Annotated in this window: 45 protein-coding genes; 37 read left to right on the forward strand and 8 right to left on the reverse strand. The window is 30.9% G+C overall.

From position 1 onward, the window contains the following. The first annotated feature begins 166 nt into the window (after positions 1-166). The 17 genes from CD121_RS04670 to hfq all read left to right on the forward strand — a co-directional run bounded on the left by CD121_RS04670 (position 167) and on the right by hfq (position 19,795). Positions 167-961: a TIGR00282 family metallophosphoesterase gene (locus CD121_RS04670; RefSeq protein WP_017638347.1), complete on the forward strand. Its 795-nt coding sequence runs from the start codon at positions 167-169 to the stop codon at positions 959-961. Positions 962-1,103: 142 nt separating this feature from the next. Further along, entirely contained in the window at positions 1,104-2,864 is a 1,761-nt protein-coding gene (locus CD121_RS04675; RefSeq protein WP_126567529.1) for a 2-oxoacid:acceptor oxidoreductase subunit alpha, read from the forward strand. Beyond that, positions 2,865-3,731: a 2-oxoacid:ferredoxin oxidoreductase subunit beta gene (locus CD121_RS04680; protein WP_017638345.1), complete on the forward strand. Its 867-nt coding sequence runs from the start codon at positions 2,865-2,867 to the stop codon at positions 3,729-3,731. It begins immediately after the preceding gene. Positions 3,732-3,905: 174 nt separating this feature from the next. Then, entirely contained in the window at positions 3,906-4,529 is a 624-nt protein-coding gene (locus CD121_RS04685) for a poly-gamma-glutamate hydrolase family protein (protein WP_017638344.1), read from the forward strand. Positions 4,530-4,586: 57 nt separating this feature from the next. Further along, positions 4,587-4,883 (forward strand): thiamine-binding protein, encoded by a 297-nt coding sequence (locus CD121_RS04690; protein WP_017638343.1) that lies wholly within the window; start codon positions 4,587-4,589, stop codon positions 4,881-4,883. A gap of 199 nt (positions 4,884-5,082) precedes the next feature. Then, on the forward strand, positions 5,083-6,627 hold the full coding sequence (gene miaB / locus CD121_RS04695; RefSeq protein WP_017638342.1) for a tRNA (N6-isopentenyl adenosine(37)-C2)-methylthiotransferase MiaB: 1,545 nt from the start codon (positions 5,083-5,085) through the stop codon (positions 6,625-6,627). A 2-nt stretch (positions 6,628-6,629) separates the two neighbouring features. Further along, positions 6,630-6,995 (forward strand): YlbF/YmcA family competence regulator, encoded by a 366-nt coding sequence (locus CD121_RS04700; protein WP_017638341.1) that lies wholly within the window; start codon positions 6,630-6,632, stop codon positions 6,993-6,995. Positions 6,996-7,016: 21 nt separating this feature from the next. Further along, positions 7,017-7,508, forward strand: a complete 492-nt coding sequence (gene thiW, locus CD121_RS04705; RefSeq protein WP_017638340.1) for an energy coupling factor transporter S component ThiW — start codon at positions 7,017-7,019, stop codon at positions 7,506-7,508. Positions 7,509-7,712: 204 nt separating this feature from the next. Next, a complete protein-coding gene (mutS, locus tag CD121_RS04710; RefSeq protein ID WP_026083535.1) occupies positions 7,713-10,340 on the forward strand; it encodes a DNA mismatch repair protein MutS in 2,628 nt (875 codons plus the stop codon). A gap of 11 nt (positions 10,341-10,351) precedes the next feature. Beyond that, positions 10,352-12,316: a DNA mismatch repair endonuclease MutL gene (gene mutL, locus CD121_RS04715; RefSeq protein WP_017638338.1), complete on the forward strand. Its 1,965-nt coding sequence runs from the start codon at positions 10,352-10,354 to the stop codon at positions 12,314-12,316. Positions 12,317-12,330: 14 nt separating this feature from the next. Continuing rightward, on the forward strand, positions 12,331-12,864 hold the full coding sequence (locus CD121_RS04720) for a glycerol-3-phosphate responsive antiterminator (RefSeq protein WP_029055427.1): 534 nt from the start codon (positions 12,331-12,333) through the stop codon (positions 12,862-12,864). 269 nt (positions 12,865-13,133) lie between these two features. Further along, positions 13,134-13,952, forward strand: a complete 819-nt coding sequence (locus CD121_RS04725) for an MIP/aquaporin family protein (protein ID WP_017638336.1) — start codon at positions 13,134-13,136, stop codon at positions 13,950-13,952. 142 nt (positions 13,953-14,094) lie between these two features. Further along, on the forward strand, positions 14,095-15,594 hold the full coding sequence (gene glpK, locus CD121_RS04730; protein WP_017638335.1) for a glycerol kinase GlpK: 1,500 nt from the start codon (positions 14,095-14,097) through the stop codon (positions 15,592-15,594). Positions 15,595-15,766: 172 nt separating this feature from the next. Beyond that, positions 15,767-17,440, forward strand: coding sequence for a glycerol-3-phosphate dehydrogenase/oxidase (locus CD121_RS04735; RefSeq protein ID WP_126567530.1), 1,674 nt, complete (start codon positions 15,767-15,769; stop codon positions 17,438-17,440). Positions 17,441-17,678: 238 nt separating this feature from the next. Further along, complete coding sequence (locus CD121_RS04740) at positions 17,679-18,614, forward strand: alpha/beta hydrolase (protein WP_017638333.1); 936 nt, start codon at positions 17,679-17,681, stop codon at positions 18,612-18,614. 1 nt (position 18,615) lies between these two features. Further along, positions 18,616-19,614, forward strand: coding sequence for a tRNA (adenosine(37)-N6)-dimethylallyltransferase MiaA (gene miaA, locus CD121_RS04745; protein WP_029055425.1), 999 nt, complete (start codon positions 18,616-18,618; stop codon positions 19,612-19,614). Beyond that, a complete protein-coding gene (gene hfq, locus CD121_RS04750) occupies positions 19,568-19,795 on the forward strand; it encodes an RNA chaperone Hfq (protein WP_017638332.1) in 228 nt (75 codons plus the stop codon). Before miaA ends, hfq begins: the two co-directional genes overlap by 47 nt. A gap of 246 nt (positions 19,796-20,041) precedes the next feature. On the opposite strand, the gene CD121_RS04755 is transcribed toward hfq, so the two are convergent. Next, entirely contained in the window at positions 20,042-20,518 is a 477-nt protein-coding gene (locus CD121_RS04755) for a glutathione peroxidase (protein ID WP_029055424.1), read from the reverse strand. Positions 20,519-20,627: 109 nt separating this feature from the next. On the opposite strand from CD121_RS04755, the gene hflX reads away from it, so the two are divergent. The 12 genes from hflX to CD121_RS04800 all read left to right on the forward strand — a co-directional run bounded on the left by hflX (position 20,628) and on the right by CD121_RS04800 (position 29,147). Then, positions 20,628-21,869, forward strand: coding sequence for a GTPase HflX (hflX, locus tag CD121_RS04760; protein ID WP_185817744.1), 1,242 nt, complete (start codon positions 20,628-20,630; stop codon positions 21,867-21,869). A gap of 14 nt (positions 21,870-21,883) precedes the next feature. Then, entirely contained in the window at positions 21,884-23,122 is a 1,239-nt protein-coding gene (locus CD121_RS04765) for a methionine gamma-lyase family protein (protein ID WP_126567532.1), read from the forward strand. A gap of 235 nt (positions 23,123-23,357) precedes the next feature. Next, entirely contained in the window at positions 23,358-23,726 is a 369-nt protein-coding gene (locus CD121_RS04770; RefSeq protein WP_026083534.1) for a MerR family transcriptional regulator, read from the forward strand. 19 nt (positions 23,727-23,745) lie between these two features. Continuing rightward, positions 23,746-25,086: a type I glutamate--ammonia ligase gene (glnA, locus tag CD121_RS04775; protein ID WP_017638327.1), complete on the forward strand. Its 1,341-nt coding sequence runs from the start codon at positions 23,746-23,748 to the stop codon at positions 25,084-25,086. A gap of 283 nt (positions 25,087-25,369) precedes the next feature. Continuing rightward, on the forward strand, positions 25,370-25,492 hold the full coding sequence (locus CD121_RS12370; RefSeq protein WP_096807801.1) for a hypothetical protein: 123 nt from the start codon (positions 25,370-25,372) through the stop codon (positions 25,490-25,492). A 74-nt stretch (positions 25,493-25,566) separates the two neighbouring features. Continuing rightward, positions 25,567-25,677: a hypothetical protein gene (locus CD121_RS12500; RefSeq protein WP_096807800.1), complete on the forward strand. Its 111-nt coding sequence runs from the start codon at positions 25,567-25,569 to the stop codon at positions 25,675-25,677. Positions 25,678-26,106: 429 nt separating this feature from the next. Next, entirely contained in the window at positions 26,107-27,423 is a 1,317-nt protein-coding gene (locus CD121_RS04780; protein WP_126567562.1) for a minor capsid protein, read from the forward strand. Continuing rightward, positions 27,423-27,620, forward strand: coding sequence for a hypothetical protein (locus CD121_RS04785; RefSeq protein WP_046466630.1), 198 nt, complete (start codon positions 27,423-27,425; stop codon positions 27,618-27,620). The genes CD121_RS04780 and CD121_RS04785 overlap by 1 nt, the downstream gene beginning before the upstream one ends. A 370-nt stretch (positions 27,621-27,990) precedes the next feature. Further along, complete coding sequence (locus CD121_RS12220; RefSeq protein ID WP_155979877.1) at positions 27,991-28,149, forward strand: hypothetical protein; 159 nt, start codon at positions 27,991-27,993, stop codon at positions 28,147-28,149. A 69-nt stretch (positions 28,150-28,218) separates the two neighbouring features. After that, a complete protein-coding gene (locus CD121_RS04790) occupies positions 28,219-28,467 on the forward strand; it encodes a hypothetical protein (protein WP_126567533.1) in 249 nt (82 codons plus the stop codon). A 54-nt stretch (positions 28,468-28,521) separates the two neighbouring features. Beyond that, the gene (locus tag CD121_RS04795; protein WP_029055417.1) at positions 28,522-28,773 is read left to right on the forward strand and encodes a hypothetical protein; all 252 of its coding nucleotides are present in this window, start codon (positions 28,522-28,524) and stop codon (positions 28,771-28,773) included. Between the two features lie 176 nt (positions 28,774-28,949). Further along, complete coding sequence (locus tag CD121_RS04800; protein WP_017637898.1) at positions 28,950-29,147, forward strand: hypothetical protein; 198 nt, start codon at positions 28,950-28,952, stop codon at positions 29,145-29,147. A gap of 367 nt (positions 29,148-29,514) precedes the next feature. Here CD121_RS04800 and CD121_RS04805 read toward each other — a convergent pair whose 3' ends face one another. Next, the gene (locus tag CD121_RS04805; RefSeq protein ID WP_017637899.1) at positions 29,515-30,540 is read right to left on the reverse strand and encodes a threonine aldolase family protein; all 1,026 of its coding nucleotides are present in this window, start codon (positions 30,538-30,540) and stop codon (positions 29,515-29,517) included. Positions 30,541-30,770: 230 nt separating this feature from the next. Here CD121_RS04805 and CD121_RS04810 point away from each other — a divergent pair, with 230 nt between their 5' ends. Continuing rightward, positions 30,771-30,974 (forward strand): hypothetical protein, encoded by a 204-nt coding sequence (locus CD121_RS04810; protein WP_017637900.1) that lies wholly within the window; start codon positions 30,771-30,773, stop codon positions 30,972-30,974. A gap of 30 nt (positions 30,975-31,004) precedes the next feature. After that, a complete protein-coding gene (cls, locus tag CD121_RS04815; RefSeq protein WP_046466631.1) occupies positions 31,005-32,486 on the forward strand; it encodes a cardiolipin synthase in 1,482 nt (493 codons plus the stop codon). 77 nt (positions 32,487-32,563) lie between these two features. On the opposite strand, the gene CD121_RS04820 is transcribed toward cls, so the two are convergent. Beyond that, positions 32,564-32,752: a hypothetical protein gene (locus CD121_RS04820; RefSeq protein WP_017636441.1), complete on the reverse strand. Its 189-nt coding sequence runs from the start codon at positions 32,750-32,752 to the stop codon at positions 32,564-32,566. Positions 32,753-32,955: 203 nt separating this feature from the next. Then, entirely contained in the window at positions 32,956-33,138 is a 183-nt protein-coding gene (locus CD121_RS04825) for a hypothetical protein (protein WP_046466632.1), read from the reverse strand. A gap of 133 nt (positions 33,139-33,271) precedes the next feature. Here CD121_RS04825 and nucI point away from each other — a divergent pair, with 133 nt between their 5' ends. After that, on the forward strand, positions 33,272-33,802 hold the full coding sequence (nucI, locus tag CD121_RS04830; protein ID WP_017636439.1) for a thermonuclease NucI: 531 nt from the start codon (positions 33,272-33,274) through the stop codon (positions 33,800-33,802). 74 nt (positions 33,803-33,876) lie between these two features. Here the strand turns inward: nucI and CD121_RS04835 are convergent, their stop codons facing one another. Beyond that, complete coding sequence (locus CD121_RS04835; protein ID WP_126567534.1) at positions 33,877-34,737, reverse strand: hypothetical protein; 861 nt, start codon at positions 34,735-34,737, stop codon at positions 33,877-33,879. 395 nt (positions 34,738-35,132) lie between these two features. Here CD121_RS04835 and CD121_RS04840 point away from each other — a divergent pair, with 395 nt between their 5' ends. Beyond that, positions 35,133-35,726 (forward strand): hypothetical protein, encoded by a 594-nt coding sequence (locus CD121_RS04840; RefSeq protein ID WP_029055411.1) that lies wholly within the window; start codon positions 35,133-35,135, stop codon positions 35,724-35,726. Positions 35,727-35,786: 60 nt separating this feature from the next. On the opposite strand, the gene CD121_RS04845 is transcribed toward CD121_RS04840, so the two are convergent. Then, positions 35,787-37,154, reverse strand: a complete 1,368-nt coding sequence (locus CD121_RS04845; protein ID WP_126567535.1) for an aspartate kinase — start codon at positions 37,152-37,154, stop codon at positions 35,787-35,789. 188 nt (positions 37,155-37,342) lie between these two features. On the opposite strand from CD121_RS04845, the gene CD121_RS04850 reads away from it, so the two are divergent. Genes CD121_RS04850 through CD121_RS04865 form a run of 4 tightly spaced genes read left to right on the forward strand, consistent with a single transcriptional unit; the run spans position 37,343 to position 41,463 of the window. After that, entirely contained in the window at positions 37,343-38,623 is a 1,281-nt protein-coding gene (locus tag CD121_RS04850) for a homoserine dehydrogenase (RefSeq protein WP_046466634.1), read from the forward strand. 5 nt (positions 38,624-38,628) lie between these two features. Further along, positions 38,629-39,690: a threonine synthase gene (thrC, locus tag CD121_RS04855; protein ID WP_046466635.1), complete on the forward strand. Its 1,062-nt coding sequence runs from the start codon at positions 38,629-38,631 to the stop codon at positions 39,688-39,690. A 1-nt stretch (position 39,691) separates the two neighbouring features. Then, the gene (gene thrB / locus CD121_RS04860; protein ID WP_046466636.1) at positions 39,692-40,606 is read left to right on the forward strand and encodes a homoserine kinase; all 915 of its coding nucleotides are present in this window, start codon (positions 39,692-39,694) and stop codon (positions 40,604-40,606) included. Between the two features lie 53 nt (positions 40,607-40,659). After that, positions 40,660-41,463, forward strand: a complete 804-nt coding sequence (locus CD121_RS04865; protein ID WP_046466637.1) for a Cof-type HAD-IIB family hydrolase — start codon at positions 40,660-40,662, stop codon at positions 41,461-41,463. 111 nt (positions 41,464-41,574) lie between these two features. Here the strand turns inward: CD121_RS04865 and CD121_RS04870 are convergent, their stop codons facing one another. Then, positions 41,575-41,889, reverse strand: a complete 315-nt coding sequence (locus CD121_RS04870) for a hypothetical protein (protein ID WP_029055406.1) — start codon at positions 41,887-41,889, stop codon at positions 41,575-41,577. Positions 41,890-42,086: 197 nt separating this feature from the next. Then, positions 42,087-43,538: an amino acid permease gene (locus CD121_RS04875; RefSeq protein WP_029055405.1), complete on the reverse strand. Its 1,452-nt coding sequence runs from the start codon at positions 43,536-43,538 to the stop codon at positions 42,087-42,089. Positions 43,539-43,749 lie beyond the last annotated feature (211 nt).

A 43,749-nucleotide genomic window follows, 5' to 3' on the forward strand; every position in this document is an offset into this window, starting at 1 on the left:
CATTTATTATTTACAACTCCTAAATATTTTATAAACATATACTAACATAATATATATTGATAAAAAAGCAAAGACAGTTAACATTCAGATAAATAATTTTACAAAGAGTACTTTAAATAAAGTGTTCTATCTATTAAACTTAATGATATGAGAGGATGAACAAGGGATGAGAATATTATTTATTGGAGATATTGTAGGTAAGATTGGCAGAAACGCAATAACTACATATTTACCTAAATTAAAACAAGAATATCGTCCTACTGTATCCATTGTAAATGCTGAAAATGCAGCACATGGTAAAGGACTAACTGAAAAGATATATAAGCAATTGCTTCGTGAGGGTGTCGATTTTATGACTATGGGTAACCATACTTATGGTCAACGTGAAATATACGAATTTATTGATGATGCTAAAAGAATGGTTAGACCGGCCAACTTTCCTGATGAAGCACCTGGAGTAGGGATGCGCTTTATTCAAATTAATGAAATAAAATTAGCTATAATTAATTTGCAAGGAAGAGCGTTCATGCAGGATATAGATGACCCTTTTAAAAAAGCTGACGCACTCATTGAAGAAGCTCAAAAAGTAACGCCATATATATTTGTTGATTTTCATGCTGAAACAACATCAGAAAAAAATGCAATGGGATGGTATTTAGATGGTAGAGTAAGTGCAGTAGTGGGTACACATACTCATATTCAAACATCTGATAACCGTATTTTACCAAGTGGAACAGGCTATATTACTGATGTAGGCATGACAGGTTTTTATGATGGTATATTAGGCATCAATAGAGATGAAGTGATAGAGCGCTTTATTACGAGTTTACCACAACGTCATGTTGTACCAGATAATGGACGCAGTGTTCTTTCTGGTGTTATCATTGATTTAGATAAAAATGGTAAAACAACAAATATTGAAAGAATATTAATTAATGACGATAATCCTATGAAATTATAAAGTAAATGTTTGTGACATTATAGTTACAAAAGACTATCGTCCATTAGTATGAAATTATAAACATGCCACTGTTTACATAGTAATACGGTGGTTATTTTTGTTATCATTTAATATGAATTAAAAACCACAGGAGGCTTATGATATGAAATCACAAGTATCATGGAAAGTGGGCGGACAACAAGGTGAAGGAATTGAATCAACTGGAGAAATATTTGCTACTGCAATGAATAGAAAAGGCTATTTCTTATATGGTTATAGACACTTTTCTAGTCGTATAAAAGGTGGACATACTAATAATAAAATTAGAGTCTCTACTTCTCCAGTGCATGCTATTAGTGATGATTTAGATATACTTATCGCATTTGACCAAGAAACAATAGAAGTTAATCATCATGAAATGCGCGAAGATAGTATCATTATTGCTGATTCAAAAGCAAAACCAGTAAAACCTGATGATTGTCAGGCACAACTTATAGATTTACCGTTTACTAGTACTGCAAAAGAATTAGGAACTGCATTAATGAAGAACATGGTAGCGATTGGTGCTACATCTGCATTAATGAACCTAGATACATCTACATTTGAAGAATTAATTACAAACATGTTCACTAAAAAAGGTGACAAAGTTGTTGAAATGAATATACAAGCTTTAAATCAAGGTTATCAATTAATGAAAGAATATTTAGAAGATATTCAAGGCGATTTCGAACTTCAAGAAAGTAGTGAAAATCCTCATCTTTATATGATTGGTAATGACGCAATTGGATTAGGTGCAATTTCTGCTGGATCAAGATTTATGTCAGCTTATCCAATTACACCAGCTTCTGAAATTATGGAGTACATGATTGCTAATTTACCAAAAGTTGGCGGAACAGTTGTTCAAACTGAAGATGAAATTGCTGCCGCGACAATGTCTATCGGTGCTAATTATGCAGGTGTTCGTGGATTTACTGCAAGTGCTGGACCAGGATTATCTCTAATGATGGAATCAATTGGCTTATCTGGTATGACTGAAACACCGTTTGTTGTCATAAATACACAACGTGGAGGTCCTTCTACAGGTTTACCAACTAAACAAGAACAATCTGATTTAATGCAAATGATTTATGGTACTCATGGTGATATTCCAAAAATTGTAGTAGCCCCTACAGATGCGGAAGATGCATTTTATTTAACAATGGAAGCATTTAATTTAGCTGAGGAATATCAATGTCCAGTAATTATTTTAAGTGATTTACAATTATCATTAGGTAAACAAACAGTTAAAGAATTAGACTATGATAAAATCAAAATTAAACGTGGAGAATTAATTCAATCTGATATCGAACGTGAAGAAGATGACAAATCATATTTCAGAAGATATGCATTAACAGGAAGTGGCATTTCACCTAGACCAATACCTGGTACTAAAGGTGGTATTCACCATGTTACTGGTGTTGAACATAACGAAGAAGGTAAAACAAGCGAAGCTGCACAAAATCGTCAACAACAAATGGACAAACGTATGCGCAAAACTAAAAATCTTCTTATAGAAAAACCAGTAGACTATACTGAAAATCACGAACAAGCTGATATTTTATATATTGGTTTCATTTCAAGTAAAGGTGCTATCGAAGAAGGTGCACAACGATTAAATGATCAAAATATCGCTGTTAATACACTACAAATCAGACAATTACATCCATTCCCAACTGAAACGATTCAAAGTGCGATTGATAAAGCACAAAAAGTCGTTATTGCAGAACATAACTATCAAGGACAATTAGCAAATATTATTAAAATGAACGTGAATATTCAAAATAAATTAGTAAATCAAACTAAATATGATGGTACACCATTCTTACCACATGAAATAGTTGATAAAGGTATCGAAGTTGCAAAAGAAATAAAGGAGTTGGTCTAATTGGCTACATTTAAAGATTTTAGAAATAATGTTAAGCCAAACTGGTGCCCAGGTTGTGGTGATTTCTCTGTTCAAGCTGCTATACAAAAAGCAGCCGCAAATGTAGGGTTAGAACCAGAAGAAGTTGCACTTATTACAGGCATTGGTTGTTCAGGTAGATTATCAGGCTATATAAATGCCTATGGTGTACATGCCATACATGGTCGTGCTTTACCGTTAGCACAAGGCGTTAAAATGGCTAACAGAGATCTTACAGTTATTGCTTCTGGCGGTGACGGTGACGGTTATGCGATTGGTATGGGTCATACTATTCACGCCTTACGTAGAAATATGAACATGACTTATATCGTTATGGATAACCAAATATATGGTTTAACTAAAGGACAAACTTCACCGTCTTCAGCGGTTGGATTTGTGACTAAATCTACACCTAAAGGTAACATTGAAAAAAATGTAGCACCTTTAGAATTAGCATTATCTTCAGGAGCGACTTTTGTAGCACAAGGTTTTTCAAGTGATATTAAAGGATTAACAAAACTTATCGAAGATGCTATTAATCACGATGGATTTTCATTCGTAAATGTATTCTCACCATGTGTTACTTATAACAAAATTAATACTTATGATTGGTTCAAAGAAAATCTAACAAGTATTGATGACATTGAAAATTATGATACGACGGATAAACAATTAGCTATACAAACAGTTTTAGAACATGAATCTATGTTAAAAGGTATTGTTTATCAAGATACAGAAACACCTTCATATGAATCACAGATTGAAGAAATGGAAGGAACGCCATTAGCTAAGAAAGATATTCATATATCAGAAGACAAGTTTAATGAATTAACTAAACAATTTGTATAGAGAGGATAGCTGTCAATTCCATTAATAGAATGGTATTTGGCAGCTATTTTATTATTAGCTTATAAGCAAACAACATATTAATCTATAGAATTAAATTATAAATTTTCTGTAAATATACATTAAAATACTGTACATTGTGGAATAGATAATAAAGGTCATATAAGGAGAAGGTATATGGACAAATTTATTTCTATGAAAGAATTACAAGAAAATACAATAGAAGATAAAGATTGGCATATTGAAACTGAAGATAATAACAGTGACATTACAATATTAGCTATACACGGTGGAGGTATCGAACCTGCAACTAGTGAGCTTGCTTTTGTGACTGCACAAACCAACGAATATAACTATTTTACCTTTAAGGGAGATAGACGACATGGTAATAATGAGTTACATGTCACATCAATTCACTATGATAATGAAATAGCACAAGACTTAACTCAAAAAAGTCAACGCGCAATCTCATTACATGGTTGTACAGGCCAAGAATCAATCGTTTACATAGGCGGTAAAGATAAACAGTTAATTAAGTTAATAACTTCTGAATTAAAAGATATTGAAGTAGACGTTCAACATGCCCCGCATACGATGTCGGGTAAACAAAAGGAAAATATAGTTAATCAAACTCAAATACAAGCAGGAGTTCAACTTGAAATAACGCATGCATTAAGGAAACATTTTTTTAAAGATGGAAAATTAAATCGTAAAAGCAGAGAAGATCAAGATAATTGGGATGAATTTTTATATACATTTGCAAATGCTTTGGTAAAGGCAGTTGAAGGATTACATGATTAACTTAATAAAAATGTTAAACTAGTATTATAAATAAAGATAAGATGGGAGCTAAATTAAATGGTTGATACATTAATGAGTATTCAAATTATACCTAAAACACCAAATAATGAAGACGTCATTCCTTATGTAGATGAAGCAATTAAGATTATAGATCAATCGGGAATGCACTATCGTGTCGGACCACTTGAAACATCCGTACAAGGAGATATGAATGAATGTCTAATATTAATCCAAAATTTAAACCAACGTATGGTAGAATTAGAATGTCCTAGTATAATTAGTCAAGTTAAGTTTTATCATGTACCAGAAGGTATTGAAATTGAAACATTAACAGGAAAGTATGACGAAGCATAGATTTATGACAATTTTATAATCACTGTGATAATAATCTTACTTTTAGAATTAGATAGACTAAAGTAGAGGCTAAGGCATCAATGTTGTCTTAGCCTTATTCATTGTGAAGTAAATATTGATAAGACGCTTTTTGCACTTTGTGGTTAAATTTAATATAATGTAGAAATGATATATGGGCATATAGAAAGGATTTTTAATAGTGAATGAAGAGCAAAGAAAAGCTGGTTCGATAAATATTTTAGCAGAACGTGATCGTAAAGAAGAAAAGGATTATAGTAAATATTTTGAACAAGTGTATCAACCACCTAGTTTAAAAGAAGCTAAAAAACGTGGTAAACAAGAGATAAAATATAATCGAGACTTTCAAATTGATGAAAAATATCGAGACATGGGTAAAGGACGTTCATTTTTAATTAAAACGTATGGCTGTCAAATGAATGCACATGATACTGAAGTAATGGCGGGGATATTAGAAGCTTTAGGATATAGTGCAACATCAGATATTAACACAGCAGATATTATATTAATTAATACATGTGCGATTCGTGAAAATGCTGAAAATAAAGTATTTAGCGAAATTGGTAATTTAAAACATCTTAAGAAAGAACGACCAGATTGTTTAATAGGTGTATGTGGCTGTATGTCACAAGAAGAATCTGTTGTTAATAAAATTTTAAAATCATACCAAAATGTAGATATGATTTTTGGAACTCATAATATTCATAAACTACCAGAAATATTAGAAGAAGCTTATCTATCTAAAGCAATGGTTGTTGATGTATGGTCTAAAGAAGGAGATGTCATTGAAAATCTTCCTAAAGTTCGTGACGGTCATATTAAAGCATGGGTGAATATTATGTATGGTTGCGATAAATTCTGTACATATTGCATAGTACCTTTTACAAGAGGTAAAGAACGTAGCCGTAGACCAGAAGATATTATTGATGAAGTAAGAGAATTAGCTAGAGAAGGCTATCAAGAAATTACATTGTTAGGACAAAATGTTAATTCTTACGGAAAAGATATCGAGGGACTTGACTATGGATTAGGTGATTTATTAGAGGATATCTCAAAAATTGATATTCCTCGAGTAAGATTCACAACTAGTCATCCTTGGGACTTTACAGATCGCATGATTGAAGTGATTGCTAATGGAGGAAACATTGTACCTCATATTCATTTACCAGTACAATCAGGAAACAATGCTGTGCTAAAAATTATGGGAAGAAAATATACGAGAGAAAGTTATTTAGACTTAGTAAACCGTATTAAAGAAGCAATTCCTCAAATCGCATTAACGACTGATATCATTGTAGGTTATCCAAATGAAACTGAAGAACAGTTTGAAGAAACATTAACTTTATATGATGAAGTTGGATTCGAACATGCATACACATATCTATATTCTCAAAGAGACGGTACGCCTGCAGCTAAAATGAAAGATAATGTACCAACTGATGTAAAAAAAGAGAGACTTCAACGTTTAAACAAAAAAGTTGGAGAATACTCACAAAAAGCAATGAGTCAGTATGAGAACGAAATTGTGACGGTTTTATGTGAAGGATCAAGTAAAAAAGATGATACAGTTTTAGCAGGCTATACTGAAAAAAATAAACTTGTTAACTTTAAAGCACCAAAAGAAATGATTGGTAAATTAGTTGATGTTAAAATAGATGAAGCGAAACAATATTCATTAAATGGTACTTTCGTAGGAGAACATCAAAAAGAATTGGTGATGCAATAATAATGTATAATAAAGAGGACATACTATCGAATGCTGATCAACTTGCCCAAAAGATAAAAAATCTTGAAGTAATTAAAGACTATCAAACAATCGAAACACAAATTCACAATAATAAAACCATTGAAAAGAAAATGAACCGATTGAAAAAGCAACAAAAACAATCAGTAAACTTACAAAACTATGGTAAATCAACAGCATTTAATCAATCAGAGAACCAAATTCATCAGTTGGAAAACGAAATAAATGAATTACCAATAGTTGAAGAATTTCGTACATCTCAATATGAAGCCAATTATCTTCTACAAATGATGATTAAAACAATGGAAAACCGTTTGAATGAACATAATGAAAGTTATCATAACAAATAAATTGGATAAGGAGACAATGCATTGAATATTAGAAAACTTACAATAACAGCGCTATTAATAGCAATAAATGTCATTTTAAGCAGTATCATTGTCATCCCTCTTGGTCCAATCAAGGCAGCGCCTATGCAACATCTAGTAAACGTACTTTGCGCAGTGTTCGTAGGACCATGGTATGGACTTGCACAAGCTTTAATTTCTTCCATTTTACGTGTTACGTTTGGTACTGGAAGTGTATTTGCATTTCCAGGCAGTATGATAGGTGTATTCTTAGCTAGCCTCTTTTACATGTATCGTAAACATATATTTATGGCAGCAGTTGGAGAAGTTCTTGGAACAGGCATCATTGGAAGTTTAATATGTATTCCATTAGCATGGATACTTAATTTACAAAACTTCTTTGTTAAACCATTAATGACTGCATTTATCGTGTCTAGTATTATTGGTGCCGCAATTAGCTACGTGTTATTAATTATATTAAAAAAACGTGGTCTTTTAGATAGATTTCAAAAATAGCAATTAAGTACGTACAATACATAGTGAAACTGAAATGACTCAGTTCAATGTTTGTACGTACTTTTTTAATTATCAAATTAACTTCATAGGCTAGAATATATTCAATATGTTAAAATAGATGAGTTAAAAGAACGTAAAAATTACATAAAATGATTCAATTCATAAAAATAAAAAGACTATAAAATAAGGGTTGTGAAGAACTTTATGTCGAATGTGACACCAATGATGCAACAATATTTAAAAATTAAATCAGAATATGATGACTGTTTATTATTTTTTAGACTCGGAGACTTTTATGAAATGTTCTTCGAAGATGCTAAAGAAGCGTCAAGAGTATTAGAAATCACGCTTACTAAAAGAGATGCCAAAAAAGAAGACCCAATACCGATGTGCGGTGTACCTTATCATTCCGCTGATAGTTACATTGAAACATTAATTAATAATGGCTATAAAGTAGCTATCTGTGAACAAATGGAAGACCCTAAACAGACAAAAGGTATGGTTAAAAGAGAAGTAGTTAGAATAGTAACTCCAGGAACAGTGATGGATCAAGGTGGCGTTGATGAAAAGCAAAACAACTATATTTTAAGTTTTATTAAGCAAGGGCAAGAATATGCATTAAGTTATTGTGACATTTCAACAGGTGAATTAAAAGCTACACATTTTAAAGATGAAGCTACTTTACTAAATGAAATTACAACGATTAATCCTAATGAAATTGTAGTAAATGAAACTTTATCTGAAAACATGCAACGACAAATTAATATGATTACTGAAACGATAACAGTTCGTGAGGAGATATCTAACCAATCATTTTCCGTAAACAATAATGAACATGAAGGTATGTATCAATCTACTCAATTATTATTAGATTACATCCACCATACTCAAAAAAGAGACTTATCACATTTAGAAGAAGTGCAACATTATGCTGCTATTGATTTCATGAAAATGGATTTCTATGCTAAAAGAAACTTAGAATTAACTGAAAGTATAAGATTGAAATCCAAAAAAGGAACACTGTTATGGTTAATGGATGAAACAAAAACACCAATGGGAGCTAGACGTCTTAAACAGTGGATAGACCGACCATTAATTTATAAACAGCAAATTGAAGAGAGATTGAATATAGTTGATGAGTTTATTAACCACTTTATTGAACGTGATACCTTAAGAAATTATTTGAATCAAGTCTACGATATTGAAAGACTTGTAGGTCGAGTGAGTTACGGTAATGTTAATGCACGTGATTTAATACAATTAAAACATTCAATTAGTGAGATTCCTAATATCAAACAATTATTAAGTCAGCTTGAAAGCGACAAGATAACTCAATTTGATGAGTTAGAACCATTAGATGATTTATTAGAAGTGCTTGAAAATAGCTTAGTAGAAGAGCCTCCTATCTCAGTTAAAGATGGCGGATTGTTCAAAACAGGTTTTAATCAACAATTAGATGAGTATTTAGAAGCATCTCGTAATGGTAAATCTTGGCTTGCTGAATTACAAGCAAGAGAAAGAGAACGCACAGGTATTAAATCTCTTAAAATTAGTTTTAACAAAGTGTTTGGTTATTTTATAGAGATTACTCGCGCCAATTTACAAGGATTTGAACCTTCTGAATTTGGATATAATCGTAAACAAACTTTATCTAATGCTGAACGTTTTATTACGGATGAATTAAAAGAAAAAGAAGATATTATTCTAGGCGCAGAAGATAAAGCTATAGAATTAGAATATCAATTATTTGTAAAATTGAGAGAACATATTAAGTCGTATACAGAACGACTTCAAAAGCAGGCAAAAATCATTTCAGAATTAGATTGTTTACAAAGCTTTGCGGAAATTGCTCAAAAATATAATTATGTTAGACCACAATTTAGCGATAACAAAACATTAAAACTTGAAAACTCTAGACATCCAGTTGTAGAACGTGTCATGGATTATAACGATTATGTTCCAAATGATTGTGAATTAGATAATGATACATTCATTTACTTAATTACAGGTCCTAATATGTCAGGGAAATCAACGTATATGAGACAAATCGCTATTATTAGCATTATGGCTCAAATGGGTGCTTATGTTCCTTGTGAATCAGCAGTGCTACCAATTTTTGATCAAATATTTACACGAATTGGTGCTGCAGACGATTTAGTATCAGGTAAAAGTACGTTCATGGTAGAAATGTTAGAAGCGCAAAAAGCATTAACTTATGCTACAGAAGATAGTTTAATTATCTTTGATGAAATAGGTAGGGGGACTTCAACATATGATGGTTTAGCACTCGCACAAGCCATGATAGAATACGTTGCTCAAACGTCTCACGCTAAGACACTATTCTCTACACACTATCATGAACTTACAACTTTAGATCAGTTATTACCTTGTTTGAAAAATGTTCATGTTGCTGCAAATGAATATAAAGGTGAACTTATCTTCTTACACAAAGTAAAAGATGGTGCTGTTGATGACAGTTATGGTATTCAAGTAGCAAAACTTGCTGATCTACCTGATAAAGTGATTCAAAGAGCACAAGTTATATTAGATGAATTCGAACAGAAGTCTGATAATCCAGAACCAATGATTGTACAAAGTGAAGTAAAAGATGATGCTATAGATTCAAACTCAAATAGTGAGACACAAGATGCAGTACAACATACTAATAATCAAGAAAATACGTCTTCATTTGAACAAGCGGCATTTAATTTATTTGATGCAGAAGTACAACAAAGCGAAGTAGAAGCACAAATCAAATCTTTAAATTTATCAAATATGACTCCAATAGAAGCTTTAGTAAAATTAAGCGAATTACAAAATCAATTAAAATAGAGGTGTTGTAAATGGGAAAAATTAAAGAACTACAAACCTCCTTAGCTAACAAAATTGCAGCTGGCGAAGTAGTCGAAAGACCCAGTTCGGTTGTAAAAGAATTATTAGAAAATGCTATTGATGCCAAGTCAACCGAAATTAATATAGAAGTGGAACAATCAGGTATAGCTTCAATACGTGTTGTAGATAATGGAACTGGTATTGAACAAGATGATTTAAGTCTGGTGTTTCACAGACATGCTACTAGTAAATTAGATGCAGATGATGATTTATTCCATATTAGAACATTAGGATTTCGTGGAGAAGCATTAGCGAGTATTTCTTCAGTATCCAAAGTGACTTTACGTACATGTACAGATAATGAAAGTGGTCATGAAATATATGCTGAAAATGGTGTGATTAAAGATCAAAAACCAGCTAAAGCTAAAAAAGGGACAGATATACTTGTTGAGTCATTATTCTATAATACGCCAGCTCGGTTAAAATATATTAAAAGTTTATATACAGAACTAGGCAAAATTACAGATATTGTTAATAGAATGGCAATGAGTCATCCTGATATAAGAATTTCATTAGTTTCTGATGGTAAAACACTTTTAAAAACTAATGGTTCTGGTAAAACAAATGAAGTTATGGCAGAAATATATGGAATGAAAGTAGCAAAAGATTTAGTACATATCACTGGTGATACAAGCGATTATCATCTTGAAGGTTATGTTGCTAGACCTGAGCATTCAAGAAGTAATAAACATTATATTTCTATTTTTATCAATGGTAGATATATCAAAAACTTTGTTTTAAATAAAGCAATTGTTGAAGGTTATCATACATTATTAACAATTGGTCGATACCCTATTTGCTACATCAATATCCAAATGGATCCCATACTAGTAGATGTTAATGTTCATCCTACTAAACTTGAAGTCAGATTATCTAAGGAAGAACAATTATACAAATTAATTGTTGAAAAAATTCAAGAAGCATTTAAAGATAAAATTTTAATACCTAAAAATGATTTAGACCAACATTCTAAGAAAAACAAAGTGTTAAATAGTTTTGAACAACAAAAGTTAGACTTTGAACGTAGACAAAAAGAAGAAGCAAATAATCATAACGGTATGAATGACTCTGAAAATAAATCAGATCATGCCACAAATGAACAACGGTATAACGAAGAAACAAGCCAAAGCCTTTCATCCAATGTACAAGAAAATGATGAAAGTGAATCATTTAATTCCTCTAATAATATTAACCGTGATAATGATGATAATTACTTCGAAAATCAAAAAGAAATTTTAAACGAATTAGATAATAACGATAATACATTTGAATTAGATGATGAAGTTAAAGATAATCAAGACATTAAAGGTGCTATAAGTGCTTCAACGAGACGTCGTGTACCTTATATGGAAGTTGTTGGACAAGTTCATGGAACATATATCATAGCTCAAAATGAAAATGGTATGTTTATGATTGACCAGCATGCTGCACAAGAGCGTATTAAATACGAATATTTTAGAGATAAAATTGGAGAAGTATCAAATGAAGTACAAAACTTATTGATACCAATGACTTTCCATTTTTCTAAGGATGAACAATTGATTATAGACCAATATAAAGAAGAACTAGATAGAGTCGGTGTACATCTTGAACATTTTGGAGGTCATGATTATATTGTTAATAGTTATCCAGTGTGGTTTCCAAAAGCAGAAGCGGAAGAAATTATTAAAGATATGATTGAATTAGTTTTAGAAAATAAAAAAATAGATGTTAAAAAAATGCGTGAAGATGCAGCGATTATGATGTCATGTAAAAAATCAATTAAAGCTAATCATTATTTAAAAAATAACGAAATGGCAGATTTAATTGATCAACTGCGTGAAATGGAAGATCCATTTACTTGTCCGCATGGACGTCCAATTATTATTAACTTTTCAAATTACGAATTAGAAAAATTATTTAAACGTGTCATGTAGAGAGGAGCAATGCTTTGAAAGAAAATATACTCCCAGCAATTAGAAATATGAAAGATTTAGATAACCTCATTAAAACGGAATATAAATCATGTGTATTGTTAGACATGCATATAGGTCATCTAAAAAGCATTTTAGACTTATTAAAAAATAATGGAATTGAATGTTATATCCATATTGATTTAATAAAAGGTCTTAGTCATGATGAATATTCATGTGAATATATTATTCAACAATATAAGCCTAAAGGTATCGTATCTACTAAAACGAAAGTCATTAAAAAAGCGAAATCGCTCAATACTTTAACTATCTTTAGAGTATTTATTATTGATAGCCAAGCTTTAAGTAGAAGTATTGAATTAATTCAAAAGGTTCAACCAGATTTTGTCGAAGTACTTCCAGGTATTGCTCATAAAGCAGTAAGATGTATTCAAGAAGAAACCGATACAGCTGTAATTGCTGGTGGATTAATTAGTGATGTTTCTGAAGTAGATGAAGCTATTAAAAATGGCGCTAAATATATTACGACTAGTAATCAAAAATTATGGTAAATAAAAACTTATAAAGAATAAGTAGAGGGATTAATGGTGAAATAATGATCTATTAATCCCTCTATTTTTTATAAATATTTGGTCAATTTTATTGAATATAAGTTTGATATTTTTGACAAATTTTCAACAAAATCATTGACAACGCTTACAACGTAATTGTAATATATAAACAAGTTATTAAAAGTTAATATTAGAACAGAGAAGGGGAGATTTCTACAGCTTTATCGCTTTGTAGGGGTCTCCCTATCTATTTTGGGAGGAATAATTATATGAATGCTTATTTAGCAGAGTTCTTAGGTACAGCCATCCTCATACTTTTCGGTGGTGGCGTTTGTGCTAACGTTAATTTAAAACGTAGTGCAGGTAATAACGCTGACTGGATTGTTATCGCTACAGGATGGGGACTAGCCGTTGCCATGGGCGCATTCGCAGTTGGTAAATTCTCAGGAGCACATTTGAATCCAGCCGTTACAATTGCGTTAGCTATGGATGGAGGATTTAGTTGGGCGCAAGTGCCTGGATACATCATTTGTCAAATGCTTGGTGGTATTGTAGGTGGTGCACTAGTTTGGTTAATGTATTTACCACATTGGAAAGCAACAGAAGATCAAGCCACTAAGTTAGGTGTATTCTCAACTGCACCTGCAATCAAAAACTATTTTGCTAACTTTATGAGTGAAATCATTGGTACAACTGCATTAACTTTAGGTATATTATTTATTGGTGTTAATAAAATTGCTGATGGATTAAACCCATTAATTGTTGGGGCTTTAATTGTCGCAATTGGTTTAAGTTTAGGCGGAACAACAGGTTATGCTATTAACCCAGCACGTGACTTAGGACCTCGTATCGCTCATGCGATTTTACCAATCGCTGGTAAAGGTGGTTCAAATTGGTCATATGCTATCGTACCTGTACTTGGACCAATCGCTGGTGGTATGTTAGGTGCTGTCATTTACGAAGTATTTTACAAACAAACATTTAATGTAAGTTGTGCAGTGGGCATTATTTTAGTTATCATAACATTAGTATTAGGTGTAGTTTTAAATAGAGCGTCTAAAAGCAATGACATCGAATCTATCTATTAAAAGAGAACTTAAGTAGAATCGTTAGAATTAATTTTAGAAAATAAGCATAGAATATAAACATGATTCGTGAATATAAAATATAAATGATTAGTATTAATCATCTTTTATCTATATTTATGACATCAAAAGGAGTCAAATAATTATGGAAAAATACATTTTATCAATAGACCAGGGAACAACTAGTTCAAGAGCGATTTTATTTAATAAAGACGGAGAAATCAAAGGTGTAGCACAACGAGAATTCAAACAACATTTTCCACAATCTGGTTGGGTAGAACATGATGCTAATGAAATTTGGACATCTGTATTATCTGTAATGGCAGAAGTCATGAATGAACAAGATGTAAGAGCTGAGCAAATTGAAGGTATAGGTATTACAAACCAACGTGAAACAACAGTTGTATGGGATAAAAATACTGGCCGTCCAATTTACCATGCTATTGTATGGCAATCTCGTCAAACTCAAAGTATTTGTCATGATTTAAAAGAACAAGGTCATGAAGATTTATTCCGTGATAAAACTGGTCTTTTATTAGATCCGTATTTTGCTGGTACAAAAGTAAAATGGATTTTAGATAATGTTGAGGGTGCAAGAGAAAAAGCTAATAACGGTGATTTACTGTTCGGCACAATTGATTCTTGGTTAGTATGGAAGTTATCAGGTAGAGAAGCGCATATTACTGACTATACTAATGCTAGTCGTACATTAATGTTTAATATCCATGAATTAAAATGGGATAAAGAATTATTAGATATTCTAGAAGTTCCCGAAAACATGTTACCTGAAGTTAAACCTTCTAGTGAGGTATATGCACATACAGTGGATTATCACTTCTTTGGTCAAAATGTACCAATTGCTGGTATCGCAGGTGACCAACAAGCTGCTTTATTCGGTCAAGCATGCTTTGATCGTGGAGATGTGAAAAACACTTATGGTACTGGTGGTTTCATGTTAATGAACACTGGTGAAGAAGCGGTAAAATCTGACAGTGGTTTATTAACTACAATTGCATACGGTCTTGACGGTAAAGTAAATTATGCTTTAGAAGGATCAATCTTTGTTTCCGGTTCAGCAATTCAGTGGTTACGTGATGGATTAAGAATGATTAATTCAGCGCCACAAACTGAAAACTATGCTACACGTGTAGATTCAACTGAAGGTGTATATGTAGTTCCAGCATTCGTTGGTTTAGGAACACCTTATTGGGATTCTGAAGCAAGAGGCGCTATCTTTGGTTTAACACGTGGTACTGAAAAAGAACATTTCATCCGTGCAACATTAGAATCACTTTGTTATCAAACACGCGATGTTATGGAAGCGATGTCTAAAGACTCAGGCATCGAAGTTCAAAACTTACGTGTAGACGGTGGTGCAGTTAAAAATAACTTTATCATGCAATTCCAAGCTGATATTGTTGATACACCAGTTGAACGTCCAGAAATTCAAGAGACAACTGCGTTAGGTGCTGCTTATTTAGCTGGTTTAGCTGTAGGCTTCTGGGAAAGCAAAGATGATATTGCTAACAGATGGAAACTTGAAGAAGAATTCGAACCAAAAATGGAAGAAGAGCAACGCGCGAAACTATATAAAGGTTGGAAAAAAGCTGTAGAAGCTACACAAGTATTTAAACTAGAAGACTAGGAATTAATATATTAATAATTTGTAAGCATAAGATAGACTTGATTTTCTTATTTATGTTATACTTAAAATAAGTTAATAAAGAAATCGAGACATGAGAGATTTATTCGTACAATTAAATGGTAATTGTGGGATAAGTCTCTCTTTTTTTATACTAATTAGGAGGCGTTGAATTATGGGTTTATCAACACTTAAAAGGGATCACATAAAAAGAAATTTAAAAAATGAAGAATATGATGTTGTCATCGTTGGTGGCGGAATTACAGGTGCAGGGATTGCACTTGATGCATGTAACCGTGGAATGAAAGTAGCATTAGTAGAAATGCAAGACTTTGCACAAGGTACAAGTTCTCGTTCTACTAAATTAGTACATGGTGGGTTACGTTATTTAAAACAACTTCAAGTAGGTGTTGTAGCTGAAACAGGTAAAGAACGTGCCATTGTTTATGAAAATGGTCCACACGTAACAACTCCAGAATGGATGTTATTACCAATGCATAAAGGCGGTACATTCGGTAAATTTACTACTGCTATTGGTTTAACAATGTATGACTTTTTAGCAGGCGTTAAAAAATCAGAACGTAAAAAAATGCTATCTAAACAAGATACGCTTAATAAAGAACCATTAGTTAAACAAGATGGCTTAAAAGGTGGCGGTTATTATGTTGAATACCGCACAGATGATGCAAGATTAACAATCGAAGTTATGAAAAAAGCTGCCGAAAAAGGTGCTGAAATCATTAACTATACTAAATCAGAACATTTCACTTATGACTCAAATAAAAAAGTAAATGGTATTGAAGTCGTTGATATGATTGATAATGAAACTTATCCTATTAAAGCTAAAAAAGTTATTAACGCTTCAGGACCATGGGTTGATGAAGTAAGAAGTGGAGACTATGCAAGAAACAACAAACAATTACGTTTAACTAAAGGTGTTCATGTTGTTATTGATCAATCTAAATTCCCATTACAACAAGCAGTATACTTTGATACTGAAAAAGATGGCAGAATGATCTTTGCTATTCCTAGAGAAGGAAAAGCGTATGTTGGTACAACTGATACATTCTATGATAATGAAAAAGCTACACCATTAACTACTCAAGAAGATAGAGATTATTTAATCGAAGCTATTAATTACATGTTCCCATCAGTTAAAGTTAAAGATGAAGATATCGAATCAACTTGGGCTGGTGTACGTCCATTAATTTTAGAAGAAGGTAAAGATCCTTCAGAAATTTCTCGTAAAGATGAAGTTTGGGAAGGTGAATCTGGATTACTAACTATCGCTGGTGGTAAGTTAACAGGATACCGTCATATGGCATTAGAAATTGTAGATTTATTAGCTAAACGTCTTAAAAAAGAATACGGTTTAACATTCAAACCATGTGCAACTAAAGAATTAAAAATCTCTGGTGGTGACGTAGGCGGAAGTAAAAACTTCGACAATTTCGTTAAACAAAAAGTTGACGCAGCTAAAGGATTTGGCATTGACGAAGACGTTGCTTATCGTTTAGCAAGTAAATATGGTTCTAACGTTGACGATTTATTCAATATTGCTCAAACAGCACAATATCATAACAGTAAATTACCATTAGAAATTTATGTTGAATTAATTTATGGTATTCAACAAGAAATGGTATTTAAACCAACTGACTTCTTAGTACGTCGTTCTGGTAAATTATACTTTAATATTGATGATGTACTTAACTACAAAGATGCAGTTATTGATGTTTTAGCAGATATGCTTCAATATAGCGATGCTCAAAAACAAGCTTATACTGAAGAAGTAAATAAAGCGATTGATGAAGCACAATCAGGTAATAATCAACCTGCATTTAAAGAATAAATATCATGATGTTGAACTACTAGTATTGAGATATACTCTCAATACTAGTAGTTTTTTTATGCGAAATGTTATACTTTGTAATACAACTTTTTTTAATCAAAATAAACATCTTATAAGTAGATAACTATTTATTATGCATACAATTTGATTACAATGTTATCAAAAGGTATATTGAATATAATATGGTTGTTTAACGTAAATAATATAAATGAACTTTAGAAATTTTGGGGGTATATATGTGAGTCAAAGTCAATTCAATATCACAGTGGAAGATGGAACAATGATTGAAGTGAAAATAGACAAAGCAAATAATGAAACTATAGGCATTGTTCATCTTTTTCATGGTATGGCTGAGCATATGGATCGTTATGATGAATTAGTCAAAGCTTTAAATTTACAAGGCTATGATGTTATCAGACATAATCACAGAGGACATGGTAAAAATATTGATGAAAAAGAAAGAGGTCATTTTGATGATATGTCTCAAGTCGCTGCCGATGCATACGAAATAGTTGAAACGTTATACGATAGTCATTTTGAATTACCATACATTATTTTAGGTCATTCAATGGGCTCAATCATTGCAAGACTATTTGTAAAACAATACCCTCAATTTGCAGATGGTCTTATATTAACTGGTACAGGTATGTTCCCAAAATGGAAAGGCATTCCAACAATGATCCTGTTAAAATTACTTACAATTGTTGCTGGAAAACGTCGTCGTATTAGATGGGTTAATCGATTAATGAACAAATCATTCACCAAAAAAATTGACCAACCTGAGACAGAAAGTGATTGGCTTTCTACAAAAAGAGAAGAAGTTAATAAATTTATTGATGATGAATATTGTGGCTTCAGAGTATCTAATCAACTTATATATCAAACCGTTAAATACATGATGGATACTGCAAATGTAAAATCGTTAAAACAAATGAATCACAATCTGCCTATTCTTTTAATTTCAGGAAAAGACGACCCCTTTGGTGAATATGGTAAGGGAATTAAAAAATTAGGTAAAATTTATAAAAAAGCGGGTATTAAACATATCACCGTACAATTATATAAAAATAAACGGCATGAAATTTTATTTGAAGACGATTATTTGTCAACTTGGCAACATATGTTTGAATGGATTAAAAAACAAATTTTAAAGAAAAATAAAGTGAGTGAGTAGCATGAATAGTACAGATAAACCATTTCTAATCGTCATTGTTGGACCAACAGCATCCGGTAAAACAGAATTAAGTATAGAATTAGCCAAACGATGTAATGGCGAAATCATTAGCGGTGATTCAATGCAAGTATACAGACACATGGATATCGGTACTGCTAAGGTTACTAAAGAAGAAATGGATGGTATTCCACATCACTTAATTGATATATTAAATCCAGATGAATCATTCTCTGCTTATGCATTTAAAGAAAGAGCAGAAGCATGTATTAAAGATATAACTAATAGAGGTAAAACACCAATCGTTGCAGGTGGTACAGGATTATATATTCAGTCTTTACTTTATAACTATCAATTTGAAGACGAAACAGTATCAGAAGAGAAAATGAATGAAGTTAATACTAAATTAAAAGAATTGGAACAATTAAATAATATTGAATTACATGACTATCTAAATACATTTGACCCTGAATCTTCTTCGAATATACATCCAAATAATAGAAAAAGAGTATTGAGAGCGATAGAATATTATTTAAAAACAAAAAAACTTTTAAGTTATCGCAAGAAAGTTCAACAATTCACCGAAAATTATGATACATTATTATTAGGGATTGAAATGTCGCGTGAAACATTATATAAAAAAATAAATAAACGTGTTGATATTATGTTGAGCCACGGATTATTTAAAGAAGTGCAATACTTAGTTGAACAAGGTTATGAGTCAAGTCAAAGTATGCAAGCAATTGGATACAAAGAACTTATACCTGTTATTAAAGGGAACATGGATAAAGAAACAGCCATTGAAAAGTTAAAACAAAATTCGCGAAAATATGCGAAACGTCAATTGACTTGGTTTAAAAATAAAATGAACGTTCACTGGTTAGATAGAGAGAAAATGTCGCTTCAAATGATGTTAGATGAGATTACACCCCAAATAAATAAAAGGAGTACTGAACATGATTGCAAACGAAAACATCCAAGATCAAGCACTAGAGAACTTTAAATCAGAAAAAACAGAAGTTACTGTCTTCTTTCTAAATGGGTTCCAAATGAAAGGAACTATTGAAGATTTCGATGATCAGGTAATTCGTCTGGTTTCTCAAGGAAAACAACATCTGATTTACAAACATGCGATCAGCACTTTCATGATTGATGACGAAAATGAATCAACATCAGAAGAATAAGTAATAATTGAAGTGCATTAAAGCACAACTTTCAATGAACGTAGCAATAGTTACATACTAGTGGGAATGGTAACAGCACAATATTGGATTATTTTTGTTTCTAATATCATTCTCATGCGTGCTTTATCGTATTTGTATTAATTCATGTAAAAAAGCTTCAGTTAAAGCTGGCAGAGCTAACATTCAGCTCACGAAACCAACTTTAATTGAAGCTTTTAAATTTATAATTTTATTTTAGTAATCTGATTAAAGTAATTTTTCAATTTCATTTTCTAATTGTGCTGGTTTTTTCTGTGGAGAGAAACGTTTAACCACATTACCATTACGATCAATTAAAAATTTTGTGAAATTCCATTTAATTTTTTCATTAAACATACCGTGTTGAGCATCTGTTAAGAAACGGAATAATGGATGTTGATTATCACCTTTAACATCGATTTTTTGATGAATAGGGAAAGTAACACCATAATTCAATTTACAATTCTGTGCAGCTTCTTCACCTGAACCAGGTTCTTGCCCACCAAATTGATTACATGGGAATCCTAAAATAATAAATTTTTGATCTTTATATTTTTCATATAGATGTTGTAATCCTTCAAATTGAGGTGTGAAACCACACTCACTTGCAGTATTAACGATTAACATAACATAATCTTTATAATCTTCTAACTTGTATGTTTCACCAGTATTTTTTTCTACTACGAAATCATAAATATTTTCCATAATACCACCCTTTCGAATTACTTACAATTTAACATAATATGGACGAATAGTCTTTATATTGGCACTATGATAAAATACTTAAGAAGAAAATATAAAGGAGATGTATATCATGGCACAGCTATCAACGCATGATACAAAGAAAAAATTGGAAACGGCTGTACTAATCGGTGTACATGCTCAAAATGATAATCAATTTAATTTTGAATCAACAATGGAAGAATTAGAAGCTTTATCAGAAACTTGCCAATTAAATGTAAAAGGTCAAATTACTCAAAATAGAGAACAAGTAGACCATAAATACTATGTTGGAAAAGGGAAAATTGAAGAAATACAAGCTTTTATAGAATTTCATGATATTGATGTCGTAGTAACGAATGATGAATTAACGACAGCTCAATCTAAAACATTAAATGGTAATTTGGGCATTAAGATTATCGATAGAACACAGTTAATACTTGAAATATTTGCACTAAGAGCTAAAAGTAGAGAAGGTAAATTACAAGTTGAACTTGCACAACTTGATTATTTATTACCTAGATTACAAGGACATGGACGTAGCTTATCACGTCTTGGTGGTGGGATTGGAACTAGAGGTCCTGGTGAAACGAAACTTGAGATGGATCGTCGACATATTCGCACTAGAATGAATGAAATTAAACATAAATTACAAACGGTAGTAGAACACAGAGATCGTTATCGTAGTAAACGTGAACAGAATCAAGTATTTCAAATTGCTTTAGTAGGTTATACCAATGCTGGTAAATCATCATGTTTTAATGTACTTGCTAATGAAACAACTTATGAAAAGAATCAATTGTTCGCCACATTAGATCCTAAAACAAGACAAATTCAAATCAATGAAGGCTTTAACTTAATTATTTCTGATACAGTTGGATTTATACAAAAGTTACCTACTACATTAGTTGCTGCTTTTAAATCAACGTTAGAAGAAGCAAAAGGTGCAGATTTATTATTACATGTGGTAGACGCTAGTCATTCAGAATATCGCTCACAATATGATACGGTTAATCAATTAATTAAACAATTAGATATGGATCAAATTCCACAAGCCGTTATTTTTAATAAAAAAGACCAGTGTGATAGTCAAATGGATTTACCAGTTTCAAACAATCCATATGTATTTGTATCAAGTCGCTACGATAGTGACAAAGATAAAGTTAAAGACTTATTAATTAATCAAATTAAAGATAATTTAACTTACTATGAAGAAACTGTACCAAGTTCGGATGCTGATCGATTATATTTCTTAAAACAACATACATTAGTAAGTGAATTATATTTTAATGAAAATCATGAGACATATGAAATTAAAGGATATAAAAAAATATAAAGGAAGTTAGCAAGATGACAGATATGACAAGTCTTATTGAAGACGTTGAAAATACATTATCTCCATATTTTAAAGAAATTGAACGTGTTGCTTTAATTAATCAGGAAAAAGTTTTAGACGCGTTTCATACGGTGAAAGCGACAGAAAGTGACTTATTAGGTACGACTGGTTATGGGTACGATGATTTTGGTAGGGATCATTTAGAAGAAATATATGCTAAAACATTTAAAGCCGAAGATGCCATCGTACGTCCACAAATTATTTCTGGTACTCATGCAATCACATTAGCATTACAAAGTAATTTAAAATATGGTGATGAATTATTATATATCACTGGAAGTCCTTACGATACGTTATTAGAAGTTATAGGCGTGAACGGAAACGGGATTGAAAGTTTAAAAGAACATGGTGTCACATATAATGAAGTTGCATTAAATGAAGGTAAAATTGATATACCAGAGGTTCTGAAATCTATTAATAAACAAACTAAAGTTGTGGCAATACAACGTTCTAAAGGTTATGATCAACGACCATCTATTCCAGTTGATGAAATAAAAGAAGCAATAGAAGCAATTAAACAACAATATCCTGACGTAATTATTTTTGTAGATAATTGTTATGGTGAATTTGTTGAAGAACAAGAACCTATCGAAGTAGGCGCTGATTTAATTGCTGGTTCATTAATTAAAAATCCTGGTGGTGGGCTAGCTAAAATTGGAGGTTATATCGCAGGGAGAAAAGATTTAATAGCGCGTTGCGGTTATAGACTTACTGCCCCAGGTATTGGTAAAGAAGCGGGCGCCTCTTTAAATTCATTACAAGAAATGTATCAAGGTTTCTTCCTAGCACCACACGTTGTAAGTCAAAGTTTAAAAGGTGCTTTATTTACTAGTCTATTATTAGAAAAATTAAATATGACAACATCACCAAAATATAATGTTAAACGTACTGATTTAATACAAACAGTGACATTTGATACAAAAGAACAGATGATATCATTTTGTCAGAGTATACAACATGCGTCACCAATTAATGCACACTTTAGTTCTGAGCCAAGCTATATGCCAGGATATGAAGATGACGTGATTATGGCAGCAGGTACATTTGTACAAGGGTCTTCAATTGAATTATCTGCTGATGGTCCTATACGAGAACCATATGAAGCTTATGTTCAAGGTGGATTAACATATGAACATGTTAAACTAGCAGTCACACGAGCAGTCAAACAATTAAAAGAACAAGGGCTTGTGTAACATTGAGATAATCTCGGAGTAATTTAAAACTTCGAGATTTTTCTTATTTTATCAGAAAATTTTAAATTTATTTTTCGGAATATAGGGTATTTGGTTAAAAAGAGATACTTTTAGGGTTGGAAAATGCAATAAAATCAGTATTTTGAGAGCATATGTCAGAAAACCTAACATATTTTTGTAATATGAGTTAAACTATGCTAAATTAAGTACAAGTTCAAAAGTGGAGGAGAGGTTATTGATGTCTAATGATTCAATCAGACGAAATATGGCCGTATTCTCCATGAGTGTTGTTAGTCAATTAACGGAATTAAGTCCAAGACAAATTCGTTACTATGAAACACATGAACTAGTTATGCCGGCAAGAACTGAAGGAAATAAGAGATTATTTTCGCTGAATGATTTGGAAAGATTATTAGAAATTAAATCTTTAATTGAAAAAGGATTTAATATTAAAGGTATTAAACAAATTATTCATAATCAACAAAATCACTTAACATCAGACGAACAAGAAACTAGAAAAAGAATGATTGTAGATGCAACTCAAAAACCACATGGCGAAACTTTGCCAATAAATCGAGGAGATTTATCCCGATTTATAAAATAAAATTTGGAGGATTTTAAGTATGCCTAAACGTAGTTTTACAAAAGATGATATTCGTAAGTTTGCTGAAGAAGAGAACGTAAGATATTTAAGATTACAATTCACAGATATATTAGGAACAATTAAAAATGTTGAAGTACCAGTAAGCCAATTAGAGAAAGTATTAGATAACGAAATGATGTTCGATGGATCATCTATCGAAGGTTTCGTACGTATCGAAGAATCTGACATGTACTTACAACCTGACTTAGATACATGGGTAATCTTCCCATGGACAGCTGGTCAAGGTAAAGTTGCACGTTTAATCTGTGACGTATACAAAACAGATGGTACACCATTTGAAGGTGACCCACGTAATAACTTAAAACGTGTATTGAGAGAAATGGAAGATTTAGGTTACACAGATTTCAACTTAGGACCTGAACCAGAATTCTTCTTATTCAAATTAGATGAAAAAGGCGAACCAACATTAGAATTAAATGATGATGGTGGTTACTTCGACTTAGCACCAACAGACTTAGGTGAAAACTGTCGTCGTGATATCGTTCTTGAATTAGAGGACATGGGCTTTGATATCGAAGCAAGTCACCATGAGGTTGCACCTGGACAACATGAAATTGACTTTAAATATGCAGATGCGATAACAGCATGTGATAATATCCAAACATTTAAATTAGTTGTTAAAACAATCGCTCGTAAACATAACTTACATGCGACATTTATGCCAAAACCATTATTCGGTGTAAACGGAAGCGGAATGCACTTTAACGTATCATTATTCAAAGGTAAAGAAAATGCATTCTATGATCCAAATGGCGAAATGGAATTAACAGATACAGCTTACCAATTTACAGCTGGTATTCTTAAAAATGCACGTGGATTCACTGCAGTTTGTAACCCATTAGTAAACTCATACAAACGTTTAGTTCCAGGTTACGAAGCACCATGTTACATTGCATGGAGTGGTAAAAACCGTTCACCATTAGTACGTGTACCATCTTCAAGAGGTTTATCTACTCGTGTTGAAGTACGTTCAGTAGACCCAGCAGCTAACCCATACATGGCATTAGCAGCAATCTTAGAAGCTGGACTAGACGGTATTAAAAACAAATTAGAAGTTCCTAAACCAGTAAACCAAAATATTTACGAAATGAATCGCGAAGAACGTGAAGCTGTAGGTATTGAAGACTTACCTTCAACACTATACACTGCGTTAAAAGCTATGCGTGAAAATCCAACAATCAAAAAAGCTTTAGGTAATCATATCTATAACCAATTCCTTAATTCAAAATCAATTGAATGGGATTACTATAGAACTCAAGTTTCTGAATGGGAACGCGAGCAATATATGAAACAATACTAAAGCGCTAAACAACATTGGGGAATATAGTAATATCAAGGGCTAGAGCATTTTTGCTTTAGCTCTTTTTTTGTTTAGGAAGGTGGGATTTTACTTGACCACTTATGTTTAAAAAATGAATTTGGTCAAGTAAGTATTAAAAAATATTCTTAATATACTTCTCAAAATTGTCTTTAGCATTTTCATTCATTATTAAATTTTTAATGCTTAAATGGTATATACTAAGATTGTATATGTAAGAAAAAGAGATACCTTATAATGCTATTGTGTTAGGGTGTGAAATGCCTTGACCAAGATAATAATAAAACTCCTAGAATATCCAGTGTGGGTAGCACTGATTATTCCAGGAGTAATAAAAGAGCTTAGACTATGGCATCTCGGTTACTTGGACCGGAAGCCTAAAATATAAGCTTAATGATTATCGGAGCCATAAAGCTCCTCCTTACACAATTATAATATAATATTTTTCAGAGGTTTTCAATTGTGACAATTCAAATTTATTTATCTTTATGTACTTTATGCCTTCCATTATTGCTTTTTGTTGGCAGAAAGATCCATTTTTATTATCTTGATAAAAAGAATGGAAGTAGATAAAATGGTGGATTAAAAAATAATGTAAATACTATTAAATAGTGTAATATCTGGTTATTAAATTCATAAAACTATTGTTATATTAAAATGGTATTTATTTGATTAGGTAAAGTGAAAATACTATTTAATGTGTATATATTTGAAAATGTCAAAAAGAGTTTATAAATATCAAAAAGAATTAGAAAAATTTTAAAAATATATAGAAAGGCGGACGTATAATAACGTTTGTATTTAGGTGGAAATTGTGAAAGTAACTGTAAATGTAAGAAAAACCACAAAAACAGAAAAATTAGATTTCTTAGTTGGATCACTTGTGGTTGTTAGTATCATTCTATTAATTAAATATCTAAACTAAAGATTTAACTAGACGTGTCATCAGATGATGCGTCTTTTTTAATTTCCAAATATTGGCTAGAACGTGCTAAAAACGTCATGGACGCTGAATCTTTAATTGATGCACAAGCAATCATTGAAATTGAACGTATCATTCTATTGATGTATGCCGAAATTACAAAAGAATTATTAGCTTTTTATGCAAAATATGCCAAAGATACTGGACTGAGTATTCAAGAAGTTAAGAAAATGGCTGATTCATTTGATGTACTAGCATTTAGTAACAAAGCGAAACAATTTGTTGAGCGTAAAGATTTCAGTGAAGAGGCGAATCAATCGCTCAAACAATACAACTTAACGATGAAAATCTCTAGAGAAAAACTGTTAAAGCAGCAGCTAGATTTGATTGTGAAAGATTCTAGTTTAAATCTTCAAAATAAAATTGAGGATAAGCTAAGTGACGCAGTTAATAGAGAAGTAAAGAGACAAGCACATATTCTAGGTGAACATGTTCAAATTGATGACACTGAAGTGAAAGCAGTCGTTAATAGTAATTTCAAAGGTGTTAAATGGTCTACTAGATTATGGAATGATATGGAACTTGTTCAAAAGGAAGTTGAGAGGGTAACAAGTCATGTCGTTATTCGAGGTCGACATCCTAATGAATTTGTTTCTGAGTTTAAAAAGCAAACCAATTCTACTTCTTATAACGCCAGTAGATTATTAGTAACCGAATCAGCACGTGTACAAACAGAATCACAAAAGATAGCTTATCTTAAAGATTTAGGTGAAGATGGCGAATATAAATATGTTGCCAAAATAGATAGTAAAACATCTAAATTATGTCATTCACTCAATGGTAAAACATTTAAAGTTAAAGATATGGTTCCAGGTGTGAATGCGCCACCTATGCATCCTTGGTGTAGAAGTACAACAGTGCCACATGTCGACAGTTGGCGAGACAAGTTCTTTAAAGAACGTGAAGGTAAATATCAAGTAGAGAATAAAGAGTCCGAAAAAGAAAAATTACAAGAAAAAGCTAAAAAAGAAATGCTTGAAATGATTGAAAGTGGTAAAATAAAAATAGAAATAAATCCTGAAAAACAGAATAGACATAACAAAAATCATCAATTGTTTAAAAATAGTAAAAGACAAGCAATAATAAATAATTATTTATTACCAAGTTATACTACTGTATCAATTCAAAAACTTAATGAATTATTAACAGACAAAGTAGGGACGGGTGAAATTTTATTATTAAGAGATAAGTTTAATCAAAAAGAGATAATAGATTTTGAATTTGTAATTGGAAAATCATTTGTAGGAGGTAATTATATAGATACAACTTTTGAAAAAGTACATTATTCTAGAACAGGAACACATGTAGTTCCATATGTTAAAAAGGAGGTTGAATAATGAGAATAGCAAGGGCCTATGGTCATAAAGTTAAAGTAATTTTAAAAGATAATAATAATATAATTGGAAATGTCATTAATTTTGAAAACCCAATCGAAAGTGATACTGGAAATTTCGTAATGGACTTAGATACCTCAATGGGTATATATTCTATAGATGACTCTGAAATTAAGGACATACAAATAATTACAAAATAGCATCCTTTCTACACAAATATATAGAAAGTGGTGCTATTTTTATATATTATTTTAACCTTCCAATGTGAAGGTTATTTTTTATTGTCCAAAACGTGCTGATGACATTTTAGTATCCAATTAACTTTAGAAATTGTAATTGAATACCACAACTAAAAAAATAACTATTGTAGTTATTATATATATTTATAATATAATATTTTTATAAAATTTTCAGTATTCAAAGGTGTTTAAATAGTTTTTACATAACTAGATGGAAATATAATAATGAAAGAATTACGTGAAATTTTGGACAACGAAATTAAGATAGATAAAAAAAGAGAAAGAAAAAGAACAATGATTTTCAAAACAAAATTCAAAATGAGCTGATTATATGAAGAAGCCTATATTAAGGTTAGATGGTGAGATGACAAAAGAAGAACTATTTGATTTTTTAAATATAGATATCGAAGAATATTCGGTCGAAAAGAAACAAGAAAACGAAATGAAAGAATTGACTGATGAAGACTCAATTAAAACTATAGATGAATGAGTAATTTTTAAAATTAATAGTAGGTTAATAGGTAATGTTATTAGTTTTGTTGATCAGAGGTGAAAGTGATTGCTAACTTTAAAAATTAAAGAAATAAATGATAAAAGTGTTACATATAAATATTATCCAAATGATGATGAAAATATTAAAACTGGTGTTATTCAAATGGATATAGATAGTCTTCAAATTCTCAATGCCAAAAAATCTGGTATTGAGAATAATACAATAGATAATTATTTCATACATGCAATTGATAGAATACACACGAATACTAATAAGCGATTATTTCCTGATTCTGAACTTGTAGCATGGGGATAAAACACTTATACAGTGATTTAGCTTATTTTTTAATTATTTAAAGGAGTAAAAATTATGGTAGAATTATACAAAGTCAAAGAAAGTGACAATCAAATTGAATATAAATATTTGCCTGAAAATAAAATAAGCAATGGATATGGCCAAGTAATAGTAAATAAAAATAATAATAGAGTTGATAGTTATACTTTGTCGAAATTAGAAATAGATAATGATATTTTGATATATAGAAATCATGTGTATCATGCTATTAAAAAATTTAATATGAATGGTTATTTTCCAGAAAAATATACTGTTGCTTGGTATTAAAATATATATGTGGGTGATATAAATGGTAATACTACAATTAGATGGTAATATACCTATAGAGGATTTAATAGAAGACTTGCAAGAGGATTTGAAAAAATTAAATGAAGAAAATGAATAGTAACAACAATCAGAATTAAGATATGATTTATATTCTTATAAAAATGTAGGTGAGAATATTGCATATAAGAGATGCTTATGGTCATAATGTAAAGGTAATTTTAACAAATGGAGATGAATTAAAAGGTAGAGTAATTGATTATGAAAACCCATTAGAAACAGACACTGGCAATTATGATATGGATCTTAAGACAGATTTGTGTACATACTCTATTGATGAATCCGATATAAAACAAATTGAAATTATAGAAAAGTAAATTTTATTAGGAAGTGGTTATTATGCATTTTGCACAGTTAGATGGTGAAATAACCAATAAATAGTCGCAAGAATTATTGGAAAAAGAATATAAGAAAGCGATAGAATTAGAAAAACAAAAAATCAAAAGATTAGTAGCATCCTTTCAGCATAGATAAAGAGAAAGTGATGCTATTTATATATTCTTTTAACTTTCCAATGTAAAGGTTATTTTTTATTACCCAAAACATACTGATGACAATAAAATACAAAATAGATATCAACTTTCTCAAACATATATACTTACTAAACTTCCTAACCATTAATTCAAATAAAAAAGCATCACTCCACAATAGAATGATGCCCTCTTTAATACCTATATGTATCTACTATATCAACGCTAACAATTGATCTACATTTTCTTCAGTTGTTGCCCAGCTTGTCGCAAATCTTACAACTCGATGTTGATCATCGTATTTTTCCCAAATTGCGAATTTCACTTTTTGCTCTAGTTCTGAAATTTTCTCATTACTTAATATAAAGAATTGTTGATTTGTAGGTGAATCAAAATATAATTGATAACCTTTTTCTAGGAATCCGGCTTTCATTTTATTTGCCATTTCAATTGCATGACGGCTAATTTTGAAATACAAATCATCATTAAATAACTCAAGAAATTGAATTCCTGTTAATCTTCCTTTAGCTAATAAAGCACCGTGATGCTTAATACGTGTTGTAAATTGTTTTGGTTCATTTTGTTTTGTAAATACTATTGCTTCTCCGCAAAGTGCACCAATTTTTGTACCACCAATATAAAATATATCGCAATACTTAGCTACGTCTTCAATAGTTAAGTCTGATTGATCGCTCATTAATCCATATCCTAATCTTGCGCCATCCATAAATAGAGGGAGATTGTGTTTTTGACATACTTTAGATAAAGATTCTAATTCTGGTTTTGTATATAAAGTACCATACTCGGTTGGATGTGAAATATAGACCATTCCTGGAAATACCATGTGATCACGTTTGAAATCACTATTGAAAGTGTCTAAATAGTCCTCAACACCTTTTGCAGTTATTTTTCCTTCAGACGAAGGTATAGCTAAAACTTTATGCCCACTATATTCGATAGCTCCACCTTCATGTACAGCAACATGTCCTGTGTCCGCTGAAATTACACCTTCATAACTTTCTAGTACTGAATTAATGACAACTTGATTTGTTTGTGTCCCACCGACAAGAAATCGAACAGTTGCTTCAGGACAATTGATTCTATTTTTAATTTGTTGGATTGCTTGTTCTGTAAAATGATCGAATCCATATCCTGCTGCTTGGACTCTATTTGTTTCTACTAAACGATTTAATACTTTTTCATGTGCACCTTCTAAATAATCATTTTCAAAAGATAGCATTTACTTTCCCTCCAATAAATCAGTGAAATACTTTTTCAAATAAGCGATATTTTTCTTATTACTTACACGAATGAATATATTATTATCTTATTTTAAATTTATTTCAAATATATTCCGAACAATATAATTTTAATGCGAATCGTATTGACCTGGTTAAACTTCAATATTAATTGAATTATTAATGAAAAAGACTTATCATTTAATCATCAAAGTGAAAAGGGGAATTGAATATGGAACAAATTAAATTTAAAACTTTTATAGAAAGTAGCTTAGATAAATTAGAAAATAGTGTGAATCAATATTTACAATCAGATGAAGGTGCAAGTTATAAGTTATTAAATATTACGATTAAAGAGACTGAAGAACACAGATTTCCAAATATTGAAGAAGATTTTAATGCGGTTGTGACTTTAGTTAAAAATGATAAAAATTAAAAGATAAAATGTTGTTAGGAGATTATGTTTATGGAACTAAGGTTTTCTCATGATTTGGGTATGCTATTTACAATATTATTAGTTATAGGTTTTGTAATTAATATTATTTTAGCGTTTATAATTATATTTTTAGAAAGAAATCGTCGTAGTGCTAGTTCAACTTGGGCATGGCTATTTGTATTATTTGTATTACCATTAATTGGTTTTATTCTATATTTATTCTTCGGACGCACAGTGTCTAAAAGAAAATTAGATAAAAATAATGGTAATGAATTAGATGCATTTAATGAGCTCATAGACAAACAAATCAAAGAATTTGATGAAAAAACTTATGATACCGACAATCAATTAGTAAAGAAACATCATGATTTAGTTCGAATGTTATTAATGAACCAAGATGGTTTTATTACTGAAAATAACCATCTAGATTTATTTACTGATGGACATGAACTTTATGATCAAATGCTTGAAGATATTCGCAATGCGAAAGATTACATACATTTAGAATATTTTGGATTTGAGTTAGATGGTTTAGGTCAACGTATTATCAAAGCCTTGGAAGAAAAACTTAAAGAAGGATTAGAAGTTAAGCTACTATATGATGATGTTGGATCTAAAAAAATAAGTAGAGCTAATTTTAAACATTTCAATGAGCTAGGTGGAGAAGTGGAAGCATTCTTTGCCTCTAAATTACCTATCATTAACTTTAGAATGAATAACCGTAATCACCGTAAAATTGTTGTTATCGATGGCCAAGTTGGTTATATTGGTGGGTTTAATGTAGGTGATGACTATTTAGGTTTAGGTAAATTAGGTTACTGGAGAGATACTCATTTTAGAATTAAAGGGAATGCTGTAGATGGATTGCAAACACGATTTATGATGGATTGGAATTCTCAAGCACATAGACCTCAATTTGAATATAATGATAAGTATTTTCCGAAGAAACAAGTACAAGATGGACATGTACCAATGCAAATTGTGGCAAGTAGTCCAGCGGAAGATTGGCATCAAATTGAATTTGGTTATACTAAAATGATTATGAGTGCTAAGAAATCTATTTATATTCAAACACCTTATTTTATACCAGATAATTCTTATATTAATGCCATCAAAATGGCTGCAGCTACTGGTATCGAAGTACATATGATGATTCCTAGTAAGCCTGACCATCCATTCGTATACTGGGCTACATTTGCTAATGCAGCACAGTTATTAGAAAGTGGAGTACATATCTACACTTACGAAAATGGATTCTTACATTCTAAAGTATGTTTAATTGATGATGAAGTTGTTTCTGTAGGGTCTGCTAATATGGACTATAGAAGTTTCGAACTTAACTTTGAAGTTAATGCATTTGTTTATGATGAAAAAATGGCTAAAAAGATCAAGCATGCATATAAAGAAGACATTAAAAAGTCAAATGAACTTACACTAGAAGGATATAAAAATCGTTCTCTAAAAATTAAGATTAAAGAAGATTTGGCGAAATTAATTTCACCAATATTATAACCTTAGAATCTGTCACATAAAGTGGCAGATTTTTTATTTTACGATATTAATATTATGTTAACTATAATATGAAAGTTTTAAGAGTAAAGGATGGCTTTAGATGATCCATTTTTCTTATCTACGTGTGTAGATAGCAATTTTAATATTTCAATGGCTCTGTAAGTGGGTGTTTCAATACTTAAAGTATGTTCAAAGGTGTGGTTTTGAGCAGTTTTAACGCGATAGGTTACTTGGTGGCTATCAATGATACAATCAATAATTTCCATTTTTCCTCCTTTTAAAGTCTTAAGAATTGGAATTAAGCGGTTTATTAATGTATATATACCACTAAAATTTAAAATTATTCACTAATTCTTTATTTAAATATTAAATTTGTACAGTTAAATAAATTAAAAACAGACAATTGAATTAAACATCAATTGTCTGCTTTAAAATACGTGTGTTATAAGGTTTTTTCATTACTATTAGGTTATCTTTTTCTTTTGTTCATAAAATTAGTTATTAAATAAACAATAAACCCTACAAAGATACCTAAAAAGATTGAAACTACTGCAGATACAATAGTTGGAAATTTAAATGCAACTTGCATCACAATACCTACAAGCACTGCTACAATAACAGCTATAAGTGTAACTCTATTTTCACTAGACATACGGGTTATTCACTCCTAACATACAGTATTATACCACGGTAATCATTAATTAAAAATTCATAATTAATATTGACGCTATGTTTATTTTTCATTATGATTAGTCAGGATAAAAAAGTAAGAATGGGTGACATCAATGAAATCAAAAAAATCTCTATCAACACTCGCGTTGGTAATTATAGCTATCTTTGTATTATTGTTTCAATATATTAATCATTCAGGACCATTTAGTGGTAATCAATCTGAAGTTTCTAGTACGGATTTAAAAGGAAAAGAAAAAGTTCATGTAGAAAGAGTCGTTGACGGAGATACCTTTGTCGCCAAACAAGGTAATAAAAGTATTAAAGTGAGATTAATCGGTGTAGATACACCTGAAACTGTCAAACCTAATACGCCAGTTCAACCTTATGGAAAAGAAGCGTCTAATTATAGTAAGAAAACATTATCTGATAAAGATGTATATCTAGAATATGATAAAGAAAAGAATGATAGATACGGTAGAACCTTAGCATACGTATGGTTAGATAAAGACCATATGTTTAACAAGGAGTTAGTTGATAAAGGATTAGCAAGAGAGAAATACTTTGCACCGAATGGTAAGTATAGAGATATGTTTATTAAAGCTCAAAATGAAGCTAAGAAAAAGAAAGTTAATCTTTGGAGTTAAATAGATAAAATAATAAATAAAAGACCAGTTCAAAATGATTAAATGTTTTGAACTGGTCTTTTGGTATGTCCACTTTAATTGAATTGTTCGGTAATTTGATTCACTTGATCTTCGGTCAATGGATGTTTTGATAAATGAACTGCATCTTTGATTACTTTTTCTAAAGAAGATTTTGTTGATACAGTGTCTACGTATTTATCGCTTTCTCCAGAACCTTCGATAATATTTACTGATCCATCGTTAAAGTAGATGACACCAATACTTTGAATCTTAAAGTTAAATTGTCCTTCAATTTGGTCTTTAAGCGCTTTAGCGTTATTAGCAGCTTGTTGATATGGATCATAATCATAAAATTCAAAAATAACACGGTTATCTTGAAGGGTTTCGATAAATGTATATACGCCTTCAAGAGTTGTATTAAATTGTTCATGATATTGTTCACTAATGTAATGACCTACTATTTTGTCTCTATCTAAAGGTTGTTGATCCTTATCGATATGTTTATCTGGAACATCGAAATGATAGAACGTTTTTTGGTTCCAATGTTTAACATCGACATTGATTAAACCAACGTCTGTTACAATAATGAAATCGAAAGATCTCACATATTCAAATAAAGGATGTTTTGTTGCCAAATTACTTGTAGTAATGATGTTATAGAATTTTAGTTGATCATCCTCGATAAATTTGTCCAAAATACCTCTTAAATCACGTTTAGCATTTTTTAAAGCGTGAGGACTAATGTCTTTGTTAGTACTAAGCATTTGATTTTTTAAAGAAAGATTTTCTTCACTTAAAGCTGAATTTTTTGCAACGATTTGATTTTTAGCGTATTCTTCTGTTTCAACTCTACTTTTTAAATACTGTTGATTCAAGAAAAATACAATAATCAAAACAATGATGATAATTATTAGAATTATCGATAATGTTGACATAATTTTCACCCGAATCTCTTTAATTTTTAAATAAAAAATACAAATGAATGATTACGATAAATATATTTAATTTTAAAGTAACGCAAACATAAATATTATCGTAATTACACACTTGATAACACAATATAAATTATAAACTTCCGGTTAATGATGTTCAATCTATAGCAGGTGAAATTAAGAATATTGTATGAACTTTTAATCTAAAACTTCCTATAATTTAATATGATGGGTGTAATATTTTACGACACTCAATTAAAACTGTGGATATAATAAAATTTTATAGCATTAAATATAGATTTTACTAATTGTTCACAAATAACCAATTGAAAAATTTTAAGTATATAGGTATAATCAATCTTATGAAAGCGTTTACTAAGAAGGTGGTGTGCTTATACATGGAAGAACATTTAAACACTAAAACATTAGTTGAAGAATTAATTCAAACTTCATCTCAATCATTCAAATTTCATGGTGTAGTTGCCATGCAATTGTTTTTAAGTGATGATTTTGAACTACCTTCAAAAGTAGATATTTGTGTAGAACGTAAAAAATTAATAGAAATTGTAAAAGCAATTCCTAAGACATTCACAGTTTGTTTATATAATAAAGCAGGGGAATGTTTTAAAAATCGTAACATAGCTTTAAAGGATATTACCCATGTAAATGTATATGATGACCAACAACATATCATGGAAATTTTTGTTTATGATGTTGTAAATGATGAATGGGTATTTAGATTAGATAATAAAATTCGTTTACCAAAGGATAATATATATTTCCACTCATTAAATAATGGTGTGGATTATATTAAACCCGAAATTGTTCTAATGTATGATTTATTAGACAATCAAAATTACCATCAATTTTCAAACTATAAACGAGTGATTGATTCATTAAGTTATTACCAATTCTTTATTCTCAAACTTGTAGTAGGCGAGAAAAGGATAAAAGAGGCAATTATTAATAATAAAAAGATATTAGAATCATAAAAAGCAACTTTCTATTTGGAATCTTATCCATTCCATAATAGAAAGTTGCTTTATTTTTAGCTATTCTTTAATACACACGCCATGGTAACAGAATTCATAAGTTGATCTAACCGCTTTTTCTGCATCTTCCACTTTAATTCCAAACATCATAGATATTTCTGAAGCACCTTGGTTTATCATTTTTAAATTAATATTAGATTCAGCTAGAGCATGTGTAATCTTGCTAGCTGTACCTACAACTCTGTTCATACCCTCTCCAACAATCATAAGGATAGCTAGATCATGGTCGATACTTAATTCATCGACATCACAATGTTTTTGAATATCGTTTAATACCCGACTTTCAATATTTTTAATTTGATTGGAACGCATAACTATACTGATATTATCAATTCCAGAAGGCATATGATCGAATGAAATATTGTAATCTTCAAATACACCTAGAACCTTTCTAGTAAAACCTACTTGTCTATTCATTAAATATTTTTTGATATTGATTACTGTAAAGTCCTTATCACAACTAATACCACTAATGACATTTTTAGAATTAATTTCTCGGTCATGTAATATATATGTCCCTTTATCTTCTGGTCGATTAGTATTTTTTATAACTACAGGAATACGATCTTTATGTAATGGTTGAAGCGCTTCATCATGAAATACACTGAAACCAGCATAAGATAACTCACGCATTTCTCTATAAGTAATTTCTTCAATAATTTCAGGATCTTTGATGATATTTGGGTTAGCTTTATAAATACCAGAAACATCAGTAAAGTTCTCATAAAGTGAGGCTCTAACACCACGTGCAATAATAGCGCCGGTTATGTCTGAACCACCTCTTGGGAAAGTAACTATAAAATTATGTTTTGAAACGCCAAAGAAGCCAGGAATAATTAATTTTTCCTTATAGTCATTTAATTTATAAATCTGTTCATATGAAGAATCCAATATTTGAGCTTGTTTTGGTAAATCTGTTACCCAAATACCTGCTTCTTTAGGTGAAATATACCTTGTTGGGATACCTTGACTATTATTATATGTGGCAATGAGTTGAGCGTTAAAGTCTTCACCACATGACACAATCGCATCGTATAGTCGAGAGGGTTTATCTTTAAGTTCATGAATATAATGTTCAAGAGTATGATCGATTGTATCGAGAATATAACGATCCATATCGAGCTCATCAACGATATCAGCGTATCTTTGAATAATTTCTTGTTTTTTATGTTGATAATCAATGTTATTTATCGCTTTTTCATACAAACGAATTAATAAATCTGTCGTTTTAATATCATCTTTTGATCTTTTACCTGGTGCAGAAACGATAATAATTTTTCTTTCTGGATCTTCATTAACTATCTTTAATACTTTTTTAATTTGTTTGGCGTTGGAAACAGAACTGCCTCCAAATTTAGCTACTTTCATAAATAAAACAACCTTTCTAAAAAATCAGAAAATTTCATTCAGTTTTTGTCTAGAGAATGGTAATATAAAATTATATTTCTATTATTGCGAACTTTACAAAAATTAAGAATAATTCTATACTATACCATCATATAGTATTTTTCAACGATACATTTGTTTTTCTCAAATGAACAAGGAGGTACAGCTAAATGAAAGAATTAAATATAGCATTACTTGGTTTAGGTACGGTCGGATCAGGTGTTGTTAAAATTATCGAAGAGAATAGGCAACAAATTAAGGATACACTTAATAAAGATATAGTTATCAAACATATACTTGTTAGGGATAAGTCAAAAAAGCGACCGCTAAATATTAGCCAATATCACTTAACTGACGATGTTAATGAAATTTTAGAAGATGATTCTATTGATATTGTCGTTGAAGTAATGGGTGGTATCGAACCAACAGTTGATTGGCTTCGTACTGCATTGAAAAATAAAAAGCATGTTATTACGGCAAATAAAGATTTATTGGCTGTACATTTAAAATTGTTGGAAGATTTAGCCGAAACTAATGGCGTTGCATTAAAATTCGAAGCAAGTGTAGCAGGTGGAATTCCGATTGTGAATGCAATCAATAATGGATTAAATGCTAATAACATTTCAAAATTTATGGGTATTCTGAATGGAACATCAAATTTCATTCTTTCAAAAATGACTCAAGACCAAACATCATTTGAAGATGCTCTTGAAGAAGCAAAGCGTCTCGGTTTTGCAGAAGCGGATCCTACTGATGACGTTGATGGTATTGATGCCGCTAGAAAAGTTGTTATTACATCTTATTTATCATTTAATCAGGTAATTAAGTTAAATGAGGTTAAATTAAAAGGTATTAGAGAAACAACATTATCTGATATTAATGCAGCTAAATCTTTAGGATATAAAATCAAATTAATTGGTAAAGGTACATATAGTAATGGAAAGGTTAATGCATCAGTCGAACCGACGTTGATCGATGAAAATCATCAACTTGCTGCAGTTGAAAATGAATATAATGCAATATACGTTATCGGTGATGCTGTAGGGGACACAATGTTTTATGGTAAAGGTGCTGGAAGTTTAGCTACAGGTAGCGCAGTTGTTAGTGATTTACTAAATGTAGCATTATTCTTTGAGTCGAATTTACATACACTACCGCCTCATTTTGAATTGAAAACAGAAGAAACTAGAGAAATGATGGATAATGATAAAGCAGTGTTAAAACAAGAAAAACTTAACTTCTATGTTGTTCTTAAAGCACAACACAATTCTGAAGAAAAGTTAGAAAATGAACTCAAAGCACATTTACCGTTCCATAAATCATTGAAAATAACTAAAAGAGACGGAGATACATTTGCAACGGTTATTATAGGGTTAGATCAATCACCAGAACAACTATTAAATGACGCAGGATTTGAAGTAAGTAAAATTTATCCTGTAGAAGGGGTTTAATTTTTATGAAAAGATGGCAAGGATTAGTTAAAGAATTCGATACGTATTTACCGGTAAATGAAAACACACCTCATTTAACATTGAACGAAGGAAACACACCTTTAATTTATTGTGAAAACATGTCTGAAATGTTAGGTATAGAATTATATGTAAAATATGAAGGTGCAAATCCTACTGGTTCTTTTAAAGATAGAGGAATGGTAATGGCTGTAACTAAAGCCAAAGAACAAGGTAAAAAAATCGTGATTTGTGCTTCAACAGGTAATACATCTGCATCTGCAGCGGCTTATGCAGCAAGAGCTGGTTTAAAAGCAATTGTTGTAATTCCAGAAGGTAAAATTGCTTTAGGGAAATTATCTCAAGCCGTTATGTATGGTGCAGAAATTGTTTCTATTGAAGGAAACTTTGATGAAGCCTTAGAAATTGTTAAAGAAATCGCTAAAAATGGAGATATTGAACTAGTTAACTCTGTGAATCCATTCAGAATTGAAGGTCAAAAAACAGGTGCCTTTGAATTAGTAGAACAATTAGACGGTCAAGCACCAGATATTTTATCTATTCCAGTAGGTAATGCAGGAAATATTACAGCTTATTGGAAAGGTTTCAAAGAATATCATGATAAAAAGGGTAGTCAACTTCCACAATTATTTGGTTTCCAAGCTGAAGGTGCATCACCAATTGTTCAGAATAAAGTGATTAAAAATCCAGAAACAGTAGCGACTGCCATTCGTATCGGTAACCCTGCTAGTTGGGATAAAGCTACAAATGCATTACAAGAATCTCAAGGTTTAATTGACAGCGTTACAGATGAAGAGATATTAGAGGCATATCAAATGATGACTTCTAAAGAAGGTGTGTTTAGTGAACCAGCAAGTAATGCATCTATAGCTGGACTTATTAAACTTCACCGTGCAGGACGTTTGCCTAAAGGTAAAAAAGTAGTCGCTGTTCTAACTGGAAATGGATTAAAAGATCCTGATACTGCCATTTCTTTATTAGATAATCCTATTCAACCACTTCCAAACGATAAAGAAAGTATCATTAAATATATTAAAGGGGCTCTTTAAAATGGAAGTAATATTAAAGTTGAAAATTCCCGCTTCAACAGCAAATTTAGGTGTTGGTTTTGACTCAATTGGTATGGCTTTAAATAAGTATCTGTATATGGATATAAAAGAGATTCAAGGTGATCAATGGGAATTTAACTACTTTAATGAAGAATTAGAGACTTTACCTAAAGATAATTCAAATTACATCTATAAAGTTGCACAATTAGTTGCTAAAAAATATCAAGTTGAATTGCCAGCTTTAAATATTGATATGAGAAGTGATATACCTTTAGCAAGAGGTTTAGGTTCTTCAGCTTCAGCATTAGTAGGTGCGCTATATATTGCTAATCATTTTGGTAATATTCAATTATCTCAATATGAATTACTTCAATTAGCGACTGAAATAGAAGGTCATCCTGATAATGTTGCACCTACAATTTATGGAGGTTTAATATCTGGTTATTACAACTCAGAATCAAAAGTAACAGATGTTGCTCGAATAGATGTACCTAAGGTAGATGTTATATTAACGATTCCTCCTTATGAACTTAAAACTGAAGAATCACGTAAGGCATTACCAGATACATTTTCCCATGCTAATGCTGTCAAAAATAGCGCGATAAGTAATACAATGATTTGTGCGTTGATACAACACAAATATGATTTAGCTGGAAAAATGATGGAACAAGATGGTTTTCATGAACCATATAGACAGCATTTAATTCCAGAATTTGAAAAGATTAGAAATATTTCTAAAGCACACCATGCATATGCAACCGTAATTAGTGGAGCTGGACCGACTGTACTAACTTTGAGCCCTAGGGAACATAGTGGTGAAATAGTAAGAACGTTAAAGAATGAAATGTCGCATTGTATTTCAGAATTAGTAACGATAAATGAGGTTGGTGTAATTGAAGAAGTAGTGTACCAATAAGCTCGTTTTGATGTAAAATATAGATAAGTCATTGAAAGGAGATTCGGAATAATATGAGCAAATATAAAGTAGTTGTTATGGATATGGATGACACACTAATGAATAGTGAGAATAAGGTATCTCCAGAAACACAATCTTATCTTATCGACATTCAAGACAAAGGTTACAAAGTTGTATTAGCATCCGGACGACCAACAGAAGGTATGATTCCCGTTGCGAGAACTTTAAAATTAAATGAACATGAAAGTTATATTATTAGTTATAATGGTGGTAAAACAATTAACATGATTTCTGAAAAGGTAGAAGTAAGTAAAACCGTTTCGAAAGAGAACTTCGATGAAATTGTCGATTACTGTAGAGAAAAAGGATTTTTAGTATTAACTTATGACGATGGACATATTATTTATGATGGTGAACATGAATATATGAATATTGAATCTGAACTTACCGGACTACCTATGAAACGTGTTGATGATATTAAATCATATATTACACATGGTGTACCAAAAGTAATGGGTGTTGATTATGTTGGTAATATTACTGAAGCACGTATTGATTTAAATGGTTATTTTAATGAAGAAATTGACGTTACAACTAGTAAACCATTCTTCTTAGAATTTATGGCAAGAGACGTTTCAAAAGGGAACGCAATTACTGCTTTATGTGAAAAATTAAATATATCACTTGAGGAAGTTATCGCATTTGGCGACAGTTTAAATGACCAATCTATGTTAGATGTTGTAGGATATGCTGTTGCAATGGGTAATGCAAGTGACGAGTTAAAAGAAAAAGCGGATGAAGTCACATTAGATAATGATTCGAATGGTATACCACATACTCTAAAAAAACTACTATAATGTAAATAAATAGACTTAGGTATTTTTAAGGATAATTAAATAGCGTTAAATAATGAATGCTATCAACCTAATCCAAGTAAAGATACCTAAGTCTATTTTTGTCTATTGAATTTATTTAGCTGTGTGAGTCCAATCTTTTTTTCCTCTATAGCGCTTAACATGTGCATAAACTTGATCTGCTGCATAGTCAAGGTTAGTATATACAGTTATAGTAAAAGCTGATTGGTTATCTTGAAATTTTTCCTCTAAATATACTTCTTTAAGATGTGTGAATAAGTTACTCATTTGGTCATGATTTAAACTTGGGTATTCTCTTAATGTATTTTTTACTAATTGACCATTCTTTTCCTCTAAAGCTTGTACAACAATTACAAAACGTTCATCATTTTTAATCACATCATCGAACAAATTTGTTTGACCAATCATTTTAACCACCTCTAAGCCTTATTTCTTAATTTTATTATACATGATTACGAGCGCTCAGAAAATAAAGATTAACTAGGAATTAATTGTAATTTATTGATTATTGTATAGAAAATTTAAATAAAAATACCTTCCAATTAAAAACCTATAAATCGGCTTGAATTGAAAGGTATAAAATATTTAAACTATAGATATATTAACTATTCATTTTTAAAGATATGAGAACTTAAATCCATATTTTCAAGTTTTACAAATTTAGTTTTCTTAATGAGTTTATGGACAATGAAAATAATTGCCAAAATAATGAGTGGTGTAAAGTTTCGAATAACACTTACCCAATCTCCTGAAACAATACTTCCAAATGAACTACCAAATAATAAAAATAGTAAAGTTGCTATAACTATAATTGGGCCAAATGGATAAAATGGAGCTTTATAAGGTAACAACTCATTAATATTTTTACCTTGCTTTTTAATTGCACTGCGTACTCTAATTTGTGCCCAGATACTTGATCCCCAAACGACGATGACCATTGAGCCAATAATATTTAATAAATTGAATACCGCATTCGAATTAAAATTAGCATATATAACTACTGCTACAACTAAAATATAAGTAGTTAAAATGGCTCTAATTGGTAATTTCGTTGTTTTATTTAATGTTTTAAAGAATTGAGGTGCTTGTTTATCTACACTTAACGAATAAAGCATTCGACTTGTAGTATAAATACCTGAATTTGCTGCTGATAGTAGTGACGTTAGTATTACAGCATTAATAACTGAAGCTGCAAAGGCGATACCAATTTTATCAAATACAATCGTAAATGGACTTTGTGTTACAGATTGGCTTTCGTTTAATAGCAATGGATCAGTATATGGGATTATAGCGGCAATAACTGCTATAGATAATACATAGAATAATAAAATTCTCCAAAATACTTGCTTAATTGCTTTAGGCATGGATTTACTAGGATCACTAGATTCTCCAGCAGTAACTGCGACCACTTCAGTCCCACCAACAGAAAAGCCAGCAACTAATAAAACACTTAAAATACCAGAAATACCACCAACAAAAGGTGCTTGTCCTTTAGTATAATTTTCAAAGCCATATGTATGGCCACCTAAAATACCAAAAATCATTAATAATCCCAATATAATAAATACAATAATAGTAACTACTTTGATGAGAGATAACCAAAATTCAGTTTCACCAAAAGCTTTTACTGAAAAGATATTTAAAAGTAAGAGTAGCGTTATAAAAATTAGGCTCCAAGTTAATGGGCTAAAGAAATTGAAAACATCCCAAAATTTTAAAACATTAGAAGCTACAATAACATCTACACTAGTTACGAGTGTCCACATTCCCCAGTATAACCATCCCATGGTAAAACCTAGTGACGGATCAATAAATCTAGATGAATAAGAACTAAAAGAACCAGATACCGGGTAGAAGGTAGCTAATTCTCCAATTGATGACATTAAGAAATAAAGCATAATCCCAATTAATAAGTAGGCTAGTATAGCACCACCAGGTCCTGCTTCAGAAATGACACTACCAGTAGCGACGAATAATCCTGTTCCAATGGCGCCACCGATAGCAATCATGGTTATGTGTCTGGAGGTTAAACCTCTTTTCATATTATTATCTTCCATATACTGTCTCCCATCTATTTTAAATATATCCATCATTTTAAGTCTTTTGAACCTAGTATTCAATACTAATTAGCACTTTAAAGTGAAAAAACAACAAATTTTCTGATAATTCTAAATAAAATGAGTAGTTTTAGTTTCTTTTTTTGAGGGAATACTTTATAATAGATATTAAATTATAATTATTCTAATTTATGTGGAGGGGATATACACA

Source organism: Staphylococcus pasteuri, from assembly GCF_003970495.1.
Classification (GTDB): Bacteria; Bacillota; Bacilli; order Staphylococcales; family Staphylococcaceae; genus Staphylococcus; species Staphylococcus pasteuri.

What these genes read in the sequence shown, in the direction of transcription:
- CD121_RS04845 (WP_126567535.1), bottom strand. Translation starts at nt 37,154, where the DNA reads ATGAAAGTAGCTAAATTTGGAGGCAGTTCTGTTTCCAACGCCAAACAA.
- mutS (WP_026083535.1), top strand. Translation starts at nt 7,713, where the DNA reads ATGTCGAATGTGACACCAATGATGCAACAATATTTAAAAATTAAATCA.
- nucI (WP_017636439.1), top strand. Translation starts at nt 33,272, where the DNA reads ATGAAATCAAAAAAATCTCTATCAACACTCGCGTTGGTAATTATAGCT.
- CD121_RS04820 (WP_017636441.1), bottom strand. Translation starts at nt 32,752, where the DNA reads ATGGAAATTATTGATTGTATCATTGATAGCCACCAAGTAACCTATCGC.
- mutL (WP_017638338.1), top strand. Translation starts at nt 10,352, where the DNA reads ATGGGAAAAATTAAAGAACTACAAACCTCCTTAGCTAACAAAATTGCA.
- hflX (WP_185817744.1), top strand. Translation starts at nt 20,628, where the DNA reads ATGGCACAGCTATCAACGCATGATACAAAGAAAAAATTGGAAACGGCT.
- CD121_RS04805 (WP_017637899.1), bottom strand. Translation starts at nt 30,540, where the DNA reads ATGCTATCTTTTGAAAATGATTATTTAGAAGGTGCACATGAAAAAGTA.
- CD121_RS04755 (WP_029055424.1), bottom strand. Translation starts at nt 20,518, where the DNA reads ATGGAAAATATTTATGATTTCGTAGTAGAAAAAAATACTGGTGAAACA.
- CD121_RS04675 (WP_126567529.1), top strand. Translation starts at nt 1,104, where the DNA reads ATGAAATCACAAGTATCATGGAAAGTGGGCGGACAACAAGGTGAAGGA.
- thrB (WP_046466636.1), top strand. Translation starts at nt 39,692, where the DNA reads ATGGAAGTAATATTAAAGTTGAAAATTCCCGCTTCAACAGCAAATTTA.
- CD121_RS04835 (WP_126567534.1), bottom strand. Translation starts at nt 34,737, where the DNA reads ATGTCAACATTATCGATAATTCTAATAATTATCATCATTGTTTTGATT.
- thrC (WP_046466635.1), top strand. Translation starts at nt 38,629, where the DNA reads ATGAAAAGATGGCAAGGATTAGTTAAAGAATTCGATACGTATTTACCG.
- CD121_RS04785 (WP_046466630.1), top strand. Translation starts at nt 27,423, where the DNA reads ATGAGAATAGCAAGGGCCTATGGTCATAAAGTTAAAGTAATTTTAAAA.
- CD121_RS04875 (WP_029055405.1), bottom strand. Translation starts at nt 43,538, where the DNA reads ATGGAAGATAATAATATGAAAAGAGGTTTAACCTCCAGACACATAACC.
- CD121_RS04725 (WP_017638336.1), top strand. Translation starts at nt 13,134, where the DNA reads ATGAATGCTTATTTAGCAGAGTTCTTAGGTACAGCCATCCTCATACTT.
- CD121_RS04685 (WP_017638344.1), top strand. Translation starts at nt 3,906, where the DNA reads ATGGACAAATTTATTTCTATGAAAGAATTACAAGAAAATACAATAGAA.
- CD121_RS04870 (WP_029055406.1), bottom strand. Translation starts at nt 41,889, where the DNA reads ATGATTGGTCAAACAAATTTGTTCGATGATGTGATTAAAAATGATGAA.
- CD121_RS04825 (WP_046466632.1), bottom strand. Translation starts at nt 33,138, where the DNA reads ATGTCTAGTGAAAATAGAGTTACACTTATAGCTGTTATTGTAGCAGTG.
- glpK (WP_017638335.1), top strand. Translation starts at nt 14,095, where the DNA reads ATGGAAAAATACATTTTATCAATAGACCAGGGAACAACTAGTTCAAGA.
- hfq (WP_017638332.1), top strand. Translation starts at nt 19,568, where the DNA reads ATGATTGCAAACGAAAACATCCAAGATCAAGCACTAGAGAACTTTAAA.
- CD121_RS04840 (WP_029055411.1), top strand. Translation starts at nt 35,133, where the DNA reads ATGGAAGAACATTTAAACACTAAAACATTAGTTGAAGAATTAATTCAA.
- CD121_RS04850 (WP_046466634.1), top strand. Translation starts at nt 37,343, where the DNA reads ATGAAAGAATTAAATATAGCATTACTTGGTTTAGGTACGGTCGGATCA.
- CD121_RS04690 (WP_017638343.1), top strand. Translation starts at nt 4,587, where the DNA reads ATGGTTGATACATTAATGAGTATTCAAATTATACCTAAAACACCAAAT.
- CD121_RS04795 (WP_029055417.1), top strand. Translation starts at nt 28,522, where the DNA reads ATGGTAGAATTATACAAAGTCAAAGAAAGTGACAATCAAATTGAATAT.
- CD121_RS12220 (WP_155979877.1), top strand. Translation starts at nt 27,991, where the DNA reads ATGAAGAAGCCTATATTAAGGTTAGATGGTGAGATGACAAAAGAAGAA.
- glnA (WP_017638327.1), top strand. Translation starts at nt 23,746, where the DNA reads ATGCCTAAACGTAGTTTTACAAAAGATGATATTCGTAAGTTTGCTGAA.
- CD121_RS04670 (WP_017638347.1), top strand. Translation starts at nt 167, where the DNA reads ATGAGAATATTATTTATTGGAGATATTGTAGGTAAGATTGGCAGAAAC.
- cls (WP_046466631.1), top strand. Translation starts at nt 31,005, where the DNA reads ATGGAACTAAGGTTTTCTCATGATTTGGGTATGCTATTTACAATATTA.
- CD121_RS04865 (WP_046466637.1), top strand. Translation starts at nt 40,660, where the DNA reads ATGAGCAAATATAAAGTAGTTGTTATGGATATGGATGACACACTAATG.
- CD121_RS04735 (WP_126567530.1), top strand. Translation starts at nt 15,767, where the DNA reads ATGGGTTTATCAACACTTAAAAGGGATCACATAAAAAGAAATTTAAAA.
- miaA (WP_029055425.1), top strand. Translation starts at nt 18,616, where the DNA reads ATGAATAGTACAGATAAACCATTTCTAATCGTCATTGTTGGACCAACA.
- CD121_RS04810 (WP_017637900.1), top strand. Translation starts at nt 30,771, where the DNA reads ATGGAACAAATTAAATTTAAAACTTTTATAGAAAGTAGCTTAGATAAA.
- CD121_RS04780 (WP_126567562.1), top strand. Translation starts at nt 26,107, where the DNA reads ATGGACGCTGAATCTTTAATTGATGCACAAGCAATCATTGAAATTGAA.
- CD121_RS04700 (WP_017638341.1), top strand. Translation starts at nt 6,630, where the DNA reads ATGTATAATAAAGAGGACATACTATCGAATGCTGATCAACTTGCCCAA.
- CD121_RS04765 (WP_126567532.1), top strand. Translation starts at nt 21,884, where the DNA reads ATGACAGATATGACAAGTCTTATTGAAGACGTTGAAAATACATTATCT.